General features: G+C 62.1%; 51 protein-coding genes and 1 pseudogene (1 of these 52 running past the window's edge). 25 read left to right on the top strand and 27 right to left on the bottom strand.

Annotation, left to right across the window (positions count from 1 at the left end):
* The 6 genes from HY852_RS08695 to fdnG all read right to left on the bottom strand — a co-directional run.
* On the bottom strand, window positions 1-497 hold the 5' portion of the coding sequence (locus HY852_RS08695; protein ID WP_291604060.1) for a tetratricopeptide repeat protein. Its footprint begins 226 nt before the window's first position; the window shows 497 of its 723 coding nt (coding positions 1-497); it begins with the start codon at window positions 495-497; its stop codon lies beyond the left edge, outside the window.
* Between the two features lie 49 nt (window positions 498-546).
* Complete coding sequence (gene selA, locus HY852_RS08690; protein ID WP_291604037.1) at window positions 547-1,944, bottom strand: L-seryl-tRNA(Sec) selenium transferase; 1,398 nt, start codon at window positions 1,942-1,944, stop codon at window positions 547-549.
* 11 nt (window positions 1,945-1,955) lie between these two features.
* Complete coding sequence (fdhE, locus tag HY852_RS08685; RefSeq protein ID WP_291604036.1) at window positions 1,956-2,873, bottom strand: formate dehydrogenase accessory protein FdhE; 918 nt, start codon at window positions 2,871-2,873, stop codon at window positions 1,956-1,958.
* A gap of 79 nt (window positions 2,874-2,952) precedes the next feature.
* Window positions 2,953-3,618, bottom strand: coding sequence for a formate dehydrogenase subunit gamma (locus tag HY852_RS08680; RefSeq protein WP_291604035.1), 666 nt, complete (start codon window positions 3,616-3,618; stop codon window positions 2,953-2,955).
* Window positions 3,615-4,553 carry a formate dehydrogenase subunit beta gene (fdxH, locus tag HY852_RS08675; protein ID WP_291604034.1) on the bottom strand — a complete coding sequence of 313 codons (939 nt, stop codon included), beginning with the start codon at window positions 4,551-4,553 and terminating at the stop codon, window positions 3,615-3,617. The genes HY852_RS08680 and fdxH overlap by 4 nt, the downstream gene beginning before the upstream one ends.
* Window positions 4,554-4,563: 10 nt before the next feature.
* Window positions 4,564-7,644 carry a formate dehydrogenase-N subunit alpha gene (gene fdnG / locus HY852_RS08670; protein WP_291604033.1) on the bottom strand — a complete coding sequence of 1,027 codons (3,081 nt, stop codon included), beginning with the start codon at window positions 7,642-7,644 and terminating at the stop codon, window positions 4,564-4,566.
* Window positions 7,645-8,197: 553 nt separating this feature from the next.
* On the opposite strand from fdnG, the gene HY852_RS08665 reads away from it, so the two are divergent.
* From HY852_RS08665 to selD, 3 genes are read left to right on the top strand one after another with little or no spacing between them, the layout of a single operon-like run.
* Complete coding sequence (locus tag HY852_RS08665; protein WP_291604032.1) at window positions 8,198-8,434, top strand: sulfurtransferase TusA family protein; 237 nt, start codon at window positions 8,198-8,200, stop codon at window positions 8,432-8,434.
* Window positions 8,435-8,444: 10 nt separating this feature from the next.
* On the top strand, window positions 8,445-9,623 hold the full coding sequence (locus HY852_RS08660) for a cysteine desulfurase family protein (protein ID WP_291604031.1): 1,179 nt from the start codon (window positions 8,445-8,447) through the stop codon (window positions 9,621-9,623).
* Window positions 9,620-10,669, top strand: coding sequence for a selenide, water dikinase SelD (selD, locus tag HY852_RS08655; RefSeq protein WP_291604030.1), 1,050 nt, complete (start codon window positions 9,620-9,622; stop codon window positions 10,667-10,669). The genes HY852_RS08660 and selD overlap by 4 nt, the downstream gene beginning before the upstream one ends.
* 41 nt (window positions 10,670-10,710) lie before the next feature.
* Here selD and HY852_RS08650 read toward each other — a convergent pair whose 3' ends face one another.
* From HY852_RS08650 to HY852_RS08630, 5 genes are all read right to left on the bottom strand, one after another.
* Complete coding sequence (locus tag HY852_RS08650; protein WP_291604029.1) at window positions 10,711-11,061, bottom strand: helix-turn-helix transcriptional regulator; 351 nt, start codon at window positions 11,059-11,061, stop codon at window positions 10,711-10,713.
* Window positions 11,062-11,367: 306 nt separating this feature from the next.
* A complete protein-coding gene (locus HY852_RS08645) occupies window positions 11,368-12,159 on the bottom strand; it encodes an enoyl-CoA hydratase (protein ID WP_291604028.1) in 792 nt (263 codons plus the stop codon).
* A 287-nt stretch (window positions 12,160-12,446) separates the two neighbouring features.
* A complete protein-coding gene (locus HY852_RS08640; protein ID WP_291604027.1) occupies window positions 12,447-13,958 on the bottom strand; it encodes an AMP-binding protein in 1,512 nt (503 codons plus the stop codon).
* Between the two features lie 120 nt (window positions 13,959-14,078).
* A complete protein-coding gene (locus tag HY852_RS08635; protein ID WP_291604026.1) occupies window positions 14,079-14,777 on the bottom strand; it encodes a TetR/AcrR family transcriptional regulator in 699 nt (232 codons plus the stop codon).
* A gap of 22 nt (window positions 14,778-14,799) precedes the next feature.
* Window positions 14,800-15,984 (bottom strand): lipid-transfer protein, encoded by a 1,185-nt coding sequence (locus tag HY852_RS08630; RefSeq protein WP_291604025.1) that lies wholly within the window; start codon window positions 15,982-15,984, stop codon window positions 14,800-14,802.
* A gap of 213 nt (window positions 15,985-16,197) precedes the next feature.
* On the opposite strand from HY852_RS08630, the gene HY852_RS08625 reads away from it, so the two are divergent.
* From HY852_RS08625 to HY852_RS08595, 7 genes are all read left to right on the top strand, one after another.
* Entirely contained in the window at window positions 16,198-17,355 is a 1,158-nt protein-coding gene (locus HY852_RS08625) for an acyl-CoA dehydrogenase family protein (protein ID WP_291604024.1), read from the top strand.
* A 43-nt stretch (window positions 17,356-17,398) separates the two neighbouring features.
* Window positions 17,399-18,208 carry an ABC transporter ATP-binding protein gene (locus HY852_RS08620; protein ID WP_291604023.1) on the top strand — a complete coding sequence of 270 codons (810 nt, stop codon included), beginning with the start codon at window positions 17,399-17,401 and terminating at the stop codon, window positions 18,206-18,208.
* Window positions 18,205-20,136 carry a long-chain fatty acid--CoA ligase gene (locus tag HY852_RS08615; protein WP_291604021.1) on the top strand — a complete coding sequence of 644 codons (1,932 nt, stop codon included), beginning with the start codon at window positions 18,205-18,207 and terminating at the stop codon, window positions 20,134-20,136. The genes HY852_RS08620 and HY852_RS08615 overlap by 4 nt, the downstream gene beginning before the upstream one ends.
* A complete protein-coding gene (locus tag HY852_RS08610) occupies window positions 20,133-21,020 on the top strand; it encodes a branched-chain amino acid ABC transporter permease (protein WP_291604020.1) in 888 nt (295 codons plus the stop codon). Before HY852_RS08615 ends, HY852_RS08610 begins: the two co-directional genes overlap by 4 nt.
* 3 nt (window positions 21,021-21,023) lie before the next feature.
* Window positions 21,024-22,070 carry a branched-chain amino acid ABC transporter permease gene (locus HY852_RS08605; protein WP_291604019.1) on the top strand — a complete coding sequence of 349 codons (1,047 nt, stop codon included), beginning with the start codon at window positions 21,024-21,026 and terminating at the stop codon, window positions 22,068-22,070.
* Between the two features lie 51 nt (window positions 22,071-22,121).
* Complete coding sequence (locus tag HY852_RS08600) at window positions 22,122-23,348, top strand: ABC transporter substrate-binding protein (RefSeq protein WP_291604018.1); 1,227 nt, start codon at window positions 22,122-22,124, stop codon at window positions 23,346-23,348.
* A 61-nt stretch (window positions 23,349-23,409) separates the two neighbouring features.
* The gene (locus HY852_RS08595; protein WP_291604017.1) at window positions 23,410-24,201 is read left to right on the top strand and encodes an ABC transporter ATP-binding protein; all 792 of its coding nucleotides are present in this window, start codon (window positions 23,410-23,412) and stop codon (window positions 24,199-24,201) included.
* Window positions 24,202-24,203: 2 nt separating this feature from the next.
* Here HY852_RS08595 and HY852_RS08590 read toward each other — a convergent pair whose 3' ends face one another.
* The gene (locus tag HY852_RS08590) at window positions 24,204-24,992 is read right to left on the bottom strand and encodes an enoyl-CoA hydratase-related protein (protein ID WP_291604016.1); all 789 of its coding nucleotides are present in this window, start codon (window positions 24,990-24,992) and stop codon (window positions 24,204-24,206) included.
* 108 nt (window positions 24,993-25,100) lie between these two features.
* Here HY852_RS08590 and HY852_RS08585 point away from each other — a divergent pair, with 108 nt between their 5' ends.
* From HY852_RS08585 to HY852_RS08575, 3 genes are read left to right on the top strand one after another with little or no spacing between them, the layout of a single operon-like run.
* A complete protein-coding gene (locus HY852_RS08585; protein ID WP_291604015.1) occupies window positions 25,101-26,213 on the top strand; it encodes a CaiB/BaiF CoA-transferase family protein in 1,113 nt (370 codons plus the stop codon).
* Between the two features lie 12 nt (window positions 26,214-26,225).
* Entirely contained in the window at window positions 26,226-27,464 is a 1,239-nt protein-coding gene (locus HY852_RS08580) for a thiolase family protein (RefSeq protein WP_291604013.1), read from the top strand.
* Between the two features lie 19 nt (window positions 27,465-27,483).
* A complete protein-coding gene (locus tag HY852_RS08575; RefSeq protein WP_291604012.1) occupies window positions 27,484-28,257 on the top strand; it encodes an SDR family NAD(P)-dependent oxidoreductase in 774 nt (257 codons plus the stop codon).
* Window positions 28,258-28,568: 311 nt separating this feature from the next.
* On the opposite strand, the gene HY852_RS08570 is transcribed toward HY852_RS08575, so the two are convergent.
* The 5 genes from HY852_RS08570 to HY852_RS08550 form a co-directional block, all read right to left on the bottom strand.
* Window positions 28,569-29,285: an ABC transporter ATP-binding protein gene (locus tag HY852_RS08570; RefSeq protein ID WP_291604011.1), complete on the bottom strand. Its 717-nt coding sequence runs from the start codon at window positions 29,283-29,285 to the stop codon at window positions 28,569-28,571.
* On the bottom strand, window positions 29,282-30,034 hold the full coding sequence (locus HY852_RS08565) for an ABC transporter ATP-binding protein (protein ID WP_291604010.1): 753 nt from the start codon (window positions 30,032-30,034) through the stop codon (window positions 29,282-29,284). The genes HY852_RS08570 and HY852_RS08565 overlap by 4 nt, the downstream gene beginning before the upstream one ends.
* A gap of 2 nt (window positions 30,035-30,036) precedes the next feature.
* A complete protein-coding gene (locus tag HY852_RS08560; RefSeq protein WP_291604009.1) occupies window positions 30,037-31,068 on the bottom strand; it encodes a branched-chain amino acid ABC transporter permease in 1,032 nt (343 codons plus the stop codon).
* Entirely contained in the window at window positions 31,065-31,967 is a 903-nt protein-coding gene (locus HY852_RS08555; RefSeq protein WP_291604008.1) for a branched-chain amino acid ABC transporter permease, read from the bottom strand. Before HY852_RS08555 ends, HY852_RS08560 begins: the two co-directional genes overlap by 4 nt.
* A gap of 96 nt (window positions 31,968-32,063) precedes the next feature.
* Window positions 32,064-33,323, bottom strand: a complete 1,260-nt coding sequence (locus HY852_RS08550; protein ID WP_291604007.1) for an ABC transporter substrate-binding protein — start codon at window positions 33,321-33,323, stop codon at window positions 32,064-32,066.
* Between the two features lie 167 nt (window positions 33,324-33,490).
* On the opposite strand from HY852_RS08550, the gene HY852_RS08545 reads away from it, so the two are divergent.
* The 5 genes from HY852_RS08545 (at window position 33,491) to HY852_RS08525 (ending at window position 39,942) form a co-directional block, all read left to right on the top strand.
* Window positions 33,491-34,984: an AMP-binding protein gene (locus HY852_RS08545; protein WP_291604006.1), complete on the top strand. Its 1,494-nt coding sequence runs from the start codon at window positions 33,491-33,493 to the stop codon at window positions 34,982-34,984.
* Window positions 34,981-35,637 carry a TetR/AcrR family transcriptional regulator gene (locus HY852_RS08540; RefSeq protein WP_291604005.1) on the top strand — a complete coding sequence of 219 codons (657 nt, stop codon included), beginning with the start codon at window positions 34,981-34,983 and terminating at the stop codon, window positions 35,635-35,637. The genes HY852_RS08545 and HY852_RS08540 overlap by 4 nt, the downstream gene beginning before the upstream one ends.
* 105 nt (window positions 35,638-35,742) lie before the next feature.
* Entirely contained in the window at window positions 35,743-37,653 is a 1,911-nt protein-coding gene (locus HY852_RS08535) for an NAD(P)/FAD-dependent oxidoreductase (RefSeq protein WP_291604004.1), read from the top strand.
* A gap of 1 nt (window position 37,654) precedes the next feature.
* A complete protein-coding gene (locus HY852_RS08530; protein ID WP_291604003.1) occupies window positions 37,655-39,301 on the top strand; it encodes an AMP-binding protein in 1,647 nt (548 codons plus the stop codon).
* Window positions 39,302-39,312: 11 nt separating this feature from the next.
* On the top strand, window positions 39,313-39,942 hold the full coding sequence (locus tag HY852_RS08525; protein ID WP_291604002.1) for a 2-hydroxychromene-2-carboxylate isomerase: 630 nt from the start codon (window positions 39,313-39,315) through the stop codon (window positions 39,940-39,942).
* Between the two features lie 43 nt (window positions 39,943-39,985).
* Here HY852_RS08525 and HY852_RS08520 read toward each other — a convergent pair whose 3' ends face one another.
* Window positions 39,986-40,996, bottom strand: coding sequence for a glutathione S-transferase family protein (locus tag HY852_RS08520; RefSeq protein WP_291604001.1), 1,011 nt, complete (start codon window positions 40,994-40,996; stop codon window positions 39,986-39,988).
* Between the two features lie 336 nt (window positions 40,997-41,332).
* On the opposite strand from HY852_RS08520, the gene HY852_RS08515 reads away from it, so the two are divergent.
* Both HY852_RS08515 and HY852_RS08510 read left to right on the top strand, forming a co-directional pair.
* The gene (locus HY852_RS08515; RefSeq protein ID WP_291604062.1) at window positions 41,333-41,485 is read left to right on the top strand and encodes a hypothetical protein; all 153 of its coding nucleotides are present in this window, start codon (window positions 41,333-41,335) and stop codon (window positions 41,483-41,485) included.
* A 16-nt stretch (window positions 41,486-41,501) separates the two neighbouring features.
* Window positions 41,502-42,581: an alpha/beta fold hydrolase gene (locus tag HY852_RS08510; protein ID WP_367116352.1), complete on the top strand. Its 1,080-nt coding sequence runs from the start codon at window positions 41,502-41,504 to the stop codon at window positions 42,579-42,581.
* A 143-nt stretch (window positions 42,582-42,724) separates the two neighbouring features.
* On the opposite strand, the gene HY852_RS08505 is transcribed toward HY852_RS08510, so the two are convergent.
* The 3 genes from HY852_RS08505 to HY852_RS08495 form a co-directional block, all read right to left on the bottom strand.
* A complete protein-coding gene (locus HY852_RS08505; protein ID WP_291603999.1) occupies window positions 42,725-43,432 on the bottom strand; it encodes a PEP-CTERM sorting domain-containing protein in 708 nt (235 codons plus the stop codon).
* An 861-nt stretch (window positions 43,433-44,293) separates the two neighbouring features.
* On the bottom strand, window positions 44,294-44,506 hold the full coding sequence (locus tag HY852_RS08500) for a hypothetical protein (RefSeq protein ID WP_291603998.1): 213 nt from the start codon (window positions 44,504-44,506) through the stop codon (window positions 44,294-44,296).
* A gap of 373 nt (window positions 44,507-44,879) precedes the next feature.
* Window positions 44,880-45,164, bottom strand: coding sequence for a hypothetical protein (locus HY852_RS08495; RefSeq protein ID WP_291603997.1), 285 nt, complete (start codon window positions 45,162-45,164; stop codon window positions 44,880-44,882).
* A 128-nt stretch (window positions 45,165-45,292) separates the two neighbouring features.
* Here HY852_RS08495 and HY852_RS08490 point away from each other — a divergent pair, with 128 nt between their 5' ends.
* The 5 genes from HY852_RS08490 (at window position 45,293) to HY852_RS08470 (ending at window position 52,435) form a co-directional block, all read left to right on the top strand.
* Window positions 45,293-46,195, top strand: a complete 903-nt coding sequence (locus HY852_RS08490; protein WP_291603996.1) for an alginate O-acetyltransferase AlgF — start codon at window positions 45,293-45,295, stop codon at window positions 46,193-46,195.
* Window positions 46,196-46,207: 12 nt separating this feature from the next.
* Complete coding sequence (locus HY852_RS08485) at window positions 46,208-47,593, top strand: MBOAT family O-acyltransferase (protein WP_291603995.1); 1,386 nt, start codon at window positions 46,208-46,210, stop codon at window positions 47,591-47,593.
* Between the two features lie 12 nt (window positions 47,594-47,605).
* On the top strand, window positions 47,606-48,667 hold the full coding sequence (locus HY852_RS08480) for a hypothetical protein (protein WP_291603994.1): 1,062 nt from the start codon (window positions 47,606-47,608) through the stop codon (window positions 48,665-48,667).
* Complete coding sequence (locus tag HY852_RS08475) at window positions 48,664-49,635, top strand: twin-arginine translocation pathway signal (RefSeq protein ID WP_291603993.1); 972 nt, start codon at window positions 48,664-48,666, stop codon at window positions 49,633-49,635. Before HY852_RS08480 ends, HY852_RS08475 begins: the two co-directional genes overlap by 4 nt.
* A gap of 205 nt (window positions 49,636-49,840) precedes the next feature.
* Window positions 49,841-52,435: a tetratricopeptide repeat protein gene (locus HY852_RS08470; RefSeq protein ID WP_291603992.1), complete on the top strand. Its 2,595-nt coding sequence runs from the start codon at window positions 49,841-49,843 to the stop codon at window positions 52,433-52,435.
* Between the two features lie 291 nt (window positions 52,436-52,726).
* Here the strand turns inward: HY852_RS08470 and HY852_RS08465 are convergent, their stop codons facing one another.
* From HY852_RS08465 to HY852_RS08440, 6 genes and pseudogenes are all read right to left on the bottom strand, one after another.
* On the bottom strand, window positions 52,727-53,152 hold the full coding sequence (locus HY852_RS08465; protein WP_291603991.1) for a FixH family protein: 426 nt from the start codon (window positions 53,150-53,152) through the stop codon (window positions 52,727-52,729).
* Window positions 53,149-54,078: a branched-chain amino acid ABC transporter permease gene (locus HY852_RS08460; RefSeq protein WP_291603989.1), complete on the bottom strand. Its 930-nt coding sequence runs from the start codon at window positions 54,076-54,078 to the stop codon at window positions 53,149-53,151. Before HY852_RS08460 ends, HY852_RS08465 begins: the two co-directional genes overlap by 4 nt.
* 3 nt (window positions 54,079-54,081) lie before the next feature.
* On the bottom strand, window positions 54,082-54,972 hold the full coding sequence (locus HY852_RS08455) for a branched-chain amino acid ABC transporter permease (RefSeq protein WP_291603988.1): 891 nt from the start codon (window positions 54,970-54,972) through the stop codon (window positions 54,082-54,084).
* Window positions 54,973-54,991: 19 nt separating this feature from the next.
* The gene (locus HY852_RS08450) at window positions 54,992-55,711 is read right to left on the bottom strand and encodes an ABC transporter ATP-binding protein (RefSeq protein ID WP_291603987.1); all 720 of its coding nucleotides are present in this window, start codon (window positions 55,709-55,711) and stop codon (window positions 54,992-54,994) included.
* An 8-nt stretch (window positions 55,712-55,719) separates the two neighbouring features.
* A complete protein-coding gene (locus HY852_RS08445) occupies window positions 55,720-56,460 on the bottom strand; it encodes an ABC transporter ATP-binding protein (RefSeq protein ID WP_291603986.1) in 741 nt (246 codons plus the stop codon).
* Window positions 56,453-56,687 (bottom strand): annotated as a pseudogene (locus HY852_RS08440) (hypothetical protein); the annotation flags it as partial. The gene HY852_RS08445 and the pseudogene HY852_RS08440, both read right to left, overlap by 8 nt.

The raw sequence follows: 56,687 nt of genomic DNA, 5'->3' as shown, positions 1-56,687 counted from the left end.
CTGGCCCACCATTCCGCAGCCCTGGCCGGGTCACGCTCGACGCCGATCGCATTGTGATAGAGCATGCCGAGCCGGGTCATGGCCGACGCTACCCCTTGATCAGCCGCCGCGAGCGCCCAGCGGTGAGCCGCCGCGCTGTCAGACGGAACGACCTCGCCCTCAAGCAGCATCCAGCTCAGCATGTCCTGGGCGATCGCATCGCCGGCTTCCGCGGCACGCCGGTAGAACTCCGCGGCACGCGCAAAGTCGGTGGCAACGCCCTGCCCCTTGAAATAGAGCGCCGCGAGATTGCGTTGGCCGACCGGATTGCCAGCTTCGGCCGCCAGCGTGAGCCATTTGAATGCGAGTTCATCGTCTCGGCCGACGCCGATTGCTTCCGCAAAGCAGGCACCAATGCTCGCCTGCGCGCGCGCAACGCCGCCGTGGGCCAGCGCAGCCCAGAGCTCGAGCGCCCGCGCATAGTCCCCATCGGCGAAAGCCTTGTCGGCGATGGTCATGGCCTCGGCGGGATCGAGCCTCTTCGCATTCGCGCCGGCGAACAGATTCCTAACCCAGCGCATCGGAATCGAGCCTGAGAGATTCGAGATTGCGCACCAGACCGCCTTCATCGTCGAGGCAGCGCAAGTCCAGCACGAGTTGCTTGTCGGCGATATGACCGATGACGGGCACCGGCAGATGCCGCAAGGCGAGTGATAGCGCCGCGAGAGCCCGACCTGACGATCCCCGCGGACGGCAAGCCAAGCCCGCGCTGGGAATACCTTCGAGCGGCAAGGCGCCGGAGCCGATCTGGCTCACGCAGCTGATCACCTCGACCGAGAACGCATCGCCGAGAATCTGGCCGAGGACAGGAGCAAGCCGCTCGGCCTGGGCCCTGATGTCGGCCTCCGGACGAGCCAGGAGCTTCAAGGTGGGCAGCCGCTGCACGAGCCGGTCGGGATCGCGGTAGAGCTTCAGCGTTGCCTCGATTGCGGCAAGGCGGATCTTGTCGACCCGCAGGGCTCTCTTCATCGGATTGGCGTTCAGACGGGCAATCAGCTCCTTGCGTCCCGCCACGAAGCCTGCCTGGGGCCCGCCAAGGAGCTTGTCACCGGAGAAGCTGACGAGATCGGCTCCCTCCGCAATCGCTTCGGCCACGGTCGGCTCGTGTTTCATGCCGAACTGGCCAAGATCAACCAGCGTTCCAGAACCGAGGTCATGAACAACCGGAACATCATGGGCGTGGGCGAGTTCGACAAGGGCGCGAGGCTCGACGGAAGCGGTGAAGCCCTCGATCCGGTAGTTCGACGTGTGGACCTTCAGCACCAGGCCGGTCTTCTCGCCCAACGCTGCCGCGTAGTCCTTCCTGTGAGTACGGTTGGTGGTGCCGACCTCGACGAGCTCCGCGCCGGCCCGCGCCATGATCTCAGGCATGCGGAAGGCGCCGCCGATCTCGATCAGCTCGCCACGCGACACGATGGCTTCGCGTCCATTGGCAAGAGTATTGAGAACCAGCAGGACGGCCGCGGCGTTGTTGTTAACGACGGTCGCATCCTGGGCTCCGGTCAATTCGCAGAGCAGATGGCGCACGTGCTCGTCTCGTTCGCCGCGCCTGCCGCCATCGACATCGAACTCGAGCGTCACGGCTTCGCGCATGGCGAGGACCGCCGCCTCGATGGCCGGCTCGGCGATCAGCGCACGGCCGAGGTTGGTGTGCAGCACGGTTCCGCTGAGGTTGAACACCGGCCGCAAGCTCGGACGGTCAAGGGTCTCCAGCCGTCTCACCGCGTCGAGCGCGACTGCGCCGGCCTCGACCGACGAGCCCCCCTCGGTCCGTGCCTCGGCGAGAACTTCGCGGATCGCGCGGACCACAGCCTTGTGGCCGAAGCGATCAATTGCCGACAAGCCGATCGCTGTCCTCAGCACCTGATCGACCGCCGGAAGTCTTCTCGGATTTCGTGCGTCCATCGGACGTACTCTCAGTAGCCGAGCAGGTAAGGATTGAAGGCACCGCGGCGATACCCCCCTTCCCTGACGAGCAGATCGAGCGCTAATGTCGCCACGTCATCGGCAACGGGATCCAGCTCCGGATGCTTGTGCTGGTGCAGAATTTTCGCGTAACCGTGGCACTCCTCGCAGGTCTCCGCCTGAACGCCATCCTGCGCGCCTTCGATTTCCTTGTAGCCGATCCCCTTGGTCGAACCGCAGCAGGTGCAGCGGATGCGGACATAGTGCCACCAGGTCTGGCACAGGGAGCACACGCAATATCGCGTATTCGCGGCATGCTGCCAGCCGACGATCACCGATGCCACCGGCGGCCCACCACAAACGGGGCAGATCGCATCGCCGACCGCAACGAGTTCGTTCGGATCAAGGCGCGAGGCGACGCGCGCCATGTGCACCTGGAGTGCCGCGGTGACAAAGACATGGCGGGCCAGCGTCTCGACCGGAATGGCATCGGCCAGCACCGCGCGCATCATCACGTCCCGCGCATCTGCGCCCGCCTCCCGGACTTCGGTGAGCGCCAGCCTCGCCTGGGCCGGCATCTCGATCGGAGCGGCAAGCTCCAGCAACCGATCGAGTGCGGCATCAAATGCCGGATCGGCGACAAAGCGGCTGCGGTCAACCGGCGGCATGTTGAAGTGACGTGCTCGCTCTCGAACATCGAGAGGCGGCACCTCGGGCTCCGGCAAGCCGTCCTGCAGCCGATGCTGAACCTCCGAGAGACCGGCGAGAAACCCGAGATAGGGTCCAAGCTGATGCGTTGCCGAAAGCGCGCGGAAGCGTGATGCGCGGTGAAGAAAAACGCTCGCCGGATCGGGCAGGACCGCAAAAGCCGGTTTTGCGACGTTCCCGATGGGAACGGGATTATGCAGCGGTACGCCGGTTTTACTCATCTTTGGACCTCACGAACCCTCCGGGCCACGTGGGGTGTTGCCCGTGCCCGCCTGAAGGGCGAGCACGGGACCGCCCAGGCTAGTGTTTGGTGACCAGATTGCGTAGCCACTTGCGGTGGTGCCGCCACGCCCAGCCGCCGGTCACCTGACCACGCGTCATGGCGCTTATCGTACCCCGCACCCAGATCGCCGCATAGATGTGAACGATCCAGACGCAGATCGCGCCGATGGCCGCGACGGCATGTACCAAGACCGCCACCCTCTTCTGCGTGATCGAGAAGTAGGAGCCGAAGTACTCGTCCCACATCGCGATACCGCTGACGATGAGGACGATGATCAGCAGCGACATCTGCCAGAAGACCAGCTTCTGGCCTGCATTGTAAGTTCCGATTTCGGGCAGGGTTTCCTCATGCCCGGTCAGAATGGCACGCGGGCTGAGCAGCCATTTTCTGTCGTCCCGATTCCACAGGTTCAGCTTCCAGAACCGCAGGAACAAGCCCAGGAAACCAACGAACAGGACCAATCCGATCCATGGATGAATCACCCGCGTCCAGGATCCGCCGCCGAAAAGCGAGGACAGAAAGAAGAGACTCGGATGAAACAGCGACAGCCCGCTGAGGGCGAGCAGCACAAGGCTGGTCGCGGTGACCCAGTGGTTCATGCGCGCTCCCACCGTGTACCGGTCGACGAGGACGGGGTCGCCGCGGTGAACGCTTCCGCTTGTGGACGGACCTGCGCCGCTCATTTCGTCTCTCCCTCGGCAAGGCGCTTGGCCGCCTCTTCCTCCTCGCGAGAGACCCTGTTCGGGCCGTTCACGAGGTGATGCACGACGCCGATCGCAGCGGCCGCACCCATCACCGCAAGGCCTGCATACTTTACCGCTCCCTTCCAAACCTCAACCAGCGGGCTGATTGTCGGATTGTTGGGAAGCCCCGCGTAAATCTCCGGCTTGTCCGCGTGATGAAGGACGTACATTACGTGCGTCCCGCCGACGCCGGGAGGATCGTAAAGACCTGCGTTCTTGTAGCCGCGGGACTTCAGATCCTTGATACGCGCTTCGGCGTGCTTCTTCATGTCCTCCTTCGGCCCGAACACGATGGCCTGGGTCGGACACGCCTTGGCGCAGGCCGGGCCCTGTCCGACGGCGACGCGATCGGAGCAGAGGGTGCACTTATAGGCCTTGCCCTCGGCCTTGGAGATGCGGGGAATGTTGAACGGACATCCCTTAACGCAGTAGCCGCAGCCGATGCAGTTCTCCTTGACGAAATCGACGATGCCGTTGGTGTACTGAACGATGGCTCCGGGCGCAGGGCATGCCTTAAGGCATCCCGGATCCGCACAGTGCATGCAGCCGTCCTTGCGGATCAACCATTCGAGGTTGTCGGTCTCGGGATTGACCCACTCGGTGAACCGCATCAGCGTCCAACTCGCCGTCGTCAGGTCGTGCGGGTTGGTAAGAGACCCGGTGTTGAAGCCGACCTCTTCTTTCAGGTTGTTCCACTCAAGGCAGGCCGTCTGGCATGCCTTGCAGCCGATGCATTTCGACGTGTCGATCAGCTTGGCCACTTGCTGCACGGGCTCGCCCTGCGGGATCGTGGATGCTGAGCGACGCATCAGGTTCTTGTCGCTGAGCTTGGCAGCGACCGGGCTGACCGATGGATTCGGGAGAGGTGGATACATGCGCGCCTCCCTATGCCACCGGCCCGGCGATGGGCTCGATATCAACCAGAAACGCCTTGTACTCGGGCGTCTCGATGTTGGCGTCGCCGACGTAGGGCGTAAGGCTGTTCGGCCCGAAGCCCTTCCTCGCCACACCGGTGAAGCCCCAGTGCAGGGGGATACCGACGACATGCACCGTCTTCCCGTCACATATCAGCGGCTTGATGCGCTTGGTCACGACCGCCTTCGCCTTGACCGACCCGCGCTTCGACCAGACGCGGACCCACCCGCCTGACGTGATCCCCTTCTCTTTCGCAAGCTCCTCCGAAATCTCGACAAAGAATTCGGGCTGGACGACAGCATTCGGCTGCACGTGCTTGGTCCAGAAGTGGAAATGCTCCGTCAGGCGATAGGATGTCGCTGCATAGGGGAACTCCTTCGAGTCGCCGAACTGCTCCATGTCGCCACGGAACACCCGGGCCGCGGGATTGCCCCGGACCTTGGGCGCAACCACGTTCGTCACCGGCGATTCGAACGGCTCGTAGTGAGTTGGGAACGGGCCGTCACGCATCATGCCTCTCGTGAACAGGCGTGCCGTTCCCTCCGGGTTCATGATGAACGGACCCACGACGTCGGGCTTGGCAGCGGGCGCGATGTCCGGCACGTCATAGCCGGACCACTTGCTGCCGTCCCATTCGATCAGCTTCCGGCTCGGATCCCATGGCTTGCCATTGAGATCGGCAGAAGCCCGGTTGTACAGGATCCGCCGATTTGCCGGCCACGCGAACGCCCATTTAAGATACGTGCCGGCATCGTCCGGATCACTATTATCCCTGCGCGCCATCGCATTTCCGGCTTCCGTGAAGCAGCCTGAATAGATCCAGTTGCCGCATGCCGTCGAACCGTCGTCACGCAAGACCGCGAATCCAGGAACCTGCTTGCCCTTCTGCAGCAGCATCTTCGAGGAATCGTTGGGATCGGCCACGTTTTCGACCACGTAGCCGTTGAGCTCCTTTGCGATCTCTTCCGGCTTCGGATCATTCTTGTCCTTGTAGGGCCAGTGCAGATTGACGATGGGGTCGGCATAGGCCCCACCCTCCTTCTGGTACAGCTCCTTCAGGCGCAGGTGGATCTGGGCCATGATCCAGGCATCGGCCTTGGCTTCAGCGGGCGGCGTAGCGCCGGCCCAATGCCACTGCAGCCAGCGTCCCGAGTTCACCAGCGCGCCCTCGTCCTCCGCGAAGCAGGTTGAAGGCAACTGGATCACTTCGGTCTGGATCTTCGATGGATCCACGTCGTTGTGCTCGCCATGATTCTCCCAGAACCGGGATGTCTCCGTTTCCAGAGGATCCATGGTCACGAGGAACTTCAGCTTGGAGAGCGCGACCGTCAGCTTCTTCCGGTTCGGGAATGACAGCAGCGGATTGAAGCCCTGGCAGATGTAACCGTTCATCTTGCCCTGGTGCATCAATTCGAATGCCCGCAGCACGTCATAAGCCGGCACGTCGAGCTTGGGCAGATAATCGTAGGCCCAATTGTTCTCGAGTGTCGCGGCAGATCCCCACATGGCTTTTTGGAAACTGACGAAGAACTTCCTGTAGTTCTGCCAGTAGCTCATCTGGCCCGGACGCAGAGGCTTGAACCCGCGCGTCGCCATGTAGGTGTCGAACGTCGTCTCCCGCTCGTTCGGGAGCGTGAGATAGCCGGGGATCAGGTTCGACATCAGACCGATATCGGTCAGGCCCTGGATGTTGGAATGTCCGCGAAGCGCGTTCATTCCACCGCCACGCACGCCGATATTCCCCAGGATAAGCTGCAGCATCGCCATGGCCCGGATATTCTGCGAGCCCTTGGAATGCTGGGTCCATCCCAGCGCGTACATCGACGTCATGACCTTGTCCTTGGCCGACGTCATAGCGATCATGTCGCATACCTTCAGGAACTTGTCCTTGGGCGTGCCGCAGATCCGCGACACCATGTCGGGCGTGTATTGCGCGACATGGGCCTTGAGCAGATTCCAGACGCAACGAGGATCCTGCAGCGTTTCGTCGACCATGACTGCGCCGTCCGGCCCGATCTGGAGGTCCCAGTTGGAGCGGTTATAGTCGCGCTTGGACTCGTCGTAGCCGTCGAAAAGCCCATCCTCATACTTGAAGCCGGCCTTCACCAGATACGGCGCGCTCGTGAACGCCTTCACGTAGTCCCACTGCACCTTGTCGTTCTGGATGCAGTAGTTGATCACCCCGAGCAGGAACGCGATGTCGGTTCCCGGCCGGATCGGCGCATAGAAATCGGCGACGGAAGCCGAACGTGTGTAGCGCGGATCGACGACGATCAGCTTCGCGCCACGGTTCGCTTTCGCTTCCGTAACCCATTTGAAGCCGCAGGGATGCGCCTCTGCAGCGTTACCACCCATAATGACGACGAGATCCGTGTTCCTGATATCGGTCCACGCATTCGTCATCGCACCGCGACCAAACGTTGGGCCCAAACTGGACACCGTGGGGCCGTGTCAGACCCGCGCTTGGTTGTCGAATACGAGCATTCCCGCGCTGCGAACCGCCTTGTAGGTGACGAAAGCCGTCTCATTGGTGGTCGCCGACGCCGCCAGGAAACCGGTGGTCACCCAACGGTTGACGGTGGTGCCGTCGTTGTTCCGGGCGATGAAGTTACGATCGCGATCCTCCTTGAGGAGGCGAGCGATGCGATCGAGGGCAAAATCCCAGCTCACGCGCTCGAACTTGTCCGAGCCGGGTTTGCGGATCATGGGATATTTGAGCCGCGTTTCGGCGTGGACGAAATCGAGCAGCGCCGAACCTTTCGGGCAGAGGGTGCCACGGTTGGTCGGATGATCGGCATCGCCCTCGATGTGGACGATCTCGGCCTTATCGCCTTTCTTGAGGTCGCCTTTGGAATACATAACAATGCCGCACGCTACCGAGCAGTACGGACAGGTATTTCTGGTCTCGGTGAGATTGGCGAGTCTGAAAGGACGAATCGAGGCCGCATAAGCCGATTCAACGTCCCCAAATCCAAGAGCGCCAACGGTTGTCCCAGCGAGACCCGCGCCGACGCCCTTCAAGAAGTGGCGCCGCGAGAGCTCCATGTTCATTTTCCTCTCCTAGCACAGCTTCCCGTGGGGAGGCTGCAAAGCGGCATGCCATTTGCCGGCATCCCTGTGATGCGGATCACTCCAAGAGGGTACTTTTTTGCCGGGTTCCAAGTCAAACGGTCCAAACCCGCAAAACCCCGTATTGCGGCGCAACATTATCGAGAGAGCCATCGTTTAGGGCTTTTTGGCTGGTTCTGCCTGCTTTCCTGCGGTGGAATGACGCACCTCCTAAGGTTGTATCGTGCAGCTCTCATGATCCGAGTTGACGGCACGGCCGAGGCGGCCGCAGATTGCCCCCGTTGCACACCCACCCGCTCCCGAGTTTCGGGGCTCACCGCCTTTCGCATCCGCGATTCGCATCGCGGCCCGTCGCTTGCCGACTGTGCCGATTTTGCTTGTGTCGCACCCGTCGAATTCGGAAGTGCAGGCGTGGCAGACCGCGCAGCTTGCGGCTTGGCAAGGCCGTAACGCGCCGGCTCGGCGTGTGCTTCTTTGGCGCGCATCACGCAGGAATGGAACCTGGGTCGGACGGTAAGAAATCGCAGATGACAGAATGAATCACCAGGACGAACGAATTCTGGATCTCCGCGGCTTGCGCTGTCCGCATCCGGTGCTGCGCGCCAAGAAGGCCTTACGAGATCTCGCGGTCGGCTCAACGCTCGTCATGGAATGCACAGACCCCCTCACCGTGATCGACGTGCCGCATTTCGTGAACCAGACAGGACACCTGCTTTCCGAGCAGGGCCGCCGGCAAGATCTCTACGTCTTCAAGATCGTCAAGCTTCATTGAACGGCACAGCATGATGCCTCCCGTGTATCTCGACCATAACGCGACGACACCGGTCGATCCGCAGGTGCTGGATGCAATGCTGCCGTATCTGCGGTCCGAGTTCGGCAACCCGTCCTCGACCTATTCGCTGGGCCGTCGGGCTCGCGAGGCAATAGAGACAGCCCGCGGGCAGGTTGCGGATTTGATTAGCGCATTCGCCGACGAAATCGTCTTCACTAGCGGAGGTACCGAGGCGAGCAACATCGCCATTCGCGGCGGTGCGGGATCGGGCGGGCTGCGCCGCGACATCGTCACCACCAACATCGAACATCCGGCGACCGACGCCTGCTGCGAGATATTGGCGCGCGAGGGATTTTCAGTCCATCGCGTCCAAGCCAACGCGGACGGTTTGGTCGAACCCGCTTCCTTTCGTGAATGTGTGGGCGAAGCGACAGCCCTCGTCACCGTGATCCACGCCCAGAACGAGATCGGCACGCTGCAGCCGATTGCGGGCATCTCGGCAATCGCGCGCCGGCATGGAGCGCTCATGCATGCCGACGCCGCTCAATCCGTCGGGAAGATTGCCGTCGACGTGAGGGCGCTCGGTGTCGATCTGATGTCCATTGCCGGTCACAAGTTGTACGCGCCGAAGGGCGTCGGCGCAGTCTTCATCCGTCGCGGGCTGGATATCCCATCCGTTCTGGTCGGAGCCGGTCAGGAGCACGGTCGCCGGCCGGGCACCGAAAATGTGCCCTACATCGTGGCGCTTGGTTCGGCGTGCAAGATAGCCGCCCTGAAGCTCGATGAGGAGAGCGCGCGGCAAAGGCATTTGACGGATACGCTGCTGCATCGGCTGGAAACCGAAATCCCTGACATCGTCTTGACCGGACATCGCGAATTCCGCCTGCCCAACACGCTGAATGTCCTGTTCCCGGGCGTGTCGGGACGGCGGCTGCTGGAGCTGTGCCCCGAGGTCATGGCATCGAACGGCTCAGCCTGCCACGCGGATCAAGAGCAGGCTTCCGCGATACTGACCGGCATCGGACTGGATCCCGAGATGGCGCTCGGCGCGGTTCGTCTTTCGGTTGGCCGCCGCACCACGATGAACGACATCGAAGTCGCCGCGAGCGCGCTCGCCGCGGCATGGCGAGGATTACATCCACAGTCCGGCCGCAACTCTGATCCTGCTATTCGCGGAGCACATCCATGAATGTCCCCCAGATCCGTCTGACAAGTCTTGCCCATGGCGGCGGCTGCGGCTGCAAGCTTGCGCCTTCGGTGCTTCAGCAACTGTTGTCCGGGCAACTGACCATCAATCCATACAAGCAGCTTATTGTCGGCATCGAGACCGGCGACGATGCCGCCGTCTGGAAGCAGGATGACGGCACCTGCATCATCGCAACCACCGACTTCTTTATGCCGATGGTCGACGATCCTTACGATTTCGGCCGCATTGCCGCGACCAACGCAATCTCCGACATTTACGCCATGGGAGGAACGCCGATCATGGCGCTCGCCATTCTCGGCATGCCGGTCGACAAGATCGCCCCCGAGCTTGTGCGACTGATCCTTCAAGGCGGACGCGACGTTTGCGCCCTCGCAGGCATCCCTGTCGCGGGCGGGCATTCGATCGACTGCCCCGAACCGGTCTACGGGCTCGCGGTGGTTGGCACCGGCCGAGCCAAGAACATTCGCCGCAATGCCGACGCCAAGCCCGGCGACGCCGTGATTCTGACCAAACCTCTCGGGGTCGGTATCTACTCGGCTGCGATCAAGAAGGACAAGCTGCCCGAAGGCGGCTATGCCGACATGATCGCAACGACGACGCTCCTCAACAAGATCGGCGCGAAACTCGCGGAAAACAGTTCCGTGCACGCCATGACCGACGTGACCGGCTTCGGCCTGCTCGGGCACGGGCTCGAGATGGCGCGAGGATCGAATGCCATTCTCGCCCTCGACATGAAGGCTCTGCCCTTCCTGAAGGAGGCGGCCCGGCTCGCCCAGGAGGGATGCGTCACCGGCGCCTCGAACCGCAACTGGGCCAGCTATGGCACGAGTGTCACCTTGCCGGCTCATTGCGCGGACTGGCAGCGGCACCTCCTCACCGATCCGCAAACCTCCGGCGGGTTGTTGGTTTCATGCGAAGCAGCGCAGGCGCAAAACATCCTGCGGATGATTCAAGGAGAAGGGTATCCGTCGGCGCGCATCATCGGCCGCGTGGAGGCTGGGCAGCCTGCGGTCAAAGTCGAGTTCTAGGACCGCTCAATAAAGTGTTTCGCCAAACAGCCGGCGCCACATTAGCGTCGTCCGGAACTGCGGCCACCGCAAAAAGCCTTGTAGAGCGCGTCGAGCACGACCTGAACCCTATCATCGGCGAGACGATAGAATATCGTCGTCCCTTCGCGGCGCGCAGATACCAGCCCATCGAGCCGCAACCGCGCGAGCTGTTGCGATACGGTGGATTGTCGCTGGTCCAGCAGCTCCTCAAGTTCCCCGACCGTCTTCTCTCCATCAATCAGAAGACACAGGATGAGAAGCCGGGACTCGTGCGCGAGCGCCTTGAGGAACTCGCTCGCAAGATGAGCGTTGCCAGCCATCTTGCCGAGATTCCATGACGTGTCGGCAACCTTGGACTTTGGCTGGGCCATCCGATTTTCCTTTCAAATTCAGATATTTGAATAATTACTAATGCTCTCCCGGTCGCCAGTAAAGGGTAGAGTAGCACCCGATCCTTCCGATGATCCGGCGCCAGTGAGACGCACTCCTTTCATCGTGCGCATTTTGGGTGGTCGCGGCCCATGTGGTCGCTTTCCCGCGCCTGTTCGTCCCATCGCCGGAGCGAGACGCCAAGCCGTCTCCGCGCCCGATTATACGCTGCAAATATTGACTGACTTGTAACGAGGCGGAGCTCACCGGGCGTTGCACTGCCAGCAGTGATCAAGATGGTGGTCTTCTCAACGTCCGCGCCAGATCGGCTTTCGCTTCTCGACGAATGCCCGGATTCCTTCTTTCGCATCGGGATGCGCCATGTTCCGCGCGGTGAGCTGGCCGGCGTACTCATAGGCGTCGGAAATCGACATCTGAATTTGCCGGTAGAAGGCCTGCTTGCCGAGCGCCAGCGTGTAGGTGGATTTTGAAGCGATCTCCTCGGCGAGATTCTGCACCGCCGTGTCGAGCTCTTCCGGCGCAACGACCGCGTTGACAAGTCCGGCGCGCATCGCGAACTCAGCGTCGTGGAGGCGGCCGGTCGTCAGCATCTGCATGGCGTGCTTGGGAAGCACGTTCCGTCCCAAGGCGACCATCGGGGTCCAGCACCACAGGCCGATGTTCACGCCCGGGGTTGCGAAACGCGCCCCGCTCTCCGCCACGGCAAGGTCTGCGCTGGCGACGAGCTGGCATCCGGCGGCGGAGGCGACGCCTTCGACCTTCGCGATGATGATCTGCGGCTGGTCGCGGAAGGCCTGCATCATCGCCGAGCAGCGCGAGGCGACGGAGGCCGAGAATTCCGGGCCGTCGTTAGCCTGGAATTCCTTCAGATCGTGGCCGGCGCAAAAGATCTTCTTGCCGACGCCCGCCAGCACGATAACCGCGATGCCCGTCTCCGCCCTGAGATCAACTAGGTGCTTGTGCAGCGCATCGATCGTCGAGACCGAAAGGCTGTTGCCCTGCTCCGGACGATTGAGGCTAAGACGGCAGATCGCATCTTTGTCTTCGCGGGTCACGAGTTCGTTCGCTGGCGTTGGCATCGACTGTCTCCAATATCGAAATAGCTCGTGCATGGCCGCGCTCAAATACTGAGCGACGTTCACGTCCGTTGTCCTCGCAAGCCCGAAGGCGGCGGGAGGCTAAAGCATCCCGCCGTCTTGGATCACCATTTTGTCACGTCCGTTGGGATGGGAAACCATTCGGGCCTCGCCGGCATGTACTTGCCGTGCTTCGCGACATCGGAAAGGGCCGTGACGCCGCCGAACCGCAACGTGCGCCCTGCGCGCGCATGACCGAGCGCGCTGAAACGTCGCGAGTCGCACCAGGCTCACCCATCGCGGAAGGTTTCCTTCGCGCGCGTGCGATCGATCGCCCCGGCGGCGGTCTTCGGCAGGCTCTCGGTCAGCAGGATATGCTTCGGCCGCTTGTAGCGGGCGATGCGGCCAGCGACGAAGTCCACGATCTCCTTCGGTGTGGCCGATGCTCCCGGCTTCAGGGCGCAGACGGCCTTCACCGCCTCGCCCCATTCAGCGTCCGGCACGCCGAAGACGACAGCTTCGAGTAACGCCGGATGGCCAAGCAGCGCCGCTTCCACTTCGGCCGGATAGACGTTCTCGCCGCCGGGCTTGATCAACTCCTTGGCCGGGGTGCGGCCTTTGTAGAAAAGGTAGCCATCGGCGTCGAAGGCGCCGTTGTCTCCGGTGTGATGCCAGCCGTTGCGGAATGTTGCCTTGGTGTCCTCCGGGCAATTCCAGTACCCTTCGAATACGCCCGGACCGCGCACCACGATTTCGCCAGTCTCACCCGCCGGCACCGGCCGATCGAGATCGTCGACGACGGCGACCTGTGAAAGAAACATTGGCCTGCCTGCCGATCCCGGGCGGTCGCGGAACGGCGCGGCCGTGACCAGCCCGGACGTCTCCGACTGGCCAAAAGCCACCCAGAAGCGCGCATCCGGACACGCCCTCTCGAAACGCGCGATCGTCTCAGGCGTGTCGAGACCGGTGACGACGCGCAGGCTCGCGAGATCGCCCGGATGTTTCGTTGCGTCGAGCATCGAGCCGAGGATCGGCGCGAACTCGCTGAGCACCGTGACCTTTTCGGCCCTGACGGCGCGCACCGCTTCGGCGGCGTCGAACCGCGGCAATATGACGGCCGTTCCACCGGCGTGCTGACAGCCCAGCAGCAGCGTCAGACCGGCAAGGTGAAACAACGGCAGCACGCACAGTGCGGTATCGCGCTCGGTCAACGACCAGCAGTTGATCATCTGCACGCTGCTGGCGATCAGGCCCGACTGCGTCAGCAGCGCCCCGCGCGGCTGGCCGCTGACCGCGGCAGTGTGAAACATGACGAACGGCGCACTTGCTGCAACCGCCGGCGGCACTGTCTCTCCGTCGCCACAAATCTCCTCGATCGGCCGGTAGGGCGCGATCGCGCCGCCGACGCCGATCCAAAGCTGAATGCTCGCGATCTCGGAACAGGCGGCGATTAGCGCCTCTTGGTGCGCCTGATCGGCGATCACAGCCTTGGGCGCCGCGTCCGAGACGATGTAGGCGATTTCGTCGGCGCTCAGCCGCCAGTTGATCGGAACCAGGATGGCGCCGAGCCAAGCCATTGCCCCATAGACGTCAACGAATTCGAGATTGTTGTGCGACAGCATCGCCACGCGGTCGCCGGCGCTGACGCCGGCCCGTGCCAGCCCTGCGGCCAGGCGCACGACGCGGTCGCGATAAGCAGCGTTGCTGACGCGCCTGTCGCCGATCACTACCGCCGCTCGGTCTGGAAACAATCTCGCATTGCGCGCGATGACGTCCGCCAAGGAAAAATCGCGCAACCCCACGTCGTCCTCCCGTCGCGCCCAGGCGCAATCCCATTTTCTACCGAAGGGTAGTTCGAGGGACGATCGGCTGTCAATCAAGGGCCGACTGCGGAATGTGCGCCCTACGATAGCCGCACGCCCTTATTCACGCTGCCGGACCTTCCGCTCATTGTGCAAACCCGGTTCACGCGTTCTCTGGGTTTCCTGGCCGTTGAGCCCGGACAGAAAGTAGTCAACGAACTGCGCACTGATCTCGGCCGCCGAACGTCTGGCGCGCGACCGGTCGTACCAGAAGGCCATCCAGTTCAGGCATCCGAACAAGGCCGTGGCGGCAAGCGCCGGGTTGCACGGCCTGATCGATCGGTCGGCGACTCCGCGCTCGATGAGCGCTCGCACCTTGCGTTCGAGCAGGCGGCGGGCGGAGTGGAGGCTTTTCGCGCCACGCGGCGAAATCTTGATATTGAAAGAGGTGATGACACAGACGCCGAATTCGGTCGTCGTCCACTCGCCATAGCGAGTTAGGAGGATTCGCAGGAGTTCGGCGCCGGTCGCGCCGCGATCGACCAGGAGGTCGAACCCGTCCAGCATCTGATCAAGGCCGAACTGCTGGATGGCAATCAGAATGCCTTCCTTGTCACCCAAGTGGTAGTAAAGCGAAGGTTTCGAGACGTTGAGTGCATCCGCAATGTCGGTCAACCGCGTCCTCTCGTAGCCGCGCTCGCGGAACAGGCGGGCTGCCGCGCGCATGATGGCGTGGCGCTTGCCCGCCGCCGCGTCGTCGAGAAATACCTCTCCGCCCCAGCGCCTCTTCGGCGCCGCGATCGTCTTTTTCTTCCGCATTCGAACCGCGCCGACGGAAGCGTCAATGCTTCTCGTACATCGTGCAGACCACTGCGCCGCCGATCCCGAGATTGTGCTGGAGAGCCAAACGCGCGCCTTCTACCTGGCGACTATCCGCGGCTCCGCGCAATTGCTGTGTCAATTCGTAGCACTGCGCGAGCCCGGTCGCGCCAAGCGGGTGGCCCTTCGACAACAGTCCGCCGGAAGGATTGGTGACCACCTGCCCGCCAAAAGTGTTGTCGCCCTTGTCGACGAAGGCGGTCGCTTCGCCCTCCTTGCAAAAGCCGAGCGCCTCGTAAGTGAAAACTTCATTTTGCGCAAAACAGTCGTGCAGTTCGCACACATCGACGTCTTCCGGCGCCGTCCCGGTCTCGCTGTAGAGTTGCTCGGCAGCGGCGCGCGCCATCTCGGAGCCGACGAGGTCGATCATTGACCGGTGGCCGAACGTGCCGGGCAGGTCCGTCATCATCGTCTGTCCCTTGATACGGACCTGCGTGTCGACGCCGTTCCTTCGCGCGAATTCCTCCGACATGACAACCGCCGCCGCCCCGCCGCACGTGGGCGGGCAGGCCATCAGGCGTGTCAGCACGCCCGGCCAGATCGGCTTGGATTCCAGAACCTCCTCGGCCGTGACCACGTTCCGCAGCAGCGCGAGCGGGTTCGCCGCGGCGTGGCGGCTGGCCTTGGCCTTCACCTTCGCGAACAAGTCGACTTTCGCGCCGTAGCGATCGAGATATTCGGCGCCGGCACCCCCGAAGAAGCGCAGCGTGAGCGGAATCTCCGAATGGCCAGCCCAATCGTCGGTTGCGGCGTTGAAACGGCCCAGGCTCGACGGACGGTCTGTCCATACCTCGCCGAGCGCGCCGGGCTGCATCTGTTCGAAGCCGACGGCAATGGCGCAGTCGACCATGCCGGACTCCACCGCCTGCCGCGCGAGAAAGAGCGCGGTCGATCCCGAGGAGCAATTGTTGTTGACGTTGACGATGGGCACGCCCGTCATTCCGACTTCGTAGAGGGCGCGCTGACCCGACGTCGAATCCCCGTAGACGTAACCGACATAGGCCTGCCGTACCGCGGAATAATCGATCCTGGCATCGGCCAATGCCATGCGTGCCGCATCCGCGCCCATCTCGTAGTAGGCCTTGCTGTCGCCGGGCTTGCGAAACGGCACCATTCCGACGCCGCCAACCACTACGCTTCTGGCCATGGTCTTCTCCGTCTCCGCTGTCGACAAGGGCGGCGCGCCTGCAGCAGGCTCCTGCGAGCGAAGAGCGCATCAATGTTGCAGTTGCGAAAGAACGTCTGGACGCAAGTAAGCTACTCTCGGGTAGATTAGCGTGTCAATTCGCCGTACACGCTTGACGAGGCGGCATTGCCCCTCCGATCATGGACGCCTTGGAACTACTCGAAAGTCCGATAGATGGATCTCAGCAAGGTCGATTCCACTTCTGTCTTCCTGACCGAGCAACAGAGAATGATCCGCGACACCGCGCGCAGGCTGGCACGCGACGTCATCGCGCCGACCGCGGCCGAGCGCGACCGCACAGGCGCATGGCCCCGTGCCGAGCTCGCTGCGCTTGCCGAGCACGGCTTCATGGGAATGACCATTCCGCAGGAATACGGCGGCTCGGAAACGGACTTTCTCGGCTATTGCCTGGCAATCGAGGAGATAGCGGCGGCTGACGCGGGCGTCGGCACAATCGTTCACGTTCACAATCTCGGCGGGGCCCTTCCCATCGTTCACCACGGCTCGACCGAGCAGAAGAGACGCCTCTTGCCGAAAATGGCGAGCGGAGAAAAGATTGGCGCCTTTCTGATCACCGAACCGCAGGCGGGCTCCGACACGGCCGGGCTCCGCACCTTCGCAAAGAAGGACGGCGACGGGTTCGTGATCAACGGAACGAAGCAGTTCATCTCGAACGGCAGCGAGGCGGGTATCGCCAACATTATCGCGCGCACCGATATGTCAGCCGGCAAGAAAGGCTTCACGACCTTTGTCGTCGAACTGCCCGCCGACGGCTACGTCGTCTCCGCCATAGAGGACAAGCACGGCCAGCGCACCGCTCACACCGCACAGATTCATCTCGATGGATTTCGAGCCCGCGCGGGCGACGTGCTCGGCGAGGTCGGCGGAGGATATGCGATCACCCTGTCCGGCCTGTCCGACGGGCGGATCGCCATCGCCGCTCAAGCCGTTGGCGTCGCCCAGGCCGCCCTGGATGCCGCAATCAAATATGCGCATGAGCGTGAAGTCGGCGGCAAACCGATCTTCGAAAAGCAGGCGATCGCGTTCCGCCTCGCCGAGATGGCAACACAGGTGGACATTGCCCGGCAGTACTACATGCACGCCGCACGCCTGCTGGAGGCTGGTGTGCCCTGCGCGCGGGAAGCGGCGATCGCAAAGCTTTTCGCAAGCGAAATGGCCGAACGCGTCTGCTCCGACGGGCTGCAGGTTCATGGGGGCTACGGGTATCTGCGCAGCTTCCCGGCGGAGCGCTACTGCCGCGACGTACGAGTGTGCAAGATTTACGAAGGCACGAGCGATATCCAGAAGCTCATCATTTCCCGCAATCTCTGAGCAATCCACAAAGGTTTGACTCGATGGCAAATCAATCCCGCCAATGACCACCGCCATCCCCACGCAATCAAAGGCCGACGCCGTCTTGCCGGCGCTCGTCGCGGAAGGCCTGCATTTGTCTTTCGGCGGCATTGTTGCGCTCAACAACGTCACGATCGAAATTCGGCAGAACGAGCTCGTTGCGATCATCGGCCCCAATGGTGCCGGCAAGACTTCGCTGATGAACTGTCTTGGTGGCTTTTACCGGCCGCAGCGCGGGCGCATTCTCTTCTGCGGCGAGGACATGACGGGACGCCGGGAGGACGCGATCGCGCGCGCGGGACTCGCACGCACCTTCCAGGGCACGCACGCGTTCCCGAGCCTTTCCGTCATCGAGAACATTATGGTGGGCCGGCACATCCACATGCACAGTTCCATCCTCCAATCGTTCCTGCATGTCGGCTGGGCCGAACGCGAAGAGACGCGCCATCGCGAGGTAGCGGAGGAGATCATCGAACTTCTCGAGATCGAGTCGATCCGTCACCGGCCCGTCGGCACGCTGGGCTACGGCTTGCGCAAACGCGTCGATCTCGGCCGCGCACTCGCGCAGGAACCGAAGCTCCTGCTGATGGACGAGCCAATGGCCGGCATGAACACGGAGGAAAAGGAAGACCTCGCGCGCTTCATTCTCGACGTGCGCGAAGCTCGGGGAATTCCGATCGTCCTCGTCGAGCACGACATGGGCGTGGTCATGGATCTCGCCGACCGTATCTACGTCCTCGATTTCGGCAAGCAAATCGCCGATGGCTCACCTTCCGCCATCCAGCGAAATCCTGCCGTTCTCAAGGCCTATCTCGGCGAGCGCGGCATATGACCCTGACCATGCGCACCCTGCCGCAGATTCTTCTCGATCGCGCCGCGGCGGAGCCGGACCGGCTCGTCGCCCGCCACAAATATCGCGGCATATGGCGGGAATTCACCTATCGCGACGTCATGGACCACGTGCGCGCCTATGCGCTCGGCCTGGACGCGCTCGGCTTTTTGCCCGGAGAAACGCTCGCGATCATCGGCGAGAACGAGCCGGAGAACTTCTGGATAGAACTCGCGGCGCTGGCAGCCGGCGGGAAGATCGTCTCGCTGTATCCGGACCTGACTCCCGACGAGATCGAATATCTGCTGCTGGACAGCGGCGCCGTCTATTTCGTCGGCCAGGACCAGGAGCAGATCGACAAGGGACTGGCCGTTCTCGATCGCGTTCCGACGCTGCGGCGTTTGATCTACTGGGACGACACGGGCATGTGGTCCTACCGGCAGTCCTCGCTCATGACGCTGGAGGCGCTGGAGAAGATCGGCCGCCAGCGTCTGGCCGAGCAGCCTGACCGGTTCGCACAGATGGTGGAAGCGGGCAGGCCCGACGATATAGCAGTGTTGTCGTACACGTCCGGCACGACCGGACGCCCAAAGGGCGTGATCATCACGCACCGCTATCTCATAGACAGCGCACACCGCATCGTCGGCGGAACCGGCATTGTGCCGGGCATGGACTACCTGACCTATATTGCGCCGGCCTGGATTACCGAGCAATTGTTCGGCGTCACGATCGGGCTCACCTTGCCGCTCGTCGTCAACTTCCCGGAATCACCTGAGCAGGTGCTGGAAAATCTGCGCGAGATCGCCGTCGAGGCGATGGTGTTTGCCCCGCGTCAATGGGAGAGCCTGGCGTCGACAGTGCAGGCGCGCATGCTCGACGCGGGTCCCGTCCGCCGCTGGTTCTATCGCTGGGGCATGAAGGTCGGCCACGACGTTCGCGTCGCGCGGCTCGACGGCAAGCCAGTTTCGCTCGCCGCCAGCTTCCTGCTCCCACTGGCCGATATGCTGGTTTTGAAGCCGCTACGCGACAAGCTCGGGCTCACCCGCGTCAAGGTCGCGCTGTGCGGAGGATCGACCATGGCGCCCGACGTGTTCCGACTTTTCCACGCCATGGGCGTCCCGCTTCGCAACGTGTACGGAGCGACGGAAATCGGCATCCTCTCCATCCACCAGGGCGAACGCTACGACCTGGAAACCGTCGGCCGCTGGCTCACGGCCCATCCCGAGGCCGGCGCGCCACTCGAATGGAAGATCTCGCCCGAAGGCGAACTCCTGGTCCGCGGCGGCTCGTTCTTCAAAGGCTATTACAACAAGCCGGACAAGACGGCGGAGCGCCTCGACGACGACTGGTATCGTACCGGCGACGCCGTGTCACTGTCCGCTGCTGGAGAACTCGTCTTCCTCGAGCGCGTGGACGACATGCGCAAGCTGCGCTCCGGCGTACCCTTTCCGCCGCAGTTCATCGAGACCCGCCTGCGCTTCAGTCCGTTCATCAAGGACGTCATGATACTCGGCGACGAGGCACGCGACTATATCGGCGCGCTCGTAAATATCGACATGAGTGTCGTTTCGCGGTGGGCGGAGGATCGCGCGATCGGCTTCTCCACCTTCACCGATCTATCGCAAAAACCCGAGGTCGCTGCTCTGATCCGCCAGGAGGTGGCGCACGTGAACCAGTTTCTGCCCGAGCATGCTTTCGTACGCCGCTTCGCCAATTTCCCCAAGGAGCTCGATCCGGATGAAGGCGAACTGACCCGGACCCGCAAGCTACGGCGGGAGTTTCTGCAGGACCGCTACGCGAAGCTGATCGACGCACTCTATGCCAGCGCATCGAGCGCTACGCTCGACATTCCCGTCACATACCAGGATGGCCGCCGCGGCAGGCTCGCCGCCACGGTACTGATCCACGACGTCGCGAGGACGGACGCATGATCTTCGATTTCCTCAATTATCTAATCAATGGCGCCCTCGTCGGCCTGTTGTACGCCCTGGTCGCAATGGGGTTTGTGGTCATTTATCGCGCGTCGAAGGTGTTCAACATGGCGCAAGGCGAACTGGTCGTCTTCGGCGGGTTCATGGTGTGGTGGATGATCGCACAGGTAGGGCTGCCTCTGTCGATCGGCCTGCCGCTCGCCTTCGCTGCCGCGATCCTGTTCGGGTTGGCCATCGAACGCATCTTCTTCTCGCGCCTCGCCGGCGAGTCCGTATTCGCCATGGTCATGGTGACGATCGGCCTGCTGATACTGATCCGCGGCCTCATTCTCGTGCTGTTCGGGCCAGCCGTACGCCCCTTCCCCATCGTCTTTCCGCTCAAGCCGATCATCTTCGGCGACATACTCATCCCGCGCTCACTGTTGTTTGGCGGGCTGATCACGATCGTCGTTGGATTCGGTCTCTCCTGGTTCTTCAACCGCACGCGCACGGGCCTTCGCATGACGGCGGTCGCCGAGGACCACGAGGTGGCGCTCTCCATGGGCATTTCGGTCAAACGCTCGATCGCCTTCGCCTGGGCGCTGGGCTCGGCGCTCTCGACAATCGGTGCCGTCATCTATCTTTCCGGCAAGTCGCTCAGCTTTCTCGCCTCTGACATTGGCCTGTCTGCCCTGCCGGTGGCGTTGCTCGCCGGCTTCGAGTCGATCGCCGGCGTTCTGCTGGCCGGACTGATCGTCGGCACGATACAGGGACTCGTGACCGCCTATGTCGATCCGGTCGTCGGCGGCGCCGTCGGCTCCGTCTTCCCCTTCCTGATAATGCTCGCAATCCTGTTCATCCGGCCGACTGGTATGTTCGGCTGGAAGATCATCCAGAGGGTGTGACCGATGGATCCAGCCGGTGTCTTCGCTACCAGTTTCGAAGCCGATGCAGCTCTGATCCGCACGCGCAAGCAATGGCTGGCGCTGGCCCTGTTCGCGCTGCTGCTGATCGCCCTGCCTTGGCTCATCGGCCCTCGCCTGTTGGCGATTCTAACGGTCATGCTGATATCGGCTGTCGTCGCCGTTGGCCTTCAGATCAACACCGGCTACGCCGGGCAGATCAACCTCGGCCAGGCCGCCTTCATGGGGGTCGGCGCCTACGTCGCCGGCGCGCTCGCCGCAGGATGGGCCCTGCCATTCTGGCTGACGATTCCGCTTGGCGGCTTGGCCGCAGCCGCGTTCGGCTTTGCCTTCGGGCTCTCGGCGGTGCGCATCAAGGGCTTCTATCTCGCCCTGACCACCATCGCGGCACAGTCCCTGTTCCATTTTTCGATCCTCAACCTGCCATGGTTCGGCGGGTCGAACGGCGTGACGCTCGCTCCTGCGAGCCTGTTCGGCTTCGAGCTATCGAGCGACCGATCCCTCTACTACCTGTGTCTGACTCTTACCACCGTGATGGTCTGCGGCGCCTTCGGCATCGTGCGCGGGCGCCATGGGCGCGCTTTCATCGCGGTGCGCGACGACGATGTGGCCGCAGGCATGATGGGCATCAACGTGGTGCGCACCAAGGCGACGGCTTTTCTCATCGGCGCCTTCTACGCGGGGATCGGCGGGGCGATGTGGGCCTATTTCGTCCGCTTCGTGGCGGTCGACCAGTTCACCCTGTTCCACTCGATCTGGTTCATCGCCATGGTCATCGTCGGCGGCATGGGATCGATCACCGGCGCACTGATCGGCGTCTTCATCATCAAGGCGATGCAGGAGACCTTCGTCACGCTCGGACCATCGCTCGTGTCCTACATTCCGTCACTCGGGGGCGACATCGTTTACTCGGTGATGAACGTCTTTCTCGGCGGTGTTATCGCCGCGTTCCTGATCTTTGAACCGCGCGGGCTGATGCACCGGTGGAACATCATGAAGCAATCGTATCGAATGTGGCCGTTCCCCTATTGAGACGGACATGGCGAACGCGGCGCACCCGCGTGCGAAGGAGAGGAGATCAAAATGAGAAAGCGGACTTTGGCAGGAGCGCTCGCGGGCGTGGGCCTCGGACTTTTCGCAGGCGGTAATGCGTGGGCGGAATCGACCTACAACATTGCCTCGATCGCGGATTTCACCGGCCCCTACGCCGACATCATGAAGGACATGGTGGGCGCACGGCACGCGGTGGTCGACTGGTGGAACGACCAGGTCGGCAAAGGGCTGGGCGTGCGCGTGGTCATCAAGGATTACGACGGCCGCTACGACGCTGCGCAGATCGCGAGCCTGTGGCCGGGCATCAAGGCCGAACTCAACCCGATCGTTACGCTCGGCACGGGCGGACCGGACGTCGCGGCACTGCAGGGCCGCCTGCCGACGGACAAGGTGCCCATGATCATGGCAACCGCCGGCTACGGCTTCGCCTGGAAGCCGGATCCCTGGATTTTCAATCCGCGTCCCACCTACGGGCACGAGGCCGGCGCCTTCTACGAGTGGTTCCGCAATGCTCGCAAGGTCACTGCTCCGCTCAAGGTCGCGATCATTTCGTCGGAAGCCTCTCCGGCCTATGTGGACATCCACAAGGGCGCGGACAAATACGCCAAGGACCATCCCGACAAGGCCGAGATCGTCGAGATCATCTACACCGAGGTGCAGCCGACGGATCTGACGACGCAGGTCCAGCGTGTGCTGCGCAAAGGCGCGCAGCTCATCCATATCCAGACCAACACGGCCGCCGTCGTCGCGACCAAGCGCGCGCTGCAGGCGCTGGGACGGACCGACGTGCCGATCATGATGAGCTCCCACAACGGCCTGATCGCGTCGGGCAAGGCGATCGGCGGACTGAAGGAACTGGAAGGCGACTTCGAGGTCTACGGGATGGCGGTGCCGACCGAGGGGAAGACTGCCCCGCATGATTTCGAGCAGATGCTCGTATCGAAATACAAGGCGCAGATCAACTGGACCGTCGCGACCGTCATGGGGCTTAATCAGACCATGGTCGCGCTTCGCGCAATCGAGGCCACCGCAAAGAAGAACGGCGCCGACAAGGTCACCGGCGAGGCGGTGCGCAACACCATGCTCTCGACGCCGATCACGAGTGAGCAGACGTTCGGGATCCTTCCGAACCTGACCTACACCAACGAGGCACCCTTCCCGCTGAGCGGGCTCACGGTCAATATCGCGACAGTGAAGGACGGAAAGTACACTATCGTCGCCGACAAGGCGCCGGTGCCCACGATCGGCAAGTGGTGATCGCCGAACCGCCCGTGCGCTCTAGCGCCGGGCGGGGACTTTGCTACCTGGGAGATCGGCCGTGCTCGAACTGATGAATGTGGAAGTCCTCTACAGCGACGTCATTCTGGCTGTGAAAGGCGTGACCTTGCGCGTGCCGGCCGGCGGATGCGTCGCACTCCTCGGTGCCAACGGCGCCGGGAAGTCGACGACACTGAAGGCGGTTTCCAACATGCTGTCGACCGAGGACGGCCGCGTCACCCAGGGCGCGATCAAATATCACGGCGACCGCATCGACGGACTGGATCCAACAGCCATCGTTCGCCGCGGGATTGTCCACGTCATGGAAGGGCGGCGCGTGCTGCGTCACCTCACGGTCGAGCAGAACCTCGTTGTCGGCGGTCATATGGAGCGTTCCGGCCTAGCCCTGCGCCGCCGCCTCGACGAGGTCTATTCCCGGATCGAACGACTGGCCCAATTACGCGATCGGACCACGGGCTATCTTTCCGGCGGAGAGCAGCAGATGGTGGTGATCGGCCGTGCGATGATGGCAGCGCCGAAGCTGATCATGATCGACGAGCCCTCCCTCGGCCTCGCGCCTTTAATGATCGAGGAAGTCTTTGCGGTGCTTAATGCCGTGCGCGCCGAGGGCATTGCTCTGCTGATCGTCGAGCAGAACACCCGCGTTGCGCTCGAAATTGCCGACTACGGCTACGTGATGGAGAGCGGCCGCATCGTTCTTGAAGGCAACGCGAGCGAGCTGGCGGCCAACGAGGACGTGCGCGAGTTCTACCTCGGCCTGAATCTCGAGGGCGAACGCAAGAGTTATCGTGACGTCAAGCACTACCGCCGGCGCAAACGCTGGCTCGGCTGACGTTACCGCCCGAGAAAGCGCGGTTTGCGCTTCTCGTCGAAGGCAGCGAGCCCCTCGCGCATGTCATGGCTGTATCCGTGCACGGCACTGGCCACCAGCTCCTGCCGGAGCGCCACCTCGAGCGGTTGCTCCAGCCCGTCGTCGACGAGCGCCTTCATTCGCCGCAATACCAGCGAACTCTTTTCTGCCAACCTGCCGACGAGCCGTTCGACCGCATCGCTCAGCTCCGAATCCGCGACGACCTGATTGATGAGCCCCCATGCAGCAAGTTCCTCGGCAGGCAGGAACTCGCCCGTGTAGAGCAGGTATTTCGCACGCGTCGGGCCGATCTTGCGCGGCAGGCGTACAGAGCCGCCGCCGCCTGGCAGGAGGCCGAAATTGGCATGCGCATCGCCCAGCTTCGCCGATCGCGACGCAATGACGAGATCACAGCACAGGACGATCTCGAGGCCGCCAGCCAGCGCAAGGCCCTGTACCGCGGCGATTACCGGACGCGGAAATGATTCGATGCGTCGCAGCAATCCGAGAACCGAGTCCAGGAATCTCGACATCGCCGCTTCGTCGCCGCCGCACTGCTCGCGAACGTATTTGAGATCGGCTCCCGCGCAGAAGGCGCGACCATTCCCCGCAATTACGACCGCGACGATGCTCGCATCGTTCTCGGCACGGTCAAGCGCCGCATGCAGACCGTCGACGATCTCGGGCGTTATCGAATTCAACGCTGCCGGTCGGTTGAGTGTCGCCCAAACGGCACCACCGCGTACCTCCACAATGACGCTCGTCTCCCCCATCTGCCCCTCCTGTGCTCGATTTGACTCGCGGGTAGGTTTGCCGTTTCATTGAGGCAATGATAGGCCGCCGCGACGACGAGACAAGCGGCCAGCGATGATGGGAAACGCATGGCACTATTGCTCGACGGCATACGCATCCTCAGTCTCGCGGAGCAATATCCAGGGCCGTACGCCACGTTGCTGCTCGCCGATCTCGGCGCCGACGTGATCCTTATCGAGCGCCCCGGCGTCGGAGATCCGGCGCGCCAGTTCTCTGCCTTCCACGCCGCGCTCAACCGCAACAAGCGGTCGGTCGCGCTCGATCTCAAGACGGACGCCGGCAGGCGGGATCTGCTCGATCTCGTCGAGGACGCCGACGTACTGATCGAGGGGTTCAGGCCGGGCACGCTGGAGCGGCTGGGATTCGGATACGGTACCCTTTCCGCGCGCAATCCGCGTCTGATCTACGCCTCCATTTCCGGATTCGGCCAGAGCGGCCCGTATCGGGACCGTCCGGCGCACGACCTGTCGTATCAGGCAACGGCGGGGCTCTTGCACCGCAGCGCCGAGACCGGGCGGCTCGATCAGCCAACCGATATCGCAATCGGCGACCTGTCGTCCGGCATGTTCGCGGCTATCGGGGTTCTGGCAGCCCTGCACGAAAGAAGCCGTACGAACAAGGGGCGGTACATCGACGTGTCGATGACGGACGGCCTGGTGTCCTGGATGTCCGTCATGGCCGGCCCGCTTGTGAATGGCGCCGCGCTCGCCGACATCGACGCCGAGCCTGCGTACGGCCTGTTTCATGCGGGCGACGGCAAGCCGCTTTCCCTCTCGATCGCGCATGAAGACTGGTTCTGGCGGCCTCTGTGCGACCTGCTCGGCATGCAGGACTGCGCCGGCCTCGATCGCGCCGCGCGCACTGCGCGACGATCGGAATTGCGGGAGCGGATCGCCGGCGCGCTGGCGCGTGACACTCGTGAAGCCTGGGGCACCAAATTCGACGCGGCGGGCATACCGTGGGGTCCCGTGAACAGCATCGAAGAGGTGACGGCGGACCCTCACTTCAAGGCGCGCGGCATGTTCGCGGACATCGCGGGTGAAGGCGGAACGCTCCGCTACGTCGCGCAGCCGCTCGTCTTCGACGGCAAGCGTCCCGGCGCGAGGCGCGGCGTTCCCGCCGTCGGCCGGCACACGGAGGAAATACTCACCCCCTATCGGGCCCGGCGAGCAAGAGAATGAGAGGAAGATGCGATGGATAATGTCTACGTCGTCGGCGTTGGCATGACGCAGTTCGGACGCATGCTCGACACGGACATCAAGACGATGACGCGCGAGGCCGTCGACGCCGCGCTGGCTGACGCCGGCCTCGGGGCGAAGGACATAGGCGCGACCTTCTTCGCCAACGCTTCGCAGGGGCATATGGAAGGCCAACATATGATCCGCGGCGAGATCGCTCTGAGGTCCATGGGAGTAGGCGGGATTCCCGTCTTCAACATTGAGAATGCCTGCGCGAGCGGCAGTGCAGCGCTGAATCTCGCGATCTCTTACGTAAAGGCCGGCGAAAGCGACGTGGCGCTTGCCATCGGCGCCGAGAAAATGTACTCGCGTGACCGCGAGCGCATGTTCGCGGTGTTCGATAGCGCGTGGGATGTCCACCGCGACAAGGAGATACGGGACCGGCTGATCGAACTCGGCAAGAGTGTCTATCCGCCGCCGGGTACAATGTCCGACAAGCCTTACAGCGTCTTCATGGACGTCTATGCGGCTTTCTCGCGCTACCACATGGCGCGCTTCGGCACGACCCAGCGGCAGATCGCAGCGGTCTCGGCCAAGAACCACAGACATTCCGTCGAAAATCCCCTGTCGCAATATCGCGCGGCCTACACGGTGGATGAAGTTCTTGCTGCCGCGCCGATCGCCTATCCGCTAACGGTTCCAATGTGCTCGCCGGTCTCCGACGGCGCCGCGGCGGCTCTGGTGACCAATGAAGAGGGCCTCAAGCGCCTTCGCCTGGACAGGGCGCGCGCCATTCGCGTGCTCGCCAGCGTCGTCCAGACTGGAAGCGATCGCAATGCGTCGGAGGTGGAAAAGCACTGCACGGCGCTCGCCGCCGCCCGCGCCTACGAAAAGGCCGGCGTCGGTCCAGGCGACATCTCGGTCGCCGAGGTGCACGATGCCACTGCAATGGGCGAGATCATTCAGATTGAAAACCTCGGCTTCTGCGCGTTCGGAGACGGAGGCGCAATCTGCGAGCGCGGCGAGACGTCGATCGGTGGCCGCCTCCCGGTCAATCCATCGGGAGGGCTCGAGTCGAAGGGACATCCAGTCGGAGCGACCGGACTTGGGCAGGTACACGAGCTTGTCGTCCAGTTGCGCGGCGAGGCCGGCCCGCGCCAGGTTGAAGGGGCGCGCCTCGCCATTGCGGAGAACGGCGGCGGCCTCCATGGCATCGAAGAGGCCGTCGCCTGCGTGACTATTCTCGGTCGCTGAACGTTTGGAGACTCTGGAAATGAAGCTCTCGGGCAAGGTCGCGCTGGTGACGGGCGCTGCTTCAGGATTGGGACTGGCAACAGCGAAGGCGCTGGCCGAAGCCGGCGCCCGTGTCGCCGGGTTTGATCGAGACGCGGAAAGACTGCAGCAATTGAAATCGACGCTCGGCGACCAGGCGCTCCTGGTTTCGGTCGACGTCGCCGACGAGCAAAGCGTGGCGACGGGAGTGGCGCGAACGATCGACAGTTTTGGAGCGCTCCATGTTGCGGTCAATTGTGCGGGCGTTGCCGACGCCGCCAAGACGCTGTCGAAGGGCGAGCCTTTTCCATTGGCCACCTGGAACAAGGTGATCGGAATCAACCTGACGGGAACCTTCAACGTGATCCGTTTCGCTGCCCAGGCGATGGCGAAAAGCGTGCCCGAAGGCAACGATGGCGAGCGAGGCGTGATCGTCAATACCGCGTCGGGAGCCGCATGGCAGGGACAGATCGGGCAAGCGGCGTATAGCGCCAGCAAGGCCGGCGTCATGGGGCTGACCTTGCCGATCGCACGCGATCTGGCGCCGCTCGGCATACGCGTGGTCACCATCGCGCCCGGGCTTTTCCAGACCGCCATGGTCGCGGGTATGCCGGACAACGTTTCGCAATCGATCATCGACCGGATGATCCTCTATCCAACCCGGATGGGCCAACCGGCGGAATTTGCAAGCCTCGTGCGCTTGATCGTCGAGAATTCGTATTTCAACGCGACCACAATCAGCCTGGACGCGGGAGCGCGAATGCAGGCGCGGTAAAACTCCTCCACCCCGGATGCGACGTGAGCCTGGTGAAGCTGCCGTGCTGAAGCTCGAACCGGGAACAAAGCTGCAAGACTGACCTGGGACTTGCTGTGCGAACCGGGGACCGCATCGACAGGTAGTCAGCTGGTGGCTGTCAGCCGACGCGATTGCTGTCCATCATGTCCGCCTTGCGCCGGACGCTGGCTCCGGCAACAGCCCATTCTTCTCTGTCGAGATCGCGCACCGAGGGACAATGTCTGGTGTAGCTCGCACAAGGACAGTACGGCTATCACCAGGTCGCTGCCGCGCGTGAATACGGAAGATCGCTACAGGGCAAGATAACGACGGCGAATGTCGTCGTTAGCTTTGAGGTCTTCGATTGTGTGGCTGTAAACGATTTGTCCTTTGTCGATCAGGGTGGCGTGGCTCGCCAGCCCTAGACAAAAATGCATGTTCTGCTCTGCGATCAGGATCGTCGCGCCGATGCCGCGGAGCTGCTTCAATAATGCGCTGATCCGCTGCACGATAATCGGTGCAAGCCCTTCGCTGGGCTCGTCCAGCAGCAGAAGCGCGGGATTCCCCATCAACGTTCGCGCGATGGCCAACATCTGCTGCTCGCCGCCGGAGAGCCGCCCCGCGATCCGGTGCCGTAACGGTTCCAGTAGCGGAAACACTTGATAGATGCGCTTGATCGTCCAATCGTCCTGGCCTTCCGGGCCTTTCTTTCCTCCGATCAGAAGATTGTCTTCCACCGTATGTTCGGAAAAGATCTGACGGTCCTCCGGCACGAAGCCGAGCCCGGCACGAGCGATGCGGTGGGGCTTCAGACCGGATATCAGTTTGCCGCGCAGGCTGACCTTGCCGCGCCGCGGCGGTGCGAGCCCCATGATGGCCTTCATCGTGGTCGACTTGCCCGCGCCATTACGGCCAAGCAGCGCCATGGTCTCGCCCTGTCGCACCGAAAACTCGACGCCGAACAGGATTTGGCTGGTCCCGTAATAGACGTCGAGGTCCTCCACCTCAATGATAAGTTTGCCGTTCATGGTGCTGCTCCGTGCTCCGTGCCGAGATAGGCATCGATCACCACACCATTGTTGCGGATTTCGTCTGGAGTACCGGTAGCAAGTATCCTTCCGTAGCAAAGCACCACGATAAGGGGCGCGATCTTGAACACAATGTCCATGTCGTGCTCTATGAACACGACGGTGATCTTCTGTCTGTCCCAGAGTTCGCGGACCTTGTCGATCATCCGCCAGCGCTCCTCCGGGCCCATGCCGGCGGTCGGCTCATCGAGCAGCAGCACCTTGGGATCGAGTACGAGGGCCAGGGCAATGTCGAGCAGCTTCTGGTCACCATGCGAAAGCATCGCAGCCGTGCGATGGCGCTTATTGGCAAGTCCGAGCAATTCCATCACATATTCCGCGCGATCGCGCGTTTCCGCCAATGGAAAGCGCCGGTGCAACACGCCGCCGCGACGCTGATCGGCGCCTACCGCGGCCAGCAGAGTCTCCTGCACTGTCAGCGACCGGAAAATACTCGCGACCTGGAAAGCCCGGCCGATACCCTGCCTCACGATTTCCGGTGGCGATCGGCCGGCGAGATCGACGCCATTGAGCAGGATTTCTCCCGCGTCCGGCGTCAGAGCTCCTGTAATCAAGTTGAAGAACGTGCTCTTGCCGGCTCCATTCGGACCGATCACCGCGGTCAGCGAGCCGTCGGGAAAGTCGAACGTCACGTCATGGATCGCCTTGACGCCGCCGAAGGATTTCGAAAGCCCCCGGATATCGAGCATGACTACCCCTGCCCCGATGCGCGATCGCGGCGCTGCGTATACCATTCGACCACGAAGTCCATCAGGCCCTTGCGCAGCCCGATAGCAAAGAACAGGATCACCACGCCGAGCACGATACCGTGATACTCGGTGAAGCGGGTGACCGTATCATTGAGGATCAACAACAGCACCGTTCCGACCATCGGACCAAGGAACGTCGCGACGCCGCCGAGCATGTTGATGAAGATGCCCTCGCCCGAAATCGTCCAATAGGCGAATTCCGGATAGGCGCCCGAGACGAACAGCGCCATCACCATTCCACCCGTCGACGCGAACAGCGCCGCCAGCACGAAGACCGTCAGCTTGGCCCGCCAGACGTCGATCCCGATAAAGCTCGCGCGCATCGGGTTGTCGCGGATCATGCGCAGCGTATAGCCGAACGGCGATGCCGCAATCTGGCGCATCGCGAGCAGACCGAGCACCAAAAGTACGCAGCTCGCAAGATAAAGATGGACATGGTTCGAGAGATCGATGCCGAGAAACGGCGGACGCGGAATGCCGCCGCGCAGGCCCTGGTCGCCACCCGTGAAGGAAGACCACGACAGGATCGTCGAGTGGATCAGCATCTGGAAGGCGAGTGTGACAAACGCAAAATAGATCTCCTTCAATCGCACGCAGATCGCGCCGATGATGGTCGCGACTACGGCGGTGATCGCCAGCGTCGCGAGGAAAGCCAGCGGGATTGGGACGCCGATGCGCTGCATGATGAGCCCGTAACCGTAGGCGCCCAGGCCGAAGAACATGCCATGGCCGAACGAAATCATGCCGGTGTAGCCGACCAGCAAATTGAGCGAGGTTGCGAACAGGCCGTAAGCCGAGCAACGGATTACGAAGTCGAGCAGCGCCTTGCTGTCGGAAACGAGCGGCAGCAACGCAAGCACGGCGAACGCAGCGAGCGCGACTAGCAGGTCCAGGTAGCGCAAGCGTTTCGATCCAGCCTCGAGACGGGGTGCACTCAGGCTGTCCGCGGCGCGTGCGGCCTGCAGCTCAGTCATGCGACCTCTTTTCCGAACAGGCCGGAGGGCCGCGACACCAGCACGATGACCATGAACAGATACATCAACCCCTCGGTGAAGAGCGGAAATCCGAGCGAGCCGAACGAGCGGATCAGTCCAAGCAGCAGAGCGCCGATCAGAGCGCCCAAAATTGAACCCATGCCGCCGATGACAGTGACGATGAAGGATTCGATCAGAACGGAAAAGCCCATTCCCGGCGTCAACGATCGCACCGGCGCCGCGAGCGCCCCGGCCAATCCCGCGAGCAGGCCGCCGATTGCAAACACCCCGCCATAGATCAAGCCGGTATTGATGCCGAGCGCCGATACCATGGACGGATTGTAGGCGGCCGCTCGGATCACTTTGCCGATACGGGTGCGCGCCAGGCCGACGCCGAGCACGATGGCAGCTGCGAGCGCCACGCCGATGAGGAGAAGGTAATAAGGCGGCACCACACCGCCCGCGATAAAGAGCGGCACCACCTGGAACGCGGTCGGCATGCCCATGGATCGGAATTCCGGCCCCCATATCAGGCGGACGACGTCGTCGAAGATCAGGACGAACGCGTAGCACACGAGCAATTGCATCAAAACGTCGGCGCCGTAGACCCGGCTCATGAAGACGCGCTCAAAAATGAGCCCGAGAATGGCCGTACCGGCGGCTCCGCACAGCATCGCCAGCGCGAAGCTGCCGGTGAGCTGATAGCTCGTCATCGCGAAATATGCGCCGAACATGTAGAAGGCGCCGTGGCTGAAATTGACGACCTTCAATACGCCGAAGATCAGCGTCAGTCCGACCGCGACCAGGAACAACAGCATGCCGATGATCAGCCCGCTGGTGGTTTGCGTCACCAGACAGGCGGAACTTGTGAAGCAACTGGCGAGCGCATCGAGGTCCAAGGTGTCATTTCCGTTGCGGCGCGCCGACGACGGGCGCGCGAAAGTCCAGGCATCCATCGATCGAGGCGGCGCGCGCCGCCTCGATTCATGCTACCGTCAGGTATAGCCCTTGCTCTTCTTCCACTCGGCTTCGAGTTCGAGAATGATCTTCCAGTCGCCGGCCTTGACATCGGGCACGTAGGGCTCCTGCGGAATGGTCGTCCCCCACCCGATCGCGTAGCCGATCAGGGTCTGGTCCTCGGCGCGCATGGTGACCGTGCCATCGGCACCGAACGGGCATTTGATGGTCAGGCCGCGCATGACCTCCGCGATCTTCTTCCCGTCGGCGGAATTGGCCTTCTTGGACGCCTCTGCGATCAGCATCATGGCCGTGGCGTTCTCCCACGACCAGTTGGTGGGATATTCGTTGTACTTCGCCCTGTAGGCATCGCCCCAGGCCGCGTTCTCGGGAGTCGCAGGGAACGTCTTGATGTACCGATTGCCGGAGTGAATGCCCTTCGGCAGGTTCTTCACCACCGTCAGCGCCGTGTAGTCGGCCATGTTGACGGCGAACACCTCCATCTGCCCGAACATCGCGTAGATGTTGGCCTGATCGATGAACGATGTGAGATCGCCGCCCCACAGGCAGGAATAGAGTGCCTGTGGTTTCGCTTGCAGGATCTTGGTCACGACCTCGGTGTAGTCGGGCTGGAACAGCTTCGGCCAGGACTCGCTGATGATCTCCACATCGGGCGCAAATCGCTTGAGATACAGCGTGTACTCGGCCGTGGTGTCGCGACCATAGGCGTAGTCGGGGGAGCACGTCGCCCACTTCTTCAGGCCCTTGCCCTTGGCGATCGCAGCCGCATAGCTGCCGCCGAAGATGGAGTCATGAACGCCCTGCCGCGCGGTACGGAACGCGTTCGGGATGTGCTGCTTTGGATCGGCGGTCAGCGCCGATGTCTCCGAATTGGTATGAACGCAGAAGACGCCAAGATCGCGCGCGACCTCGTGAACGGCAAATGCGCCAGAGGACGCCTCGGCATCGATCAGGAGCTCGCAGCCGTCGGTATTGACGAGTTCGCGCGCGACACGCGCCGCTTCCTGCGGCTGCCCTTTGGAATCGCGGATGACCATTTCGATCTGCCGGCCGGCGAGCCCGCCTGCGGCATTGATCTTCTCAACTTCCATAGTCACGGCATTGCGCGATGAGGTGCCCAATTGCGCAACGCGCCCCGACAGAATGGTCGGCATGCCGATCTTGATGGTCTTGGCTTGCGCGCGCGCGACCCACGGCGCCGCAAAGGTCAATGCACCGGCGCCCATCAACGTGAGAGTCGAGCGACGGCTGATGCCCGGTTGCCGGGTTCTCTTCATCTTTCCCCTCCCTATCGGGTTGGCGTTCCGTTTTCCCTTGCGGAGATCGTTCCGTCTCCATGCCTGAAGGATTTCAGAGCAAAGGGGGTGACGTCAAGCCAAACATGAATTACGAGTCATAATTCATCAGGGAGGAAACGAGGCCGGAACCGGCCCGCCAGCTGCGAATGATAAACCTGTCCAGCTTCATCGCTTTTCATGGCAGGCGGACTCCGGACCGCCCTGCGCTGAAATACCGCGGCGAGGAAATTTCCTATGCCTGCTTTGACGAGCGCATCCGCAAAGTGGCCGGGTGGCTTGTATCGCGCGGTATTCGCGCCGGCGATGTGGTCGCGGTATTGATGAAGAACAGCGCGGCGTTCCTCGAACTCACCTTTGCGACCAGCCATATCGGCGCGGTGTTCCTGCCGATCAACTACCGCCTGTCGCGGGATGAAGTCGATTACATCGTCGGCAATGCCGCCGCGCGAATTCTGATTGCGGACGACGAATTCGAGGCAATCGCGACGGGCACGTCCCTCGTTCTGCTCGATGAGGCCGCGCAATCAAGTCTCACGCATTTCGCGCCGGATGCTTTGCCTGCCCCGATGCATCCTTGCACGCCGCAAGAGCTGATGCGGCTGATGTATACCTCGGGCACCACCGATCGCCCTAAGGGCGTGATGCTCTCCTACGAGAATTTCTACTGGAAGTCCGCCGATCAGACCATCGCGCTGGGGCTGAACGCTGACACGCGGCTGCTGGTGGTCGGCCCCCTCTATCACGTCGGCGCGCTCGACCTGCCCGGCATAGCCGTGCTCTGGCATGGCGGCCTGCTCTCGATCCAGCGCAACTTCGAGCCTGAACAGGCGCTGGCCGCGATCGAGACCGAGAAGCTGAACGCCGCGTGGTTCGCGCCGGTCATGACCACAGCCATTCTCACCTGCCCCAACCGTCATCGTTACGATGTCTCGGGCCTGCGATGGGCGATCGGCGGCGGCGAGAAGACGCCGGAGATGCGCATCCGCGACTTCTCCGAATTTTTCGAGAACGCGCGCTATATCGATGCCTATGGCCTGACCGAGACCTGTGGTGGCGACACGTTTATGGAAGCCGGCCGCGAGATCGAGAAGATCGGATCGACCGGCCGGAGCATCGCCCATGTCGAGATAGAGATCCGCGACGAGGCCGGCAATCGCCTTCCCCCGCACGAGAACGGCGAAATCTGCCTGCGCGGACCGAAGGTGACAAAGGGATACTGGAAAGACCCGGAGAAAACGGCATCCGCTTTCTTCGGCGAGTGGTTCCGAAGCGGCGACGTCGGCTATCTCGACGAAGACGGTTTTCTCTATCTCACCGACCGCAAGAAGGACATGATCATCTCCGGAGGTGAGAACATCGCCTCGTCGGAAATCGAACGGGTCCTCTACGAGCTGCCGCAAGTGCGCGAAGCGGCCGTGATCGGTCTTCCGGACAAACGCTGGGGGGAAAAGCCCGTGGCGGTCGTGGTGCTGGCGGAGGGCGCTCGTCTGGAGTTATCCCAGCTCGCCGAGCATTGCCGCGACAGGCTCGCCGGCTTCAAGGTGCCGAAACAACTCATCATCCGCGACAGCCTGCCGCGCAATCCCTCGGGCAAGGTGCTCAAACGGGTGCTGCGCGCGGAACTGGAGACTAATGCATGACGCACCGTCCTGCAGCAGCGCCCCCAAAAGTGACCAAGCTCAATCGGGTCGAGCGCAACGCCTGGACCAAGCAGAAGATCTTTGAAGCTGCGACCAAGGTGGTCGGCAAGTATGGCTATGCGGAAGCGTCCGTCGCCCGCATTACCGAGGAAGCCGGCGTCGCACAGGGCACGTTCTACAACCATTTCGAAAGCCGCCAGGAGCTATTGGACCAGCTGTTGCCCAAGATCGGGCTCGACATGGTGCAGTTCATCCGCGCCCGCACGGGCACCGCGCACGCGGCACGGCAGGAGATCGAGCGCTTTTCCGCCTTCTTCGATTTCATCCGGGAAGTGCCGGAATTCCTGCGCATCCTGAACGAGGCCGAATTCTTTGCGCCGAGCGGGTATCAGAAGCACCTCGACAACATCTCGATCGCCTATGTGCGCATCCTCAAGCGTGTCCGGCTTGCCGGTGCCATCGACGATTACAGCGACGATGAATTCGAAGCCATCGTCCACATGTTCATGGGTGCACGCGGCTATCTCAGCCGCCGCTACTCCTACTCCGCTGACGGCGTGACTGCCGTACCTGATCACGTCATCACGGCCTATAGGAAGCTGATCACGCGCGGCCTGTTCCATCGGTCCGGAGATAATGATGATGAGCGCTGATGGCATCATCCTCGTCACCGGTGACCGTCGCTGCATCCGTGCGGCGACCTTTGACACTCATTGCGTATTGCGGCAAAGACCAGACTCGCAGCGAGGACGAATATCATGAACATCGAGACTCCGCGCAAGAGACTCGATCTGGTCTCGGCCATCGCCGAGGGCGATATCCGTTGTCTTCTGATGGTGCTCGTCCACATCACCGGCGACAAACGGTGGCTCGAGCCGCCGTATCGACCCAAGCGCGACATCCGTCTCATCCCCGATCCGGACGCGGGATTGCCGAAGGACATCCAGGACGAGATCCGCGCTGCGGTCGTCAGGTTGTTTACGAACGGCAATCCCAAGGCCGCCGTTAACGATCCCGGCGACGAGCTGATGCTGGAGATGATGCGTGCCTGCCTGGGCGAGAACGTCGCTCCGGAATATGCCCCTCTGATGCGCGAGGAGATGGGCTTTGTGCCGCGTGAGGCGCGCTGGGCCCATCACCCGGCCGCGGCAACGCTGGCGCAACAGCACGTCCTGATCGTCGGCGCCGGCGTCTGCGCGATTGCGCTCGGCGTCGCCCTTGGGCACCTCGGCATACCCTACACCATCGTGGAGAAGAACCACGAGCTCGGCGGCACCTGGTACATCAACCGCTATCCCGGCTGCGGCGTCGATACGCCGAACCACTCCTACTCCTACTCATTCGGATCGCGAAATCCCTGGACCCGCTACTTCTGTCAACGCGAGGAACTGCTCGACTATCTGAAGAAGGTCGCGGACGAATACGGCATCCGCGAGCATCTGCGCCTCAATACCGAGCTGAGGTCCTCGCGCTGGGATGAGAACAAGCGCCGCTGGATCTCGACGCTGAAGACCAGAGAAGGCGACGAGAACTTCGAGTCTACCGTGCTCGTAAGCGCTATCGGCCAGCTCAACGATCCCTCACCCGCGCACTTCAAGGGCGACGAGACCTTCAAGGGTCTGATCCTGCATTCCGCACTATGGTCGAACGACATAGATCTCGAAGGCAAGCGCGTCGCTGTGATCGGTACCGGCGCAACCGCAATGCAGCTCGTGCCCTCGATCGCCGACCGTGTCGCTTCCGTCACGGTGTATCAACGCTCCGCGCAATGGGCGCGCCCGGTGAAGGGCTATTCGGACCCGATCACTGAGGGCGCGCAATGGCTGCTCGCGCATCTGCCGTTCTATGTGCAGTGGTATCGCTTCAACATGTTCTGGCGCTACGGCGATGGCCTGTTACCGTTTCTGCGCAAGGATCCGGCCTGGCCCTATCCCGATCGCGCCGTCAACAAGGGTAACGACCGGCATCGCCAGGAGCTGACCGACTTCATCGTCTCGGAACTGAAGGACCGTCCCGACCTGATCGACAAGTGTGTGCCGACTTATCCGCCCTACGGCAAGCGCATCCTGCTCGACAACGGCTGGTTCAGGACGCTGACCAAGCCCAATGTCGAGCTGGTCACGAACCAGATCGATCATTTCGATACCCAGGGGATCGTGACAGCGGAAGGCAAACTGCGTCCTGCCGACATCATCGTGATCGCGACCGGCTTCAAGGTTACGGAAATGGCGGCGCGCCTCAACATCACCGGCCGCGGCGGCAGGAACCTGCGGGAAACATGGGCCAACGACAATCCGACGGCCTATCTCGGCCTGACCGTGCCGGACTTCCCCAACTTCTTCTGCATGCTGGGTCCGAATTCGGGGCCGGCCCACGGCGGCAGCGTGATCTTCCAGTCCGAGTGCCAGAGCCGCTATATCTCGGCCTGCCTTGTCGAAATGATCGAGCGCGGAGTGGCTGCCATCGACGTTCGCGAGGACGTTCATGACGATTACATCCGCCGCGTCGACGCCGAACATGAGGCCATGATCTGGACCCATCCCGGCATGACGACCTATTACCGCAACAAGAGCGGCCGGGTATTCTCGGCCATGCCGTGGCGGTTCGTGGACTACTGGCGCATGACCCACGATCCCGAACTCAATCAATACCGGTTGACGGAGATGTAACATGGCCGATGCCTGCTACGAGCCCATCCCGCTCTCGGCCGACTACGTGCCGGGCGGCACCTATGCCGCCGAAATCTGCGTCCTGCGCTACGCGCTTGAGCGCAACGCGCGCAACAAGCCGAACGAGATCTTCGCCGCGTTCGAGGGCGGCGGCCGCTGGACGTTCGCACAAACGCTGGAGCTGGTCGCGAGCCTTGCCGGCAACCTGCATGAGCTCGGCGTCCGCCAGGGCGACCATGTGGTGCTGGTTCTGCCGAACTCGCCGCTTGCCTTGCGCGTTATGTTCGCTATCAACTATCTCGGCGCGGTGTATGTGCCCATCAATCCGTCACTGAAGGGCTCGGCGCTCGAGCATGTACTGCACAACGCCGGCGCAAAGCTTGCCATCATCCATGACAGCGTGCTCGACCGCGTCCTTGCCGCGGCACCCGCTACGCTTGAGACCATCGTTCTTTCGACCGACCAGGTTCAGCATTCCAGCGGCAGGACCGTTATGCACGGGGTGTCCGCTCTGACAAAACCATCGAGCCCGCCTCCTCCGCCGGAAAGGCCGATCGAGCCGTTCGACACGCAATCCATCATCTACACTTCCGGAACCACCGGTCGTTCGAAGGGCGTGCTGTCGTCCTACATGCACGCCTACTCCTGCGTCGGCCCGGACGCCTGGAATTGCCTGCGTTCCGACGACCGGCAGCTGGTGCATATGCCGATCTTCCACATTGGCGGCGCGTTCATCGCCACGGTCTCGCTCTGCGTCGGCAGTTCGATCGCGGTGGTCAGTCACTTCCGTACCGAGGCGTTCTGGGACCAGGTGCGGGAGCTGGAAGTCACCTCCGCCTTCCTGTTGGGCGCGATGGCGACGTTTCTCCTGAAGCAACCGCCCAGCCCACGCGATCGTGATCACAAGCTGCGGATGGTATTCATCGTCCCGCTCGGGCAGAGCGGCCCGCCTTTCCGCGAACGCTTTGGCGTCGACTACTACACGCTGTTCAACATGACGGAGATCTGCACGCCGCTGATCTCCCGCGCCAATCCGGCCAAGGACAATGTCTGCGGCCGTCCGCGCGAAGGCGTCGAGGTGCGGCTCGTCGATGAACATGATTGCGCGGTCAAGGACGGCGAGGTCGGGCAGCTGATCCTGCGCACCGAAGCGCCGTGGGCGCTGAATCATGGCTACAACAATAATCCGCAGGCGACTGCGGATGCCTGGCGCAACGGCTGGTTCCACACCGGCGACGCCTTTGTCCGCGATTCCGACGGCGATTACCGTTTCGTCGACCGGCTGAAGGACGCAATCCGCCGCCGTGGCGAAAACATCTCCTCGTATGAGATCGAGGTCGAGTTGCTCAGCCACCCCGCGGTTCGGGAGGCCGCCGCGATCCCGGTGCCGAGCGAAGTTTCCGAGGACGAGGTGCTCGTTGTGCTGGCACCTGCCGCGGGATCATCCATCGAACCCTCGGAGATCATCAATCACCTCATGCCACGGATGGCTCACCACATGATCCCGCGCTTCGTGCGCGTCATGGAGGAGCTGCCCAAGACGCCGACGGCAAAGGTGGAGAAGCACGTGCTTCGTGCGCAGGGTGTCACTGATGACACCTGGGACCGTGAACGCGCCGGAATCGCGGTGCGGCGCGAAAAGCTTTAGGGGTCTAAGCGATGCAGAAGCCACGCGTGCGCATCTACACCGACTACAAGAGCCCCTATGCTTTCGTGGCCAACCAGCGACTCTTCGAGCTCGAAGAGAAGCACGGGGTCGAACTTGAATGGCTGCCTTATACGCTGCGTGTGGCCGAATTCATGGGCACTGTCGAGGAGCGCACGCCCCACTTTTGGCGAAAGGTGCGCTATGCCTATATGGACGCGCGGCGCTTTGCCAATGCGCAAGGGCTTACCATGAAGGGTCCGCGCCGGATCTACGACGCTTTCTATTCGAGCGTCGGCATGCTGTTTGCGCAGCGCCACGGCTTCTTCCGCGCGTATCACGAGGCGGTCTTTCGCCGTTTCTGGAGCCACGACCTGGAGCTCGATGAGCTATCGGAGATGTCCGGCGTGATCGCTTCCCTGGGCGGTTCAGCCAAGGAATTCGAGGACTATGTCCATGGTCCGGCGCGCGCGGAGCACGAACGCATCATTGATGAAGCGGAAGCGCTCGGCGTGTTCGGCGTGCCCACCATGGTCTTCAACGGCGAATTGTTCTGGGGCGGCGATCGCATCGACATGCTTATTGAGCGCATCCAGGATCCGCAAAGCATCGCCGCCGCGCTCGGCAGCCGCTACCGGAAATAGGACGTACCGCGAACCGCTGGCGGTGCGATACGCGCGTGGCGCGCTACGATTTCGCAAGCGGCTCCCAGCAACCGGTGCGTTCCAACAACGGCCAAAGCGCTTTGCGCTGTTCGACGTTCAGCGCGGCGAACCTGTCTCGCAGCTGTTGCAGGCATTTCACTTGATATTTGAACGGCGCCAGCGCGTACGGCAGGCCCCACACCTCGATCTCCAGCCGTTCGAGTCCCCTGGCGAAGGCTTCCGCGTTGGCGAGAAGAAACGGCAAATAGAGTTCGCCTGCGATCTCAAGCAGCGCCTCAGTCCATCCACTGAGTGCCTGCTTGCGTGGGTACCAATGGCCCTCCACCCCCGACGCGTCGTCCAGCCGCCGGACCCAGTGTTCGGTGAACGGCGCCTTCTCCCGCATGATCCGCATCGGCGTGGGATCGGTCGCCATTTCGCTGAGCTGGCCGAACCAGGCAAAATCAGCGAGCGAAGGCCGGCTGCCAAACAGGTACTTTGTCATTCCGACGTGCGGCTCGAAGGCGGCCAAAATCCGACGGTAGCTTTCCTCGAGCAGCGGCCTATTTTCGGCGGTAGCCCCCAGGATAGGCATGCGCGAAATCTGCCGCTGCCGGAACTCCTCGATCTCCTCTAGGCTGCCGGTCTCCGCCTCCGAGGTTGACCATTCCTCGGCCGCCCATCGCGAGACGTAGGTTTGGTCCTCCGGTGCCCACCACCGGTACAGGAACAAAGGCTTGACCGCCCATTCGTCGGCGAGGTCTTCGAGGAGATCACAGATGAAGGCGAGCGCCCTGTCTTCGGGAATGACCGAGCGGCCAGGATGTCGCGCTTCCAGATCGTAAGCGAGCGCGGTGGTTTCGCCGCGAAAGGTGCCGTCCGGGTATTGCAGGACCGGAATCAGATTTGGGCGTAGATGCCCGGTCTGCTTGCGCAGAGCCTTGGTCATGATGACCCAATCGAAAGGAATTCGGCGGTAGCGCATCAGCGCGCGCAGCTTGATGGCGTAGGGCGAAGCGGTTGAGCCTATGAGCTTATAGCGCGCTTCAATCATGTCGATCGTTCTCTTGACCTCTTTGCAGGCCTGCAAAGCGTATGATGAGAATTGTTGATCTCCAAGTAGTCTTCAGCGCCGCACTTCGAACCTTCCCGTCCCTGCCAGGCGACCAAGGAACATCTGTTGCACGATGAACTGCTGCAAAAGGGTCAGCGCCGGCTCAGGCCGAGACCTTGATCAAAATCAATATTGCCAGCGTCTTCGATCCGTACCATTTCAGCAGTCGATGGAGAGAATGGCCGCTCTTTGGCGCCATGCTGTTGGCCGATGATTTTGGGCCAAATCGCGCTTCTGTGAGCCCACGAGCCAGACGATCGCTATCCGAGGTGCAAAATGCCCCACAAACAGGTCCTGTTTCATTCGGCAGCGCGAGAGAAAGTGTTACGTGGCGCGTCCCCGCTCGCCGACGCGATCGGCGTTACGCTCGGCCCCAGGTCGCACGATCATTTGCTGAAAGGCCTCTACGAGGCGCGTCTCGGCTCGTGACTCGCGGGAGCCGGAGATGCCCGCAAATCCGCGAACGGAGCCGGCCCTGATGGACGTGTTGAGACACGTCCAATTTGCAGCCCTCGACCTCCTGCGCTGCGCACAGGGACAGGCCCTGGGAACGATCGGATTTGATCCAGCCGAGCGGCCGTTCCAGATACTCGCCAGCGGACCTCATTGGCGGCTGCGAGATTACGGGAGCGTCGGCGCAGAGGCTTCGCTGCTCATTGTCGCAGCGCCCATCAAGCGACCGTATATCTGGGATCTTGCGCCGACGGCCAGCGCCATCCGCTACTGCCTGGATCACGGTTTGCACGTCTACCTCACTGAATGGATCCCACCCACGCCGACCAGTGGACATGTCGGGTTCGATGAATGCACGCAGGCCATCTCCGAATGTGTAGTCAGGATCTCGGGCGAGCCGAACCAGAAAAAGCCCTTCCTGTTCGGTCACTCGCTTGGCGGGACGTTGGCCGCGATATTCAGTTCCTGCGAACCGCACTCCATTCGCGGCTTGGTGCTTCTCGGCGCCCCTTTATGCTTTCAGCCGGCGACGAGCAAATTCCGCGATGCCCTCGTCTCCATGATCCCGCCCGATCTGGCCGAGACCACCGTCGTGCCAGGCTCCCTACTCTCGCAAGCGAGCGCGTTCGCTTCGCCACAGGCGTTCGTATGGTCGCGGTTGGTCGATGCGGCAGCGAGCATGAACGACCAACGGGCGCTGGAAGTTCACGCGCGGGTCGAGCGCTGGGCGCTCGACGAAGCCGCACTTCCCGGCAGGCTGGTTCGTCAGATTCTGGAATGGCTCTATCGGGAAAACCGGTTCTGCCGAGGCGTCCTTACTGTTCGGGGTCGCGCCGTTGGGCCGTCGTGTCTTGATCTTCCGATACTTGCGGTCGTCAATATGGCGGATGAGGTTGCACCGCTCGCTTCAATCGACCCCCTCCTTGACGCTCTGCCCACAAAGGATATCTCCGTCATCAAATACCCAGGCGAGACTGGAGTCGCGCTGCAGCACCTCGGAATTCTTGTGGGGCGCGAGGCTTACGCGAGCATCTGGCCGAACATCCTTGCATGGCTTGCGGCGCATCGCTGAGAACAGCGGCAACACATCAGCTGCCGGGAGTCAATTCGTGGCGGCCCGGCATCAAAGCGGGCTCGATGCTCGGCTCCTGCTCATGCGTTCCGATCAGGAGATGCGCTCGAATTTGAGCCCTCGTCTCCTCGCCCAGATCGTTATCAGGCTGGCCGGGAGGCCGTGCTGCGCCTTCGATAGGCCAGTAATGCGATGCCGGCGAAACCCAAGATGAACATGGCCCAGGTTGATGGCTCGGGAACGGCAGCGACTGCATTGAAGCTGTCTGCCCCCCCATTCACATCTGACAGACTCGCCGAGATGCCGATCCGGAAGGAACTCGAACCGGCGAGATTGAAAACGAATTGATTGAGCAAGGCCTGCTCATCGTTTGAGACGGCGATCGCGTATCCAGCACTGCCATTTCCGGGCTCGCCACTTAAGAACGAAATAGGTTGAATTGTGCTGATGGAGTAGACCGCCCCGATATTGTCGTAAAAGCTCAGCGTCAGAGTATCGATGTTGATGGGCTTATCTTGTGCAGCCTGCCCCTCATTCGCATTGAATAGCAATTGAACCTGCGAAGCATTGGTCCAATTCAACTGAGAGAGAGTCGGGGCCCCGAACTTTTGATTGTCGCTCGTGGGCTCCGCGAGATCACCTGAGAAGGTCAAAACCCCATTGATTACCGTCGTCGAACCGGTCTCGGTTGAGTCGTTGCCCTGCGAATCGAACGTGATGATGCGGTTGGCATTTCCAAAGCCCTGAGCGGTGACGTCGGAAGCCCCCACTAAATAAAGGTGGGCATCCGCCTTGGACGGGGCCACGAGAACACCTAATAGGCAGGCTGAGAAGATTAAACGTGTACGCATTTGAAACTCCTCAACTCAAAATAATAAATAATCAATCTGGGGTAATATGATATGACAAATGAAAATGCTAGTCAATGGCCATTGGCAAATACAAGATTTAACAATAACTTACGACAATCAAGACACCCAATCGCAGTACGATTTGTGGTTTTCCTAGGGTTGTTTAAGATTAAAACAAGCGCTGCAGGATTTATCAGCACACGAATCCGGACATGTTCTCCTCGTCGTGACCGCGCCACGATCGACGGAGGCGCCTTCCTTCCACTAAATGGCGATCACCGCCGGCCTAGCGATCGGGCCCCTCTCCGGACCCATGGCCCGCCGCCTGCGCTAACCCGAGCGAGCGAGGGCTGCTCCGAGGGATGGAAAAGGCTCATAGCTTGATGAATGCTTCCGGAGAGCTCGCAAACGCTAGATGTCACGGAGGGTTGCAAGCGCGCTCAACGCGTCGCTGCCAGCTGCGACGCGCGTTCGGGTTCATTGCCTGCACCTCCCAGCAATCACTGGGACGGATGGGATTTTCGTATTTGCCGTATCCCTTGTCCGCAGCACTGGGCGGCAATCCTTCATTGCGACTCGCACGACCGTCCACCCGCGTATCGACCCGCCCGCTATACTGGCCGTTCGCCTGTGGATCGTACCGCATATTGACTTGGGCGCTTACAATCGCAGGCGAAACGATGATGCCGGCCAAAACGATGACAGCTTGCGTTCTCATGATGCGCACTCCGCCGGCCGATCAACCGGGCCGCGGGCCATTCGTTCCGTCGTATTGGTCGGAAGCGGGGCTGCCGCTAGAAAGCTCGAGCCGAGCAAGATCAGGCAGATCCGGTCACAAAGGGCCGGAGTCCTTCACAAAGGCTACATCTTGTTCGTCGACTTGCGTTCAATAACGAACGCGAAATTCTGGACGAACGATTCGATGCTGCGAGCTGGGCGCGGCTGCAATCTCTTCGCCGCACCTCGGAGCAGAGGATGCTGTCGTCCTTCCATCGCATCCAGATCAGCGGCAATGCTTTCCAGCGCTGCCTGCAGGCGCCTTAGGTCAGCAAAAATGCCCTGAACCCGCCCCAATGCACTTACCTCCAATGTGCAGGCCCGACAAAAGGCCTTCCCGGAGGGAGCCAAGCACGTCGTCAGAAGCGAACTCTCACCTGCTTCTACGCTGACCTCACGTGATACCGGCGGCGATGAGCGCACGTTCCGCGTGGAAAATGTCGGCGCCGGCCGCTTTTCGTATTAAGCCCCCGCGGATTTAATTATTGAATATCCAAAACGGAATTATCATTCCAAAAAATTGCAAGTTCGTCAATCGAAGGCACGCTAATGTCGCGCAAGCCGAGTGCTGGCCAGCAGTTCGGTACCAGAAAGCAATCGGACTATCGCGCGATCGGCGCTCGTCCCAAGCGCTGATCAGCGACAATGGTCGACCCCTGAGGGAATGACCTCACCACCACCAATACGGCAGCAGGCGATAGCGCAGTCTGGGATTACCGTAATATCCGGGCTCGGTGTAAGGACCATAAAAATTGCCGTCGCCGTAGACCCACCGCGCCGTAAGCCGCCGCTTGGGCGGTCGGTAGCATTGACCGGCTTCATCGCAGATAACCTTTACCTGCTCCGCCAGTGGGGCAGGCGCAAGCGCGGATTGGCCCTGATTTAGCGGCGCTGCATGCGCGCTGACAGCCAACAGCAGGCTTATTCCGCAAAAAGCCGCGACAACTTTCGACATGCAATCCCCCGCCGGCGAATCTTCACGCCCTCAGCATAAACGCCAAGCGCTATATTAACCTTTGCCTGAGGAACTGAACAAGCCCAAGCCCGCCCTGGCATTTATTCGTTTTACGACTGACAGGGATTATGGGAACGCCAATTGAGAGACTTCGGTATTTCGAGGGCGCCGGCATTTACTACGTGGTTCTTTTGGCTCCCAGACAATTTTCCGGCTCCCGAGTTGGATGGTATGACCGTCGGGTCGATGTGTACCGGGCGACCAAGCTCTGGCGACCCGGTCCCCCGGCGTGGAGCGTAATTGTGTTCTTTCGATCTCCCCTTGCCAGCACAACCCACCTAGGCCTTCGCCATGTCAAGCTGCGGGGACAAGCTCTGCTGGCTGTGCTGAGCTTCTTGATCTTGGCTCTGCCAAATGAATGCAAGGCCCAGGAAATCGGCAGGCTGTACGCACCGCGTCCGCCGGCGGGCTACGCCTTTGTCCGCGTCGTCTTGAGCCAACAACTGAGTCTCCCAGCGCAAGTTCATATCGGCACCACCGACATCCAGCTCGATGGCGCTGCAGTCGCGAGCCGATACCGTGCCCTCCCCGGCGGCAGGCCTGTAAAGCTGTCGGTAAACGGCGCGGCAGTGGCCGAGGAGGTGATTCCTCCGGCGGACCGGTTTTCAACGATCTTTATTGCACCCGGCCCTTCGGGATTGTCGGCCTATTTGGTCGACGAAGGCAACGAGAGCTCGAACGAGCTGAAGGCGCAACTTCGATTCTACAGTCTCGTGAGAGACTGCGAGGCTTCCTTGAGAATTGCGGACGGCCCTGTGGTCTTCAACGGAACCACCTTTGGATCGGTGCAATCGCGCACCATCAACCCCGTCCAGGCCAAGCTCGAGGCAATCTGCAACGATCGAAGCGCGGCTGCCGCATTGCCCCAGCTTCGCTCGGGCGACCACTACAGCATGTTCTTGATCGAGGCGGCAGGCGGCTTGGCGCTCGTCGGTCAGTTCGACGAAACCGAGCCCTTTCGAGAGCGCTAGGCCGCCAGATTTATGGTCTTCGTCAGCGATTCCTTTGTCTTCATTTTTCTGCCGCTGTTTCTGCTTGCCTATGCGCTCGTTCCAAGTGCGCTTGGAAACCTGACGATCCTGCTGTTCAGCCTGCTGTTCTACGGCTGGTGGCGGTTCGACTTCGTGCCGCTTCTTGTGGGCATTGCCTGCTGGTCGTGGTTCACCGGCCTGTGGATCTCGAAGAGCTTCGGCCGGGAGCGCCGAATTGCCCTGCTCATGGCGATCGCGCTGCCGCTCTTGAGCCTCCTCTGCTTCAAATATGCCAACCTTCTCGTCGAGAGCGCCACCTCGCTCGGGGCACCAATAAAGAACTGGTCGGCAATTCCGCTGCCGATCGGCTTGTCGTTCTTCGTTTTTGGCGCGATTTCCTATTCAGTGGACGTGTTCAGAAAAACTGTCGCAGCCGAGACAAACCTCGTCATCTATTCGACATATCAGGCGATGTTCGGGCACCTGGTCGCGGGCCCGGTCGTCCGATATCAGTCGGTTGCGGAGCGGCTGAAGTCGCGAACTTTCGATCCCGCCGAATTTGCCGAGGGCCTGCGCCGCTTCATGCTGGGCTTTGCGCAGAAGGTGCTGATTGCGGACACGCTGGCGCCACTGGTGGATGGCGGATACTCTCTTCCCTCGCCGTCCAGCCTGGACGTGCTCATCACGGTTCTTGCCTACACCCTGCACCTTTATTTCGATTTTGCGGGGTACAGCAGCATGGCGATCGGGCTGGGCCTCATGGTCGGGCTCAAATTTCCTGAGAACTTCGATCGGCCGTACCTGAGCACGTCATTGACCGAGTTCTGGCGGCGCTGGCACATCAGCCTGTCGAGCTGGCTGCGTGATTACCTCTACATTCCCATGGGAGGAAACCGGGTCGGCCGCGTTCGCACCAATGTCAATCTGCTCGTGACCATGGCCCTTGGCGGCCTCTGGCATGGCGCCAGCTGGACCTTTCTCATTTGGGGAATGTGGCACGGCATCGGCCTCGTCGCCTGCCGGATTTGGGACGCCATGCGGCTTCCAACTATTCCTGCCGTCCTGGGCCACGTCCTGACCGTCGCCTTTGTGATGATGGGCTGGCTGCTGTTTCGGGCGCAGGACTGGCAAACCGCCGGCACGATGTTCAGCGGGGCATGGGGCGTTAACGGACTTGCGATGTCACCGGCCTTCATCGCCCTCGTCAGGCCAACCGAAATCGTCACTCTGGTGCTCGGCATCGCACTGATCTATCTGCCCCTAGCCGAAAAGCGATGGCCGATCGTTGGATCGATGGCGAGACGACCATCCTTCGGGCTCACTCTCCTGCTTTGGCTGTGCTCGCTTTGGCTGATGCAAAGCCGGACCGTCATTCCGTTTTTGTATTTCCAGTTCTGAAGAATGGCTGCCATGCTGAAGATCTTCCCGGTTCTGGTGATCATGGTGGTGGGGCTCGTCTCGGCCGTCTGGCGCGGCGGCGCGGCCATTGCCGAGATCTTCACGACGGCGACCTTGGCGGACTTCAACTCCGGCGCTGTGTCCGGCAAGCTCGACAAGGCGGTGTTTGACGCGATCCCGAGAAGCCCGCGGCTGGATGGGCTCGCCGCAGGGCTGCAATATTCACTGCTGCACGATGCCGGACTGCAGGTCTGGGCCGGCTGCAGCGAGTGGCTCTACTCCATCGAAGAACTGAGAGCAGACCGCCACGACGCCGAAAATCTCCGCGCACGAGCAAGGATGTTTCCGCTTCTGGTGCGAGCGCTCCTAGAGCACAACATTCTCTTGCTTGTATTGCCTGTGCCCGACAAGGCCGAGCAGGTGGAAAATCAATTGTGCGGAGCGAACGCGGATCGATCCAGATGGCGATCGCAGCTGTGGTCCGATGCGACAGCGTCGGTGGAGCGGCTTGAAATCGACGTGAAGGATAAGTGGCCACAGCCGGGTTACTTTCGGACGGATACGCATTGGAACAACCAGGGTGCGGAGTTCGCTGCAAAAGCGGTTGCAAGAGCCATCGAGGCCCGCCTTGGGCCAGGATCGGATCGCGTTGTGCTGAGGACAGGCCCCGACCGCGAGCGCCTCGGCGATCTTGCTCGCATGGCCGGTCTTGCGGAAGCGCCTAGAGGTTTGGCGCCAGCTCTTGAGCGCGAGCTCGAATTGAAGGCTGACGTCGAAAGATCCGGAAGCTTGCTCGATGAGCCCTCCTCTCCCTCCGTCATCCTTGCGGGCTCCTCGTTCTCACTGAATTCGGGATTCCTCGATTATCTGCAAGTGTCTCTCTCCAGGGAAATTGGACAGCTGAGCCAGGCAGGCGGGGGCTTTGCCGGAGCGCTGCTGGAGCTTGTTCAAAGACGGCAAGCCGTGTTGGCAAGCACCAAGGCCGTGATATGGGAGTTCCCCATGCGCTCGCTTACCGCTCCTCTCACCGCGGATGAGCGGGCCTTTCTCGACCAGTTGCCGGATTCCCGATGACCAGACGTTTAACCCGATGGCTCGCCGCGGCGATCGTCCTATTGAACGCGGGATCTCCCTCGCTTGCGCGCGATGCGATTGTCGAAGGCAAGTCGAACTGGCTGTTCGCCGGCTGGGAGAGTCTTTCGGTCGCAAAGCCCGAAGCAGAAATGGCATCAGTTCAGCTCATCGCCGAAATCAATCGTGTGCTCAGCGAACGAGGCATCAAGCTCATCGTTGCGATCGTTCCATTGAAACCGCGCTACTATGAAACGCTGCTCCCGGAGGGAATGGCGATTTCGGAGCCGGTTCGAAAGCGATATGACTTCCTGCTGAGCGAGCTCCGGTCACAAGGAGTGAGTGCACCTGACCTCAGGGACGCCTTCAAAGCTGTGGTGCTGGGCAAACAGGAAGTGTTCTATAGAACGGACTTCCACTGGACGACATTTGCAGCCGAAGCGAGCGCCGATCAAATCGCGGCCGAGATCATCTCAAAGAGCCCGCTCCCGGGAAAGGCCGGATCAGGCACCCAGCTCGGCGACTGGATGAACGACCGCCACCTTGGAGACCTTGCGGCCAATTTTCTTTCCCCCGAACGAAAACGAGCCATTGGTCCGGATACCTATGTGATCCGAACTCCTCCAAGGAACAACCAAGGACTTTTGGATGCTGAACCGGCTCCGGTGGCGGTCGTCGGAAACAGCTTCGTTCAGCCCTATTTCGGCTTTCCTCAGCGGCTCTCGAACCGGATTGACCGGCCGGTCTCCCTCAAGTGGAATCCTGGTGATCTTGGCCCCTGGGCGACGCTCCTGCAGTACCTCCAGTCATCCGAATTCAAATCCAACCCCGTTCGCTTCCTGGTCTGGCAGTTCAACGAGGCTCAGCTGCAGAACGGACCCGATGCGGTCGGTGAGTGGGCGGCCCAAGGCATTGTCAGCGCGGCGGACTGGCGCTTGAAAACGGCAGAAGCCATCCGAAACAGGAAATGATGGTTAATTGCTTTGGCCATTATCCTGGCCCTACAAAGCGGAGGCAAAGTCGAAGCAAATAGGCCACAGCAAGCGAAAAAACGTTCAATGTGAACGAGATCGGGGTGAGTCAAGGCACCCCAGCCCCCAAATCGCGGTTCCGTCGGCTCCATGGCTCGGATACGTTGTAAATGGTATTTAACGGACCTGTTTAACGCTGGGTTGAATGGCTTTCGGGGGCAAACACCTTTTTGGCTCGGGCATCAGCCGGGCCGCCTTCGGCGGGCTGCTGGTTGCGGCCGTGCTTTGCCATGGCGCCAACGCCCAGGTGCCTGATCCGGATCGGCCGCTGGAGGGCGAGGCCTATAGCGCTGCCGACGACGCTTACAAGGCGTTCAACCAGGGTGACTACAAGACCGCAAGCGCGCGCGCGGCCGCATCCGTCGATCTTCGCCCCGATATGCTGCGGCTTCGCCTTTTGTTGATCGATGCCCTCGTCGCTGCCGGCGATCTCTCGCGGGCCGAACAGGCCACTGTCCGGGCGTCCGAGACCTTTGCGTCGAACCAGGAGCTTGAATCGAGGCTCGCCAGCATCCGACAGCGCCTCGCCCAACAGCCAGCCAGCGAAGGCTACAAGGCGCTGGAGAAGGGCGATCCAAGGGCAGCGATTCGCGCAGCCCGGGCTGCGGTCGAGTACGCCCCGGATGTGATGTCCTATCGATTGCTGTTGCTGAGTGCACAGCTCGCCGACAATAACCTGGCTGACGCCGCCGCAACCGCCTCGGACACCATCAAGCTCGATCCGGGTAATTATGCACCTCTCGTTTGGCGAGCGTATATCCAGCAGCGGCTCGGCAATCGTGCGTTGGCCGTTGTCGATTTAAATGCCGCCCTCGCTCTCCCTGGTCTCACCGAGCTCGAACAGAAGAACATCCGGCTCATCGCAGCCGACGCGGCGCTGGCTTCCGGAGACTATCGTGCCGCGCAAAAACTCCTGGACCCCTATTCGAAGACCGATCCGCAGGTTGTCACGCGGCTGGGCGACGCTGAAGCTGCCGCCAATCACAAGGCAACCCTGAAGGGCGACGGCAAGAACGTGCCAATGCCGGTACAGGACTGTCGCGCTACGCCGTATGGCACCGTCTGCAGCCTGGAAGCGCCGCTGGTCCAGAGCATCGCAACGCCGATCGACAAAGCGGCGGAAGGATACGAAGCTGCAGGTAAAGCTTATCAGGCAGCGCGCGCGAAGAATTATTCGGCGGCCATCGAAGAGGCCCGAATAGCGATCGAGGCCAGCCCGGAACTTCTGGCAAACCGGCTCTTGCTGCTCAACCTGCTGATGAGCACGGGACGCCCGGGTGACGCCGAGGCGGAAGCGACAAAGGTTATCAATCAGGGCCAGGCCAGCGGCGAGGTCTTTGCGCAGCGGGGCTTTGCCCGAAAGCTGCAGCACAAGGATCGCGCAGCGATGGCCGACTGGGAGGCGGCGCTGCAGCGTGGCCTTTCCGCCGAGCAGGCGAGAAACGTCCGGCTGGCGCTCGCCGATGCAGCACTTGCCGCCAAGGAGCCGCAGCGCGCGCAGCGTGCCCTCGAAAGGCTGCCGACGAGCTATGACACGGCCGTTCGCAAGGCTTATGCACTCCAGGCGATGGGGCGCAAGGAAGAATCCCTGCCCCACTTCAAGATAGCCGAACGATTGGCCCCGACCGGCGCTCAACGCGATGACGCCTTGCGGGCGCAAATCAACACGCTGCTCGAGCTTGAACGAAAGCCCGAGGCGCGCGCGCTTTTCGACCAGGCGGTTGCGCGTGGCCAATTGAGTTCGATGCGGGATGCCGACCTCGCCTATATCGCTGTTGCCGTCGGAAACGACGAGTTGGCGCTGCAGCGCTTCGACCGCGCACACGCGCGCGGCCAGTTGCCGCCGCGCGCGACAATCGATGCCGGCTACGCCGCCATGCGCCGGTTCGAAAACCCGAAGGCGATCAGCTATCTGATGGAAGGAATTGATGCGAAGGCGGACGGGCGGCTGAATATCGATGACCAGAAGCTGTTCGAGACCCGCCGAACCGTCGCGGATCTCGCGCGGGTCTGGGGTATCAACACTTCGGTTTCATACGGGAAGGTCGGGTCGGCCCCAAACCCCTTTTTGATCGCGAGCTCGCCGACCAGCAGTTATACGTCCCAGCTGGGATCGGAGTTCTATTACCGGCCGGAAGAGTTCGGCAACCGTAACGGCGCGCTGTTCGAAGTGTTCGGCAGGGTGTTCGAGACGCTCTATGATCAGGCCGGTGGTCCCACAGGCCTGCCAACGACGCAAGGCATGGTCGGCGCGCGCTGGAAGCCGTTCTCGGACCACAATCTCGTCCTCGAGGTCGACAAGCTCTTCCGCCTGGGAAACGCGGCGCGCAACGATACGCTGCTCAGGGCCGCGTATTCGTACACGGTCGGCACGGACCTTCGGGTTCTGGAGACGAACTGGCCGACCTGGTACATCTATGCCGAGGTCGATCGCTTCCTGGAGAAGACGCAGCTGGTTGGGATTTTCGAAGGGCGGTTCGGGCGCAGCTTCCGCCTTGATCCCATCAGCAGCAATCTCGTGTTCTTCCCTCACGCGGTCGTTGCGGCGAGCTACGATGACTCCTTTGCCGTCCATGATGGCTATTCGGCCGGCGTCGGCGGCTCGCTTCGCTACTGGTTCGGCGAAACGAAGTATATGGCGCCACCCTCATACTGGGAGCTGACCCTGCAATATCGCTTCAGGCTCGCCGGCGACAAACGCGCCGAGGGCATCTTCGCGCAGACGTCGATCAATTATTGATGTGACCCGCGGCCGCCTCGAGGCAGCCGATCCACTGAGCCAAAAAACCGCTTGCCAGCGCAAACGCAACCGCGCTCAAGTGCCCGCAGGCCACACCGTTTGCTCGTAAGCGCTGTCCAGGGGACACCTACCGGATGACGGGGTGATCTGCGAGTCTGCGGTTGGTTTGGACTGTTAGGCTTAGAATGGACACAGTGCATACTGCTATCACCGCCGGTGCGGCGGCTTGAGGTCTTCACGGGGCCGGCGGAAGTGGAGCGACGAGACAAGGCGCGCCTACTTGTGCGCGCTTCAATGCCCGCGCCGGCTCGGCGACGGTTTGACGTCAGTGACTTCCGCTTCTTCGAAGCGCAACATCGCAACCACGCGGTCGCGCACTGCGCCTCGCAGATCGATGTGCACCGCCCAGTCGCCGTGCATCTCGAGCTCGAGGCGGACGTGATAAGCGCCCTTCTCCGCCTGCTCGGTCGCTTTCACGCGGCGCACGTTGTGCATGCCGGGCATCGAGGGCATGTCCGCTCCAACGGATACGGTCAGCCCCGAGAGCGGTTCGCCGGAGCGCGCGTTCGCAAGCTTGATGGTGCAGTCGTACTCCAGCACCTGCCCGGCCGAGACGCAGGTCACGGCAGCCTTGGCGCGCACCTGGCCGTGCGCGGCTTGCGGATACCCGGCCAGCAGTGCCGCAATGGCCACAAGCGTGCAAACGATCGTTCTCATGGCGGCCCTCGTCCGGTTCGGGTCGTTCCGGATTTCGCGTTGCGGAACAATCGGCCAATTCCATGCACCAGTCGCTCATCAAGCAGGCCGCGTGGACGAACGATCAGCAGCAGCGCAACCAGACCGCCGAAAATGATCATGCGGTAGCCGGCGAACAATCGCACCGATTCCAGGAGCCCGACGTCGATGACGACCCCGAGCAACGGTCCGAGCGCGGTGCCGAGCCCGCCGATCAGACCGTAGGCAAGGGAATGAACCCCCAGCATGACATCGAAGGTTCGCGGCTCCACATAGGTGGTCAGATGGGCATAGAGGCCGCCGCCGACCGCCGCGAGCGCGCCGGCGATGCCCGCCGCGAAAACCTTGTAGCGGGCGACCGCAATTCCCTGCAGCGAGGCCAGCGTCGCATCCTCACCGATCATGCGGAAGATGACGCCAAGCCGCGAGCGTTCGAGCAGCATGAAGCTGCCGAGCGTGACCGCCAGCACCGCATAGATCAACATCATGAAATCGAAGGCTTCGATGTTGTGATCGAAGACATAGCGGATATTGCGAAAGCCGTCGGTGCCGTTGGGTCCGACAGGCTCGCCGTCGATGTCAATCTGATATCGCCACAGCTCGAACAGGATTCGCACCATCTCGGCGAACGCAAGCGTCGCGATCGCGAACTGAAGTCCGCGCAGTCGCAATGTCGGGATGCCGAGGGTCACGGCGCAAGCTGCGCCCGCCGCCGCGCCCCAGGCAATGGCCAGCGGAAGCGGCCAACCCCACATCGCGGTGGCGATGCCGGCCGCATACGCGCCGATCGCAAAGAACGCCTGCTGGCCGAAGGAGATCTCTCCGGTGAGCAGCAGCAGATAGGCCGACAGCGCGACGAACGAAATGATGCCGATGTTGGAGACTACGCTGACCAGATAGTCGTCCATCGGTCACGCCCTATGCGACAGCTCGACGTCGATCGTGCGGCCGAGCAGGCCGCCCGGACGCGCCACAAGGAACGCGAACAGCACGAAATAGGCAAACAAATCGCGCACCTGCGGCCCGAACAGCCAGTGGCTGTGCACCTCGACGACGCCGAGCAGCAGTCCACCGAGCAGCGCGCCGGGTATCGATCCGAGGCCGCCGATCATCATCGCGATCAGGCCCTTGAGCGTTGCCCACATGCCGAACATCGGCGTCACCTGCTGGTCGACCGCCAGCACGAGAAAGCCAGCCACGCCGCCGATGGCCGATGCCGCGGCGAACGCCAGCACGACCAAGCGCCCGACATCCACGCCGACCAGGTTCGCCGCGATCGGGTTGGCGATCACCGCACGCAGGCCAAGGCCGAAGCGCGTGCGATAGAGCGCGAGCTGCACGACCGCGGCGAGCAGGAGCGCGCCCGTCAGCATGATCAAGTGGTCGGGGCGAACGAGCAATGGCCCGATCTCGAGCGCGGGGCCGGTCACGAGCGGCGGAAACGGGTAGGTGTGACGCGGCAGGACCAGAACCGCCGCCTGCTCCAATTGCATCCAGATCGCAAAGCTCGACACCATCGACGCAATCCCGGCACCGGCCTTCATCGGTGCAAAGCAGAGCCGCTCGACATAGATACCGGAGATCACCGCTCCGACGACAACGGCGGCGGCGACTGCGAGCAGCCCGGCGCCAAAGTGCAGATAGAGCACGGTGCCGAAATAGGCGCCGATCATGATGGTCGGCCCGTAGGACAGGTTGAGGCGCCGCATGACGCCGAAGATGACGGTGAAGCCGAGCGCGAGCAGCCCGTATGACGCGCCGATCATCACGCCGTCGATCGTATTCTGGATGAAATCGATCATTGGCTCCTGACTTGCCGGATCATCCGGCGACGCGGCGGGTACCGAGATAGGCCCGCTGGATCACCTCGTCTTCCGCCAGCTGACCGGGCGTGCCCTGGAAGGTGACGCGGCCCTGCTCCATCAGGAAAAACTGGTGCGCCACCTTGAGGGCCATGTGTGCATTCTGCTCCACCAGCAGGATGGTGGTGCCGTCGCGATTGAGCGCAGCGACGATGTCGAAGATCTCGGCCACGACAAGGGGCGCAAGTCCGAGCGAGGGCTCGTCCATCAACAGCACGCGCGGGCGCGACATCAATGCACGGGCGACCGCCAGCATCTGCTGTTCGCCACCGGACAGCGTGCCGGCAAGCTGTTCCCTCCGCTCCTTCAGTCGCGGAAAGCGCGCGTACATGCGCTCCATGTCGGCCGCGATCCCGCTCTTGTCCCTGCGCTGATATGCCCCCGCCAGCAGGTTCTCGCGCACCGACATCTCCGGGAAGACCAGCCGGTTCTCCGGCACCAGCGCAACACCGCGCGAGACGATTTTTGCGGGCGACAGGCCGACGAGCTCGGTGCCTTCGAGCTTGATCGAGCCGCGGCGAGGCCTGAGAATTCCGGCGATCGTCATCATCAACGTCGTCTTGCCGGCGCCGTTCGGTCCGAGCAGGCAGGTGATCTTCCCGCCCTCGACGTGCAGCGACACGCCCCTGAGCGCTTCGATCTTACCGTAGGTCGTGACGAGGTCCGACACGTCCAGCATGATTCACCTCACCGCGTGCCGAGATAGGCTTCGCGCACGGCAGCATCGTCCTGCACGGCAGCCGGCGGCCCCTCCGCGATCTTGCGGCCGAAGTTCAGAACGGCGATCCGGTCAGCGACTGACATGACGAGCTCGACGTGATGCTCGATCAAAAGGACTGTGAACCCCTCATCGCGCATCTTGCGGATGCGGGCATCGAGCTGATCCACCTCCTCGGCATTCATACCGGCCGCCGGCTCGTCGAGCAGCAGCAGGTTGGGTCTGGCCGAAATGGCGCGGGCGAATTCCAGACGCCGCTGCTCGCCGAAGGAGAGATTGGCGGCAAGCTCGTCGCGCTTGTGCGCCAGGTCGAAGAACTCGAGCGTTCGCCCGATCTCCGCCTGCACCCCCGCGGAGCCGCCGAACCAGCGCTTGAAGAACATTTCCTGCCGCTGCAGGCGGGAATTCTGCGCGACCCAGAGGTTCTGCCAGACCGACAGTTGGCCGAATAGACGGATATTCTGAAAGGTCCGGGCAATGCCAAGGCCCACCCGCGCATGGGACGGCAGGTCCGAGATATCGTCGCCGTTGAAGAGAATCCGGCCTGAGGTCAACGGAAACAGGCCGGAGACCAGGTTGACGATCGTGCTCTTGCCGGAGCCGTTCGGCCCGATCAGGCCGAGGATTTCGCCGCGCTTCACGGTCAGATCGACCCCGTCCACCGCGCGGACGCCGCCGAAATGTTTGGCGATGCCCTGAAGGTCAAGCACCGGAGCTCTCCTTGCGCGCGAACAGCATGCGTTTCAGGGTGGCGGTCCCCCCCGCGTCCAGAAAACCGCGCGGCCGCAGGTTCATGGCCAGCACGATCAGCGCGCCGAACAGCAGATTGCGCCAATCGCCGAGAAAGCGCAGGCCCTCGATGAGGAAGCCCTGAATGAAGATGACGGCGAGCAGCGTGCCGAACACGTTGGAAAGCCCGCCGAGGATCGGATAGGCG

Source organism: Bradyrhizobium sp. (genome assembly GCF_016213215.1).
Lineage (GTDB): Bacteria > Pseudomonadota > Alphaproteobacteria > Rhizobiales > Xanthobacteraceae > Bradyrhizobium.
The sequence above is the reverse complement of the archived record's forward strand: the minus strand, read 5'-3'. Positions and strand labels throughout refer to the sequence as shown.

What these genes read in the sequence shown, in the direction of transcription:
- HY852_RS08635 (WP_291604026.1), bottom strand. Translation starts at nt 14,777, where the DNA reads ATGCGGAAGAAAAAGACGATCGCGGCGCCGAAGAGGCGCTGGGGCGGA.
- HY852_RS08590 (WP_291604016.1), bottom strand. Translation starts at nt 24,992, where the DNA reads ATGGGGGAGACGAGCGTCATTGTGGAGGTACGCGGTGGTGCCGTTTGG.
- HY852_RS08540 (WP_291604005.1), top strand. Translation starts at nt 34,981, where the DNA reads ATGACGCACCGTCCTGCAGCAGCGCCCCCAAAAGTGACCAAGCTCAAT.
- HY852_RS08475 (WP_291603993.1), top strand. Translation starts at nt 48,664, where the DNA reads ATGACCAGACGTTTAACCCGATGGCTCGCCGCGGCGATCGTCCTATTG.
- HY852_RS08525 (WP_291604002.1), top strand. Translation starts at nt 39,313, where the DNA reads ATGCAGAAGCCACGCGTGCGCATCTACACCGACTACAAGAGCCCCTAT.
- HY852_RS08455 (WP_291603988.1), bottom strand. Translation starts at nt 54,972, where the DNA reads ATGATCGATTTCATCCAGAATACGATCGACGGCGTGATGATCGGCGCG.
- HY852_RS08485 (WP_291603995.1), top strand. Translation starts at nt 46,208, where the DNA reads ATGGTCTTCGTCAGCGATTCCTTTGTCTTCATTTTTCTGCCGCTGTTT.
- HY852_RS08620 (WP_291604023.1), top strand. Translation starts at nt 17,399, where the DNA reads ATGACCACCGCCATCCCCACGCAATCAAAGGCCGACGCCGTCTTGCCG.
- HY852_RS08650 (WP_291604029.1), bottom strand. Translation starts at nt 11,061, where the DNA reads ATGGCCCAGCCAAAGTCCAAGGTTGCCGACACGTCATGGAATCTCGGC.
- HY852_RS08615 (WP_291604021.1), top strand. Translation starts at nt 18,205, where the DNA reads ATGACCCTGACCATGCGCACCCTGCCGCAGATTCTTCTCGATCGCGCC.
- fdxH (WP_291604034.1), bottom strand. Translation starts at nt 4,553, where the DNA reads ATGTATCCACCTCTCCCGAATCCATCGGTCAGCCCGGTCGCTGCCAAG.
- HY852_RS08460 (WP_291603989.1), bottom strand. Translation starts at nt 54,078, where the DNA reads ATGGACGACTATCTGGTCAGCGTAGTCTCCAACATCGGCATCATTTCG.
- HY852_RS08510 (WP_367116352.1), top strand. Translation starts at nt 41,502, where the DNA reads ATGCCCGCAAATCCGCGAACGGAGCCGGCCCTGATGGACGTGTTGAGA.
- HY852_RS08560 (WP_291604009.1), bottom strand. Translation starts at nt 31,068, where the DNA reads ATGACTGAGCTGCAGGCCGCACGCGCCGCGGACAGCCTGAGTGCACCC.
- HY852_RS08585 (WP_291604015.1), top strand. Translation starts at nt 25,101, where the DNA reads ATGGCACTATTGCTCGACGGCATACGCATCCTCAGTCTCGCGGAGCAA.
- HY852_RS08665 (WP_291604032.1), top strand. Translation starts at nt 8,198, where the DNA reads ATGAATCACCAGGACGAACGAATTCTGGATCTCCGCGGCTTGCGCTGT.
- HY852_RS08575 (WP_291604012.1), top strand. Translation starts at nt 27,484, where the DNA reads ATGAAGCTCTCGGGCAAGGTCGCGCTGGTGACGGGCGCTGCTTCAGGA.
- HY852_RS08515 (WP_291604062.1), top strand. Translation starts at nt 41,333, where the DNA reads ATGCCCCACAAACAGGTCCTGTTTCATTCGGCAGCGCGAGAGAAAGTG.
- HY852_RS08570 (WP_291604011.1), bottom strand. Translation starts at nt 29,285, where the DNA reads ATGAACGGCAAACTTATCATTGAGGTGGAGGACCTCGACGTCTATTAC.
- HY852_RS08660 (WP_291604031.1), top strand. Translation starts at nt 8,445, where the DNA reads ATGATGCCTCCCGTGTATCTCGACCATAACGCGACGACACCGGTCGAT.
- HY852_RS08520 (WP_291604001.1), bottom strand. Translation starts at nt 40,996, where the DNA reads ATGATTGAAGCGCGCTATAAGCTCATAGGCTCAACCGCTTCGCCCTAC.
- HY852_RS08495 (WP_291603997.1), bottom strand. Translation starts at nt 45,164, where the DNA reads ATGTCGAAAGTTGTCGCGGCTTTTTGCGGAATAAGCCTGCTGTTGGCT.
- HY852_RS08610 (WP_291604020.1), top strand. Translation starts at nt 20,133, where the DNA reads ATGATCTTCGATTTCCTCAATTATCTAATCAATGGCGCCCTCGTCGGC.
- HY852_RS08550 (WP_291604007.1), bottom strand. Translation starts at nt 33,323, where the DNA reads ATGAAGAGAACCCGGCAACCGGGCATCAGCCGTCGCTCGACTCTCACG.
- fdhE (WP_291604036.1), bottom strand. Translation starts at nt 2,873, where the DNA reads ATGAGTAAAACCGGCGTACCGCTGCATAATCCCGTTCCCATCGGGAAC.
- HY852_RS08530 (WP_291604003.1), top strand. Translation starts at nt 37,655, where the DNA reads ATGGCCGATGCCTGCTACGAGCCCATCCCGCTCTCGGCCGACTACGTG.
- HY852_RS08565 (WP_291604010.1), bottom strand. Translation starts at nt 30,034, where the DNA reads ATGCTCGATATCCGGGGGCTTTCGAAATCCTTCGGCGGCGTCAAGGCG.
- HY852_RS08465 (WP_291603991.1), bottom strand. Translation starts at nt 53,152, where the DNA reads ATGAGAACGATCGTTTGCACGCTTGTGGCCATTGCGGCACTGCTGGCC.
- HY852_RS08625 (WP_291604024.1), top strand. Translation starts at nt 16,198, where the DNA reads ATGGATCTCAGCAAGGTCGATTCCACTTCTGTCTTCCTGACCGAGCAA.
- HY852_RS08580 (WP_291604013.1), top strand. Translation starts at nt 26,226, where the DNA reads ATGGATAATGTCTACGTCGTCGGCGTTGGCATGACGCAGTTCGGACGC.
- HY852_RS08505 (WP_291603999.1), bottom strand. Translation starts at nt 43,432, where the DNA reads ATGCGTACACGTTTAATCTTCTCAGCCTGCCTATTAGGTGTTCTCGTG.
- HY852_RS08645 (WP_291604028.1), bottom strand. Translation starts at nt 12,159, where the DNA reads ATGCCAACGCCAGCGAACGAACTCGTGACCCGCGAAGACAAAGATGCG.
- selA (WP_291604037.1), bottom strand. Translation starts at nt 1,944, where the DNA reads ATGGACGCACGAAATCCGAGAAGACTTCCGGCGGTCGATCAGGTGCTG.
- HY852_RS08450 (WP_291603987.1), bottom strand. Translation starts at nt 55,711, where the DNA reads ATGCTGGACGTGTCGGACCTCGTCACGACCTACGGTAAGATCGAAGCG.
- HY852_RS08680 (WP_291604035.1), bottom strand. Translation starts at nt 3,618, where the DNA reads ATGAGCGGCGCAGGTCCGTCCACAAGCGGAAGCGTTCACCGCGGCGAC.
- HY852_RS08605 (WP_291604019.1), top strand. Translation starts at nt 21,024, where the DNA reads ATGGATCCAGCCGGTGTCTTCGCTACCAGTTTCGAAGCCGATGCAGCT.
- HY852_RS08630 (WP_291604025.1), bottom strand. Translation starts at nt 15,984, where the DNA reads ATGGCCAGAAGCGTAGTGGTTGGCGGCGTCGGAATGGTGCCGTTTCGC.
- HY852_RS08470 (WP_291603992.1), top strand. Translation starts at nt 49,841, where the DNA reads ATGGCTTTCGGGGGCAAACACCTTTTTGGCTCGGGCATCAGCCGGGCC.
- HY852_RS08490 (WP_291603996.1), top strand. Translation starts at nt 45,293, where the DNA reads ATGGGAACGCCAATTGAGAGACTTCGGTATTTCGAGGGCGCCGGCATT.
- selD (WP_291604030.1), top strand. Translation starts at nt 9,620, where the DNA reads ATGAATGTCCCCCAGATCCGTCTGACAAGTCTTGCCCATGGCGGCGGC.
- HY852_RS08600 (WP_291604018.1), top strand. Translation starts at nt 22,122, where the DNA reads ATGAGAAAGCGGACTTTGGCAGGAGCGCTCGCGGGCGTGGGCCTCGGA.
- HY852_RS08535 (WP_291604004.1), top strand. Translation starts at nt 35,743, where the DNA reads ATGAACATCGAGACTCCGCGCAAGAGACTCGATCTGGTCTCGGCCATC.
- HY852_RS08545 (WP_291604006.1), top strand. Translation starts at nt 33,491, where the DNA reads ATGATAAACCTGTCCAGCTTCATCGCTTTTCATGGCAGGCGGACTCCG.
- HY852_RS08480 (WP_291603994.1), top strand. Translation starts at nt 47,606, where the DNA reads ATGCTGAAGATCTTCCCGGTTCTGGTGATCATGGTGGTGGGGCTCGTC.